Origin of the sequence: Streptomyces sp. NPDC097595, assembly GCF_044761525.1 — a bacterium.
Classification (GTDB): domain Bacteria; phylum Actinomycetota; class Actinomycetes; order Streptomycetales; family Streptomycetaceae; genus Streptomyces; species Streptomyces drozdowiczii_A.
Genome location: NZ_JBIWCN010000031.1, coordinates 1 through 57,671, shown reverse-complemented (window position 1 = coordinate 57,671; position 57,671 = coordinate 1). Strand labels below are relative to the sequence as shown.

General features: G+C 73.0%; 42 protein-coding genes and 1 riboswitch (1 of these 43 running past the window's edge). Of the genes, 22 read left to right on the top strand and 20 right to left on the bottom strand.

All coding sequences use genetic code 11. The annotated features are described in order from the left end of the window. The 5 genes from ACIQZN_RS33615 to ACIQZN_RS33595 all read left to right on the top strand — a co-directional run. Positions 1-1,189 carry the 3' portion of a 3' terminal RNA ribose 2'-O-methyltransferase Hen1 gene (locus tag ACIQZN_RS33615; protein ID WP_404002263.1) on the top strand. 293 nt of this gene lie to the left of the window's left edge, so only the last 1,189 of its 1,482 coding nucleotides appear in the window; its start codon lies off the left edge, out of view; its stop codon occupies positions 1,187-1,189. Positions 1,190-1,203: 14 nt separating this feature from the next. Further along, positions 1,204-3,780: a polynucleotide kinase-phosphatase gene (locus ACIQZN_RS33610; protein WP_404002327.1), complete on the top strand. Its 2,577-nt coding sequence runs from the start codon at positions 1,204-1,206 to the stop codon at positions 3,778-3,780. 78 nt (positions 3,781-3,858) lie between these two features. After that, positions 3,859-5,091, top strand: coding sequence for an arginine deiminase (locus ACIQZN_RS33605; protein ID WP_404002259.1), 1,233 nt, complete (start codon positions 3,859-3,861; stop codon positions 5,089-5,091). A gap of 127 nt (positions 5,092-5,218) precedes the next feature. Next, positions 5,219-6,220, top strand: a complete 1,002-nt coding sequence (argF, locus tag ACIQZN_RS33600; RefSeq protein WP_404002257.1) for an ornithine carbamoyltransferase — start codon at positions 5,219-5,221, stop codon at positions 6,218-6,220. A 181-nt stretch (positions 6,221-6,401) separates the two neighbouring features. Beyond that, positions 6,402-7,823: an amino acid permease gene (locus ACIQZN_RS33595; RefSeq protein WP_404002254.1), complete on the top strand. Its 1,422-nt coding sequence runs from the start codon at positions 6,402-6,404 to the stop codon at positions 7,821-7,823. On the opposite strand, the gene ACIQZN_RS33590 is transcribed toward ACIQZN_RS33595, so the two are convergent. Then, positions 7,820-8,239: an ATP-binding protein gene (locus ACIQZN_RS33590; RefSeq protein ID WP_404002251.1), complete on the bottom strand. Its 420-nt coding sequence runs from the start codon at positions 8,237-8,239 to the stop codon at positions 7,820-7,822. The genes ACIQZN_RS33595 and ACIQZN_RS33590 overlap by 4 nt on opposite strands. 240 nt (positions 8,240-8,479) lie before the next feature. Between ACIQZN_RS33590 and ACIQZN_RS33585 the strand changes: the two genes are divergently transcribed. Further along, a complete protein-coding gene (locus ACIQZN_RS33585; protein ID WP_404002248.1) occupies positions 8,480-9,307 on the top strand; it encodes an enoyl-CoA hydratase family protein in 828 nt (275 codons plus the stop codon). Then, the gene (locus ACIQZN_RS33580) at positions 9,304-11,589 is read left to right on the top strand and encodes a bifunctional salicylyl-CoA 5-hydroxylase/oxidoreductase (RefSeq protein WP_404002245.1); all 2,286 of its coding nucleotides are present in this window, start codon (positions 9,304-9,306) and stop codon (positions 11,587-11,589) included. Before ACIQZN_RS33585 ends, ACIQZN_RS33580 begins: the two co-directional genes overlap by 4 nt. Here the strand turns inward: ACIQZN_RS33580 and ACIQZN_RS33575 are convergent. The 4 genes from ACIQZN_RS33575 to ACIQZN_RS33560 are packed head-to-tail and all read right to left on the bottom strand — an operon-like array spanning position 11,576 to position 15,340. Further along, positions 11,576-12,019 carry a hypothetical protein gene (locus tag ACIQZN_RS33575; protein WP_404002242.1) on the bottom strand — a complete coding sequence of 148 codons (444 nt, stop codon included), beginning with the start codon at positions 12,017-12,019 and terminating at the stop codon, positions 11,576-11,578. The two genes, ACIQZN_RS33580 and ACIQZN_RS33575, sit on opposite strands and share 14 nt — an antisense overlap. Beyond that, positions 12,012-12,839 carry a GNAT family N-acetyltransferase gene (locus ACIQZN_RS33570; protein WP_404002239.1) on the bottom strand — a complete coding sequence of 276 codons (828 nt, stop codon included), beginning with the start codon at positions 12,837-12,839 and terminating at the stop codon, positions 12,012-12,014. Before ACIQZN_RS33570 ends, ACIQZN_RS33575 begins: the two co-directional genes overlap by 8 nt. 40 nt (positions 12,840-12,879) lie before the next feature. Next, positions 12,880-13,698 carry a PaaX family transcriptional regulator C-terminal domain-containing protein gene (locus ACIQZN_RS33565; RefSeq protein WP_404002236.1) on the bottom strand — a complete coding sequence of 273 codons (819 nt, stop codon included), beginning with the start codon at positions 13,696-13,698 and terminating at the stop codon, positions 12,880-12,882. A 4-nt stretch (positions 13,699-13,702) separates the two neighbouring features. Further along, positions 13,703-15,340, bottom strand: coding sequence for an AMP-binding protein (locus ACIQZN_RS33560; RefSeq protein WP_404002233.1), 1,638 nt, complete (start codon positions 15,338-15,340; stop codon positions 13,703-13,705). 110 nt (positions 15,341-15,450) lie between these two features. Between ACIQZN_RS33560 and ACIQZN_RS33555 the strand changes: the two genes are divergently transcribed. Both ACIQZN_RS33555 and ACIQZN_RS33550 read left to right on the top strand, forming a co-directional pair. Continuing rightward, entirely contained in the window at positions 15,451-16,578 is a 1,128-nt protein-coding gene (locus ACIQZN_RS33555) for an acyl-CoA dehydrogenase family protein (RefSeq protein WP_404002230.1), read from the top strand. Then, positions 16,575-16,976 carry a RidA family protein gene (locus ACIQZN_RS33550; protein ID WP_404002227.1) on the top strand — a complete coding sequence of 134 codons (402 nt, stop codon included), beginning with the start codon at positions 16,575-16,577 and terminating at the stop codon, positions 16,974-16,976. Before ACIQZN_RS33555 ends, ACIQZN_RS33550 begins: the two co-directional genes overlap by 4 nt. A 59-nt stretch (positions 16,977-17,035) precedes the next feature. Here the strand turns inward: ACIQZN_RS33550 and ACIQZN_RS33545 are convergent, their stop codons facing one another. The 5 genes from ACIQZN_RS33545 to ACIQZN_RS33525 are packed head-to-tail and all read right to left on the bottom strand — an operon-like array spanning position 17,036 to position 22,411. Beyond that, positions 17,036-18,169 (bottom strand): FAD-dependent monooxygenase, encoded by a 1,134-nt coding sequence (locus ACIQZN_RS33545; protein ID WP_404002224.1) that lies wholly within the window; start codon positions 18,167-18,169, stop codon positions 17,036-17,038. 38 nt (positions 18,170-18,207) lie between these two features. Then, positions 18,208-18,777 (bottom strand): GTP-binding protein, encoded by a 570-nt coding sequence (locus ACIQZN_RS33540; protein WP_404002221.1) that lies wholly within the window; start codon positions 18,775-18,777, stop codon positions 18,208-18,210. A 6-nt stretch (positions 18,778-18,783) separates the two neighbouring features. Next, positions 18,784-19,206 (bottom strand): DUF742 domain-containing protein, encoded by a 423-nt coding sequence (locus tag ACIQZN_RS33535; RefSeq protein WP_079192913.1) that lies wholly within the window; start codon positions 19,204-19,206, stop codon positions 18,784-18,786. Further along, positions 19,203-19,640 carry a roadblock/LC7 domain-containing protein gene (locus ACIQZN_RS33530; RefSeq protein WP_073966227.1) on the bottom strand — a complete coding sequence of 146 codons (438 nt, stop codon included), beginning with the start codon at positions 19,638-19,640 and terminating at the stop codon, positions 19,203-19,205. Before ACIQZN_RS33530 ends, ACIQZN_RS33535 begins: the two co-directional genes overlap by 4 nt. Beyond that, on the bottom strand, positions 19,637-22,411 hold the full coding sequence (locus ACIQZN_RS33525; RefSeq protein ID WP_404002217.1) for a nitrate- and nitrite sensing domain-containing protein: 2,775 nt from the start codon (positions 22,409-22,411) through the stop codon (positions 19,637-19,639). Before ACIQZN_RS33525 ends, ACIQZN_RS33530 begins: the two co-directional genes overlap by 4 nt. A 337-nt stretch (positions 22,412-22,748) precedes the next feature. Here ACIQZN_RS33525 and ACIQZN_RS33520 point away from each other — a divergent pair, with 337 nt between their 5' ends. Genes ACIQZN_RS33520 through mnhG form a run of 6 tightly spaced genes read left to right on the top strand, consistent with a single transcriptional unit; the run spans position 22,749 to position 29,265 of the window. After that, entirely contained in the window at positions 22,749-25,658 is a 2,910-nt protein-coding gene (locus ACIQZN_RS33520; protein ID WP_404002214.1) for a Na+/H+ antiporter subunit A, read from the top strand. Next, positions 25,655-26,290 (top strand): Na(+)/H(+) antiporter subunit C, encoded by a 636-nt coding sequence (locus ACIQZN_RS33515; protein ID WP_404002211.1) that lies wholly within the window; start codon positions 25,655-25,657, stop codon positions 26,288-26,290. Before ACIQZN_RS33520 ends, ACIQZN_RS33515 begins: the two co-directional genes overlap by 4 nt. Then, the gene (locus tag ACIQZN_RS33510; protein WP_404002208.1) at positions 26,287-27,942 is read left to right on the top strand and encodes a Na+/H+ antiporter subunit D; all 1,656 of its coding nucleotides are present in this window, start codon (positions 26,287-26,289) and stop codon (positions 27,940-27,942) included. Before ACIQZN_RS33515 ends, ACIQZN_RS33510 begins: the two co-directional genes overlap by 4 nt. Next, on the top strand, positions 27,939-28,583 hold the full coding sequence (locus ACIQZN_RS33505) for a Na+/H+ antiporter subunit E (protein WP_404002205.1): 645 nt from the start codon (positions 27,939-27,941) through the stop codon (positions 28,581-28,583). The genes ACIQZN_RS33510 and ACIQZN_RS33505 overlap by 4 nt, the downstream gene beginning before the upstream one ends. Further along, a complete protein-coding gene (locus tag ACIQZN_RS33500; protein WP_404002202.1) occupies positions 28,580-28,915 on the top strand; it encodes a monovalent cation/H+ antiporter complex subunit F in 336 nt (111 codons plus the stop codon). Before ACIQZN_RS33505 ends, ACIQZN_RS33500 begins: the two co-directional genes overlap by 4 nt. After that, positions 28,912-29,265 (top strand): monovalent cation/H(+) antiporter subunit G, encoded by a 354-nt coding sequence (gene mnhG / locus ACIQZN_RS33495; protein WP_404002199.1) that lies wholly within the window; start codon positions 28,912-28,914, stop codon positions 29,263-29,265. Before ACIQZN_RS33500 ends, mnhG begins: the two co-directional genes overlap by 4 nt. Positions 29,266-29,279: 14 nt before the next feature. Here the strand turns inward: mnhG and ACIQZN_RS33490 are convergent, their stop codons facing one another. Continuing rightward, entirely contained in the window at positions 29,280-29,921 is a 642-nt protein-coding gene (locus tag ACIQZN_RS33490) for a hypothetical protein (RefSeq protein ID WP_404002196.1), read from the bottom strand. Between the two features lie 222 nt (positions 29,922-30,143). Here ACIQZN_RS33490 and ACIQZN_RS33485 point away from each other — a divergent pair, with 222 nt between their 5' ends. Beyond that, positions 30,144-34,169, top strand: a complete 4,026-nt coding sequence (locus ACIQZN_RS33485; RefSeq protein ID WP_404002324.1) for a molybdopterin-dependent oxidoreductase — start codon at positions 30,144-30,146, stop codon at positions 34,167-34,169. Between the two features lie 3 nt (positions 34,170-34,172). On the opposite strand, the gene ACIQZN_RS33480 is transcribed toward ACIQZN_RS33485, so the two are convergent. Both ACIQZN_RS33480 and modA read right to left on the bottom strand, forming a co-directional pair. After that, positions 34,173-36,080 (bottom strand): ABC transporter permease, encoded by a 1,908-nt coding sequence (locus ACIQZN_RS33480; protein WP_404002194.1) that lies wholly within the window; start codon positions 36,078-36,080, stop codon positions 34,173-34,175. 57 nt (positions 36,081-36,137) lie between these two features. Beyond that, positions 36,138-36,944 carry a molybdate ABC transporter substrate-binding protein gene (modA, locus tag ACIQZN_RS33475; RefSeq protein WP_404002191.1) on the bottom strand — a complete coding sequence of 269 codons (807 nt, stop codon included), beginning with the start codon at positions 36,942-36,944 and terminating at the stop codon, positions 36,138-36,140. Positions 36,945-37,320: 376 nt separating this feature from the next. Here modA and cbiE point away from each other — a divergent pair, with 376 nt between their 5' ends. Together cbiE and cobM are read left to right on the top strand one after the other, a co-directional pair. Next, on the top strand, positions 37,321-38,538 hold the full coding sequence (gene cbiE / locus ACIQZN_RS33470) for a precorrin-6y C5,15-methyltransferase (decarboxylating) subunit CbiE (RefSeq protein WP_404002188.1): 1,218 nt from the start codon (positions 37,321-37,323) through the stop codon (positions 38,536-38,538). Beyond that, the gene (cobM, locus tag ACIQZN_RS33465) at positions 38,535-39,284 is read left to right on the top strand and encodes a precorrin-4 C(11)-methyltransferase (RefSeq protein ID WP_161206553.1); all 750 of its coding nucleotides are present in this window, start codon (positions 38,535-38,537) and stop codon (positions 39,282-39,284) included. The genes cbiE and cobM overlap by 4 nt, the downstream gene beginning before the upstream one ends. A 15-nt stretch (positions 39,285-39,299) precedes the next feature. Here cobM and ACIQZN_RS33460 read toward each other — a convergent pair whose 3' ends face one another. Beyond that, the gene (locus ACIQZN_RS33460; protein WP_404002185.1) at positions 39,300-40,415 is read right to left on the bottom strand and encodes a cobalt-precorrin-5B (C(1))-methyltransferase; all 1,116 of its coding nucleotides are present in this window, start codon (positions 40,413-40,415) and stop codon (positions 39,300-39,302) included. An 11-nt stretch (positions 40,416-40,426) separates the two neighbouring features. On the opposite strand from ACIQZN_RS33460, the gene ACIQZN_RS33455 reads away from it, so the two are divergent. Next, on the top strand, positions 40,427-41,260 hold the full coding sequence (locus tag ACIQZN_RS33455) for a cobalt-precorrin-6A reductase (RefSeq protein ID WP_404002182.1): 834 nt from the start codon (positions 40,427-40,429) through the stop codon (positions 41,258-41,260). A 71-nt stretch (positions 41,261-41,331) separates the two neighbouring features. On the opposite strand, the gene ACIQZN_RS33450 is transcribed toward ACIQZN_RS33455, so the two are convergent. From ACIQZN_RS33450 to cobG, 3 genes are read right to left on the bottom strand one after another with little or no spacing between them, the layout of a single operon-like run. After that, complete coding sequence (locus ACIQZN_RS33450) at positions 41,332-42,855, bottom strand: precorrin-2 C(20)-methyltransferase (RefSeq protein ID WP_404002179.1); 1,524 nt, start codon at positions 42,853-42,855, stop codon at positions 41,332-41,334. Then, positions 42,852-43,478: a precorrin-8X methylmutase gene (locus ACIQZN_RS33445; protein ID WP_018105780.1), complete on the bottom strand. Its 627-nt coding sequence runs from the start codon at positions 43,476-43,478 to the stop codon at positions 42,852-42,854. The genes ACIQZN_RS33450 and ACIQZN_RS33445 overlap by 4 nt, the downstream gene beginning before the upstream one ends. Positions 43,479-43,530: 52 nt before the next feature. Continuing rightward, positions 43,531-44,865, bottom strand: coding sequence for a precorrin-3B synthase (gene cobG / locus ACIQZN_RS33440; protein WP_404002176.1), 1,335 nt, complete (start codon positions 44,863-44,865; stop codon positions 43,531-43,533). Between the two features lie 140 nt (positions 44,866-45,005). Then, positions 45,006-45,082: riboswitch (cobalamin riboswitch) on the top strand. 85 nt (positions 45,083-45,167) lie between these two features. Between cobG and cobN the strand changes: the two genes are divergently transcribed. Beyond that, positions 45,168-48,899, top strand: a complete 3,732-nt coding sequence (cobN, locus tag ACIQZN_RS33435) for a cobaltochelatase subunit CobN (RefSeq protein WP_404002173.1) — start codon at positions 45,168-45,170, stop codon at positions 48,897-48,899. 5 nt (positions 48,900-48,904) lie between these two features. On the opposite strand, the gene ACIQZN_RS33430 is transcribed toward cobN, so the two are convergent. From ACIQZN_RS33430 to ACIQZN_RS33420, 3 genes are all read right to left on the bottom strand, one after another. After that, complete coding sequence (locus ACIQZN_RS33430; RefSeq protein WP_404002170.1) at positions 48,905-49,600, bottom strand: L,D-transpeptidase; 696 nt, start codon at positions 49,598-49,600, stop codon at positions 48,905-48,907. A gap of 100 nt (positions 49,601-49,700) precedes the next feature. Next, entirely contained in the window at positions 49,701-52,196 is a 2,496-nt protein-coding gene (locus ACIQZN_RS33425) for a SpaA isopeptide-forming pilin-related protein (protein WP_404002167.1), read from the bottom strand. A gap of 143 nt (positions 52,197-52,339) precedes the next feature. After that, entirely contained in the window at positions 52,340-53,575 is a 1,236-nt protein-coding gene (locus ACIQZN_RS33420) for a ThuA domain-containing protein (RefSeq protein WP_404002165.1), read from the bottom strand. Between the two features lie 406 nt (positions 53,576-53,981). On the opposite strand from ACIQZN_RS33420, the gene ACIQZN_RS33415 reads away from it, so the two are divergent. Together ACIQZN_RS33415 and ACIQZN_RS33410 are read left to right on the top strand one after the other, a co-directional pair. Beyond that, the gene (locus ACIQZN_RS33415) at positions 53,982-56,120 is read left to right on the top strand and encodes an RICIN domain-containing protein (RefSeq protein WP_404002321.1); all 2,139 of its coding nucleotides are present in this window, start codon (positions 53,982-53,984) and stop codon (positions 56,118-56,120) included. A gap of 16 nt (positions 56,121-56,136) precedes the next feature. After that, positions 56,137-57,528: a ricin-type beta-trefoil lectin domain protein gene (locus tag ACIQZN_RS33410; protein ID WP_404002162.1), complete on the top strand. Its 1,392-nt coding sequence runs from the start codon at positions 56,137-56,139 to the stop codon at positions 57,526-57,528. The last annotated feature ends 143 nt before the right edge of the window (positions 57,529-57,671 follow it).

Sequence of the window (57,671 nt, the reverse complement as noted above, 5' to 3'; positions counted from 1 at the left end):
CGCGATGAGCACCGTCTTCAAGTCCGCGCTGAGCGGTGCCTGCAAGGCGATGCCCGAGCGGGCGGCGGCCCCCATGGAGCTGCGGATCGAAGTGCCCGCCCTGCCGGCCCGTGGTGGTGCCGAGCTGGTGCGCAAGCTCTTCGGTCCGCTCGGATGGACGCGGGTGGAGGTGGAGGCCGTACCGCTGGACGAGACGTTCCCGGAGTGGGGCGACTCGCGGTACGTACGGCTGGTGCTCGAAGGCGAGCTGCGGCTCGCCGACGCGCTGCGCCAGCTGTACGTGCTGCTGCCGGTCCTCGACGACGCCAAGCATTACTGGGTGGCGCCCGACGAGGTCGACAAGCTGCTGCGCGCGGGTGAGGGGTGGCTGGCGGAGCACCCCGAGCACAAGCTCATCACCAGCCGGTATCTGGCGCGGCGCTGGGGGCTGACCCGGCAGGCGATGGAGCGGCTGGAACTGGTGCGGCTCGCGGAGGCGGACGACCTCGACGTCGAGAGCGTCGACAACGCCGTGGACGAGGGCTCCGACACCGAGGAGCGTCCCGTGCCGCTGGCCGTCCAGCGCCGCGACGCGATCCTGGCCGCGCTCACCGCCGCCGGGGCGGGCCGGGTGCTCGACCTCGGCTGCGGACAGGGCCAGTTGGTGCAGGCACTGCTGAAGGACCCGCGCTTCACGGAGATCATCGGCCTCGACGTGTCCGTGCGGGCCCTGACGATCGCCTCGCGCCGGCTGAAGCTGGACCGGATGGGGGAGCGGCAGGCGTCCCGTGTGACGCTGCGCCAGGGTTCCCTGACCTACACGGACAAGCGGCTCAAGGGATACGACGCCGCAGTGCTCAGCGAGGTCATCGAGCACCTGGACCCGGAGCGGCTGCCCGCCCTGGAGTTCGCCGTGTTCGGCTCCGCGCGCCCCCGCACGGTGCTCGTGACCACGCCCAACGTCGAGTACAACGTCCGCTGGGAGACGCTTCCGGCCGGCCACACCCGCCACGGCGACCACCGCTTCGAGTGGACCCGGGCCGAATTCCGGGCCTGGGCCGAGGAGGTGGCCGCACGGCACGGGTACGCCGTGGAGTACGTGCCCATCGGCCCGGACGACCCCGAGGTCGGCCCGCCCACCCAGATGGCCGTGTTCACGACGGGCACCGCCACCACCGACGAGACCCAGAAGGAGGCGAAAGCCGCATGACCACCGAAGACCGCATGACCACCGAAGACACGGGGCGCGCCCCGCACCGCACCCTCCCCGTCACCGACCTCTCCCTCGTCGTGCTCATCGGCGCCAGCGGGTCCGGCAAGTCCACCTTCGCGCGGCGGCACTTCAAGCCGACCGAGGTCATCTCCTCGGACTTCTGCCGGGGCCTCGTCGCCGACGACGAGAACGACCAGAGCGCCAGCAAGGACGCCTTCGACGTCCTGCACTACATCGCGGGCAAGCGCCTCGCCGCCGGCCGGCTGACCGTCGTGGACGCCACGAACGTGCAGCCGGAGGCCCGGCGCCAGCTCGTACGCGTGGCCCGGGAGCACGACGTGCTGCCCATCGCCATCGTGCTCGACCTGCCCGAAGAGGTCTGCCTCGCCCGCAACGCCGCCCGCCCGGACCGCGCCGACATGCCCCGCCACGTCATCCAGCGCCACCGCCGCGAGCTGCGCCGCTCCCTGCGCGGCCTGGAGCGCGAGGGCTTCCGCAAGGTGCACATCCTGCGCTCCGAGGACGAGGTCGAGCAGGCCGAAGTGGTCTTGGAGCGCCGCTACAACGACCTGCGCCACCTCACCGGACCGTTCGACATCATCGGCGACATCCACGGCTGCAGCTCCGAGCTGGACACCCTCCTCGGCAAGCTGGGGTACGTGGACGGCGCCCACCCCGAGGGCCGCACCGCGGTCTTCGTCGGCGACCTCGTCGACCGCGGCCCCGACAGCCCCGGCGTCCTGCGCCGCGTGATGTCGATGGTGGCCGAGGGCAACGCGCTGTGCGTTCCCGGCAACCACGAGAACAAGCTCGGCCGCTACCTCAAGGGCCGCAAGGTCCAGCTCACCCACGGCCTCGCCGAGACCGTCGAGCAGCTGGAACGGGAGGACGCGAAGGACTCCGAGTTCCGCAAGCAGGTCGGCGCGTTCATCGACGGGCTCGTCAGCCACTACGTGCTGGACGGCGGCCGGCTCGTCGTCTGCCACGCCGGGCTGCCCGAGAAGTACCACGGCCGCACCTCCGGCCGGGTCCGCTCGCACGCGCTGTACGGGGAGACCACGGGCGAGACCGACGAGTTCGGGCTGCCCGTGCGCTACCCGTGGGCCGAGGACTACCGGGGAAGCGCCGCCGTGGTCTACGGCCACACGCCCGTGCCCAACACCTCGTGGATCAACAACACCATCTGCCTGGACACCGGTGCGGTCTTCGGCGGGAAGATGACCGCGCTGCGCTGGCCGGAGCGCGAGCTCGTCGACGTACCGGCGGAGCAGGTCTGGTACGAGCCGGTGAAGCCGCTGGAGACGGAGGCGCCCGGGGGCCGGGAGGGCCGGCCGCTGGACCTGGACGACGTGCAGGGCCGCCGGATCGTGGAGACCCGGCACATGGGCCGCCTCGCCGTCCGCGAGGAGAACGCGGCCGCCGCCCTGGAGGTCATGAGCCGGTTCGCGGTCGACCCCCGGCTGCTGCCCTACCTGCCGCCGACCATGGCGCCCACCGCCACCTCCCGCGAGGACGGCTACCTGGAGCACCCGGCCGAGGCCTTCGGCGAGTACCGGGCGGCCGGTGTGGCGAAGGTGGTGTGCGAGGAGAAGCACATGGGCTCCCGCGCCGTGGCGCTGGTCTGCAAGGACGCCGCCGCGGCCCGGGAGCGCTTCGGCACCGCGGACACCGGCGACGGCGGGCCCACCGGCGCGCTGTACACCCGCACCGGACGCCCGTTCCTCGACGACTCCGCGCTCACCGAGGCGGTGCTCGGACGGCTGCGCGCGGCCGTGACCGCGGCCGGGCTCTGGGAGGAGTGGGGTACCGACTGGGTGCTGCTCGACGCCGAGCTCATGCCCTGGTCCCTGAAGGCGCGCGGCCTGCTCCGCTCGCAGTACGCGGCCGTGGGCGCCGCCTCCGGCGCGGTGTTCCCCGCCGCCACCGGGGCCCTCGCGGCGGCCGCCGCGCGCGGCGTCGACGTGGGCGCGCTCGCGGACCGGCAGCGGGAGCGGGCGGAGGACGCGGCGGCGTTCACGGAGGCGTACCGGCGCTACTGCTGGGGCACCGACGGGCTGGACGGCGTGCGCCTCGCGCCGTTCCAGATCCTCGCCGTACAGGGCCGCTCCCTCGCTTCCGTACCGCACGACGAGCAGCTGGCCTGGCTGGACCGGCTGGTCGAGCACGACCCCACCGGGCTGCTCCAGGTCACCCGGCGGCTCGTCGTGGACACCGCCGACGAGGCGTCCGTCCGCGCGGGCACCGACTGGTGGCTGGAGATGACCGGCCGGGGCGGCGAGGGCATGGTCGTCAAGCCGCTCGGCGCGCTCGTCCGGGATGCCAAGGGACGCCTGGTGCAGCCCGGGATCAAGGTGCGCGGCCGGGAGTACCTGCGGATCATCTACGGCCCCGAGTACACCCGCCCGGACAATCTGGACCGCCTCCGCGGCCGCTTCCTCGGCCACAAGCGCTCGCTGGCCCTGCGCGAGTACGCCCTCGGCCTGGAGGCCCTGGACCGGCTCGCGGATGGGGAGCCGCTGTGGCGGGTCCACGAAGCGGTCTTCGCCGTCCTGGCGTTGGAGTCGGAGCCGGTGGACCCCCGGCTCTGAGGACGCGTCGGGCCGGGCCGGCAGAACAGGCTGGCGATTCGCCGGGTGAACGGCGCGCCGCGCGGTGAGGATGTGGGCATGGGATTCCATGTCGACTCCGAGGCCGGGCGGCTGCGCCGCGTCATCCTGCACCGCCCCGATCTGGAACTGAAACGGCTCACGCCGAGCAACAAGGACGCGCTCCTCTTCGACGACGTGCTCTGGGTGCGCCGGGCCCGCCAGGAGCACGACGGCTTCGCCGATGTGCTGCGCGACCGGGGCGTCGAGGTGCACCTCTTCGGCGACCTGCTCCGCGAGGCGCTGGAGACTCCGGTCGCCCGGCGCCTCGTGCTGGACCGGGTCTTCGCCGAGAAGGAGTACGGTCCGCTCGCCACCGAGCATCTGCGGGCCGCCTTCGAGGAGTTGACGGCGGCCGAGCTGTGCGAGGCGCTGGTCGGCGGGATGACCAAGCGGGAGTTCCTGGAACGGTACAAGGAGCCGGTCTCGGTGCGCTTCCACGTCATGGACCTGGACGACTTCCTGCTCGGGCCGCTCCCCAACCACCTGTTCACCCGGGACACCTCGGCGTGGATCTACGACGGCGTCTCGATCAACGCCATGCGCTGGCCCGCCCGGCAGCGCGAGACGGTCCACTTCGAGGCGATCTACCGTCACCACCCGCTGTTCACCGGGCCCGAAGCGGGCGCCTTCCACCACTGGTCCGAGGGGCAGGACGACTACCCCTCCACCATCGAGGGCGGCGACGTCCTCGTCATCGGCAACGGCGCCGTGCTCATCGGCATGAGCGAGCGCACCACCCCGCAGGCCGTCGAGATGCTGGCCCGGGGGCTCTTCGACGCGGGCTCGGCCCGGACCATCGTGGCGCTGGACATGCCCAAGAGCCGGGCCTTCATGCATCTCGACACCGTGATGACCATGGTCGACGGGGACACCTTCACCAAGTACGCGGGCCTCGGCATGCTCCGCTCGTACACGATCGAGCCCGGCGACGGGCCGCGCGACCTCAAGGTCACCGACCATCCGCCCGAGCAGATGCACACCGCCATCGCCGAAGCGCTCGGTCTCGGCTCGATCCGGGTGCTCACCGCCACCCAGGACGTCCACGCGGCCGAGCGGGAGCAGTGGGACGACGGCTGCAACGTGCTGGCCGTCGAACCCGGCGTCGTCGTCGCGTACGAGCGCAACGCCACCACCAACACGCATCTGCGCCGGCAGGGCATCGAGGTCATCGAGATCCGGGGCAGCGAGCTGGGCCGGGGCCGGGGCGGTCCGCGCTGCATGAGCTGCCCGGTCGTGCGGGACGCGGTGTGACGGGACGCGGTGCGACGGGCGGCGGGGCATCCGTACCGCGAGACGGCTCTGTATACCGATGCATTGCGTCGTATAGGGTTCCAGCGTTACGGTATGCGTCCCCCCGTCCGACCCAGGAGCAGTCACCATGGCCATAGACCTCGCAGGCCGCCACTTCCTCAAGGAGCTGGACTTCACGGCCGCGGAGTTCCGCGGCCTGATCGAGCTGGCCGCCGAGCTCAAGGCCGCCAAGAAGTCGGGCACGGAGACGCGGCGGCTGCGCGGCCGGAACATCGCGCTGATCTTCGAGAAGACGTCGACCCGCACCCGGTGCGCGTTCGAGGTCGCCGCTGCCGACCAGGGCGCCTCGACCACGTATCTCGACCCCTCCGGCTCCCAGATGGGGCACAAGGAGTCGGTCAAGGACACCGCGCGCGTCCTCGGCCGGATGTTCGACGGCATCGAGTACCGGGGCGACAGCCAGGCGGCCGTCGAGGAGCTGGCGGCGTACGCCGGGGTGCCGGTCTTCAACGGGCTGACCGACGACTGGCACCCGACCCAGATGCTCGCCGACGTGCTGACGATGACCGAGCACAGCGAGAAGCCGCTGGAGGAGATCGCGTTCGCCTACCTCGGCGACGCCCGCTTCAACATGGGCAACTCCTACCTGGTCACCGGCGCCCTGCTCGGCATGGACGTCCGCATCGTCGCGCCCAAGGCGTACTGGCCGGCCGAGACGGTCGTCGCCGAGGCCCGCGCGCTCGCCGAGAAGTCCGGCGCCCGTGTCACGCTCACCGACGACGTGGCCGAGGGTGTGCGCGGCGCGGACTTCGTCGCCACCGACGTCTGGGTCTCGATGGGCGAGCCCAAGGAGGTCTGGGGCGCCCGCATCGCCGCGCTCGGGGCGTACGCCGTCACGATGGACGTGCTGCGGGCGACCGGGAACGCCGGGGTGAAGTTTCTGCACTGCCTGCCCGCGTACCACGACCTCGGCACCGGGGTGGCGCGCGAGATCCACGAGCGGCACGGGCTGAAAGAGCTGGAGGTCAGCGACGAGGTGTTCGAGTCCGAGCACTCCGTCGTCTTCGACGAGGCGGAGAACCGCATGCACACGATCAAGGCCGTGCTCGTGGCGACGCTGGCCGCCTAGCGGCCCGGCGACCCGCATGTTCATACATCCAATTGGGTGAATATGCGGACAGGTGTCTATGATGGTCCCGATTGGTGGGGTTCGAGCTCGCACGCTCGAACCCCCTTTTCGTGCGCGCGACGGCCCCCACCGCCCGAGCCGCGCCTCCCCCCACGCGTACCACCGGAAATGAGACACCGCCGTGAGCCCCCTGCGCCTCCCCGGCCCCCCGCACCGCGTCAAGGACCCGCACCGGCTGATCGCCGAATCGGGCGCCGACCTGGAGGGGCACGGCCTCAAGCGCACCATGGGCCTGTTCCAGCTGGTGTGCTTCGGGATCGGCGCGGTCGTCGGGACCGGCATCTTCGTGGGCCTGTCCGACAGCGTGGCCGAGGCCGGGCCCGCCGTCGTGGTCTCCTTCGTCCTCGCGGCCGTGACCTGCGTCTTCACGGCGTTCTCGTTCGCCGAGCTGGGCAGTGCCATTCCCGTCTCCGGCAGCTCGTACTCCTTCGCCTACGCCACGCTCGGCGAACGCCTCGCCTTCCTCGTCGGCTGGTGCCTGCTCCTGGAGTACGGCGTCTCGGTCTCCGCCGTCGCGGTCGGCTGGAGCCAGTACGTCAACGAACTTCTCGACAGCCTCTTCGGCCACCAGCTGCCCGCCGCCCTCTCCGCCGGACCGGCCGACGGCGGCGTGATCAACCTGCCCGCCGTGATCGTGGTCATGATGGCCGCGACGCTGCTGGTGCGCGGCGTACGGGAGAGCGCGACCGCCACCGCCGCGATGGCCGTCCTCAAGCTGGTCGTGCTGGCCCTGTTCTGCGTCATCGCGTTCACCGCGTTCGAGCGCGGCAACCTCACCCCGTTCGCCGCGCATGGCGCGGGCGGCGTCACGGCGGGCGCGTCGCTGGCGTTCTTCTCGTACATCGGCTTCGACGCGATCACCACGGCGGGCGAGGAGGTCAAGAACCCCCGGCGCAACATCCCGCTCGCGATCATGATCTGCATCGGCCTGGTCACGCTGCTCTACTGCGCGGTCGCCCTCGCCGCGATCGGCGCGCTCGGCCCGGACGCCGTCTCCGACAAGCCCGCCGCGCTCTCGCTGATCGTCGACCAGGTCACCGGCTCGTCCGTGGGCGGCGGCGTCATCGCCTTCGGCGCGGTCGTCGCCATCGCCTCGGTGGTCCTCGCGGTGATGTACGGGCAGACCCGCATCCTCATGTCCATGTCCCGCGACGGCCTGGTCCCGAGGGTCTTCGAGCGGGTCTCGCCGCGCACCGCGACCCCGGTCGCCAACACCTGGATCGTCGCCGTCGTCTTCGCGGTCCCGGCGGCCTTCTCCTCGCTCGGCATGGTGGTGAACCTGACCACCATCGGCACGCTCGCCACCATGGTCGCCGTCAACGCCGCCGTTCTCGTGCTGCGCCGCCGCAACCCCGAGGTGCGCGGCTCCTTCCGGGTCCCGCTCTACCCGCTGAGCCCGCTCATCGGCATCGGCTTCTGCGTCTACCTGATGTACGGCACCGGCTGGACGACCTGGGTCCAGTTCGCCGTGTTCCTCGCGGTCGGCGCCCTCGTGTACGCGGTGTACGGGCACCGCCGCTCACGGCTGGCGACGAACGCCTAGACCGGCGGCAGCCGGAACCACACCGCCTTGCCGCGCTCGGTCGGGCGGTGACCGCAGGACGAGCTGAGCGTGCGGATCAGCAGCAGCCCCCGGCCGTGCTCCTGCCACGGGTCCGGTACGTCACCGGGCTCCGGGCGGGACAGGTCGCCGGGCGGGGCCGGGTCGCCGTCGTGCACCTCCACCTGGCAGCCCGCAGGAAGCAGCTCGACCACCAGCTCTATCGGGTCGTTGCCCGGGGTGTGCTCCACCGCGTTCGCGACCAGCTCGGCGGTCAGCAGCTCGGCGGTGTCGCTGTCGGCGGGCGCGTCGATGTCCGTCAGCACCGAGCGGATCAGCGCGCGGGCGATCGGCACGGCGGCCGTGGAGTGCGGCAGGGTGATGCGCCAGGAGGGGGGTGGCGGTCCGTCGGGGGGCACGAGGGGTTTCCGTTCGGGTGAGCGCGGCGGGTCCTGGGCTCAGACGGTTCCGCGCTCAAGACTTCTTGGGTCCAACCTTACGAAGCGGGGCGACGGCGACAAGGGCCTGCGGTCCGGCACAGAGGGGGACGTTCGTCACTGGATCCACCCGCCGATGTATCGCGTACTCGTGACGGGAGTCACGTAACGGTGATAAATTCTGGGTCAGGCAGCAGCGACGGCCGAAGGGGATACCCCGCCATGAGCCCGTTCACCGGCTCCGCACCGCGTACGCAGCACTGGCGCCACCTGCGGGTCACCGTCGAGGAGGGCGTCGCGACCGTCACCCTCGCCCGGCCCGAGAAGCTCAACGCCCTGACCTTCGGCGCCTACGCCGACCTCCGCGACCTGCTGGCCGAGCTGGCCCGGGAGCGCTTCGTGCGGGCCCTGGTGCTGGCCGGCGAGGGGCGCGGCTTCTGCTCCGGCGGCGACGTGGACGAGATCATCGGCGCGACGCTCGCGATGGACACCGCCCAGCTCCTGGACTTCAACCGGATGACCGGCCAGGTCGTCCGCGCGGTCCGCGAGTGCCCCTTCCCCGTCGTCGCCTCCGTGCACGGGGTGGCCGCCGGGGCCGGCGCCGTCCTCGCCCTCGCCGCCGACTTCCGCGTCGCCGACCCCACCGCCCGGTTCGCCTTCCTCTTCACCCGGGTCGGGCTCTCCGGCGGCGACATGGGCGCGGCCTATCTGCTGCCCCGGGTCGTCGGCCTCGGTCACGCCACCCGCCTCCTGATGCTCGGCGAACCGGTCCGCGCCCCCGAGGCCGAGCGCATCGGCCTGATCAGCGAGCTCACCGACGAGGGCGACGCGGACAAGGCCGCCGCCGCGCTCGCCCGCCGCCTCGCGGACGGGCCCGCGCTCGCCCTCGCCCAGACCAAGGCGCTGCTCACCGCCGAGCTGGACATGCCGCTGGCCGCCGCCGTCGAGATGGACGCCGCGACCCAGGCCCTCCTGATGCACGGCGAGGACTACGCCGAATTCCATGCCGCGTTCAGCGAGAAGCGGCCGCCCGCCTGGCGCGGCAAATGACCGCCGGCGGCCCGCACCGGATCGCGGTCATCGGCGGCGGCCCCGGCGGGCTCTATGCGGCGGCCCTGCTCAAGCGCCTCGGCCCCGACCGCGAGATCACCCTCTGGGAGCGCAACGCCCCCGACGACACCTTCGGCTTCGGCGTCGTCCTCTCCGACGAGACCCTCGGCGGCATCGAACACGCCGACCCCGTCGTGCACCGCGCCCTCCAGCGCGAGTTCGTCCGCTGGGACGACATCGACATCGTGCACCGGGGCCACACCCAGACCTCCGGCGGCCACGGCTTCGCCGCCCTCGGCCGCCGCCGGCTCCTGGAGATCCTGCACGAACGCTGCGCCGGGCTCGGCGTCGACCTCCGCTTCCGTACGCAGGCCCCGCCCGCCGCCGAACTCGCCGCCACGCACGACCTGGTCATCGCCGCCGACGGCGTGCACAGCGCCACCCGCGACGCCCACGCGGAGAGCTTCCGGCCCCGGATCACCGGACACCGCTGCCGCTACATCTGGCTCGCCGCCGACTTCGCCCTGGACGCCTTCCGCTTCGAGATCGCCGAGACCGGGTACGGCGTGATGCAGCTGCACGCCTACCCCTTCTCGCAGCACGCGTCCACGGTCATCGTGGAGATGCGCGAGGAGGTCTGGCGGGCGGCCGGCTTCGACGTACCCGACCCGGCCGAGTCCATCCGCCAGTGCGCCAAGGTCTTCGCGAACGCCCTCGGCCACCGGCCGCTGCGCTCCAACAACTCCGCCTGGCTCACCTTCCGTACCGTCGTCAACGCGCACTGGTCGCACGAGAACACCGTGCTCATCGGGGACGCCGCGCACACCGCGCACTTCTCCATCGGCTCCGGCACCAAGCTCGCCGTGGAGGACGCCCTCGCGCTCGCCGCCTGCGTCGAGGAGCAGCCCTCGCTGCCCGTCGCGCTCGCCGCGTACGAGAGCGAGCGGCGGCCCGTCGTGGAGTCGACGCAGCGCGCGGCGGCGGCCAGCCTGCGCTGGTTCGAGGAGCTGGGTACATACGTGGACCAGCCGCCGCGCCAGTTCGCGTTCAACCTCCTCACCCGCAGCCGCCGCGTCACCCACGACAACCTCCGGCTGCGCGATCCGGCGTTCACGGCCGGGGTGGAGGAGGAGTTCGGCTGCCCGCCGGGCACCCCGCCGATGTTCACGCCGCTGCGGCTGCGCGGCCTGGAGCTGCGCAACCGCGTCGTCGTCTCGCCGATGGACATGTACTCGGCCACCGACGGCGTCCCCGGCGACTTCCACCTCGTCCACCTCGGCGCCAGGGCGCTCGGCGGCGCCGGGCTCGTCATGACGGAGATGGTCTGCGTCAGCCCCGAGGGCCGCATCACCCCCGGCTGCACCGGCCTCTACACCGACGAACAGGCAGCCGCCTGGACCCGGGTCACCGACTTCGTGCACACCGCGTCCCCCGGCACCGCGATCGGCGTCCAGCTCGGCCACTCCGGCCGCAAGGGCTCCACCAAGCTCATGTGGGAGGGCATCGACCAGCCCCTGGACCACGGCAACTGGCCGGTGACCGCCGCCTCGCCGCTGCCGTACGCGCCCGGCGTCAACCAGGTCCCGCACGCCTTGGACCGGGCCGGTCTGGACGAGGTCCGCGAGCAGTTCGCCGCCGCCGCCCGGCGCGCCGACGCCTGCGGCTTCGACCTCCTCGAACTGCACTGCGCGCACGGCTATCTGCTCTCCGGGTTCCTCTCGCCGCTCACCAACCGGCGCACCGACGCCTACGGCGGACCGCTCGCCCACCGCCTCCGCTTCCCGCTGGAGGTCTTCGACGCGGTCCGCGAGCGGTGGCCCGACGACCGGCCGATGACCGTCCGGATCTCCGCCACCGACTGGGCGGAGGGCGGCACCACCGCCGAGGACGCCGTGGAGATCGCCCGCGCGTTCGTCGCGCACGGGGCCGACGCCATCGACGTCTCCACCGGCCAGGTCGTCCCCGGCGAGCGGCCCGAGTACGGGCGGTCCTACCAGACCCCGTACGCGGACCGCATCCGCAACACCCTGTGCGTGCCGGTGATCGCGGTCGGCGCGATCTCCTCCTGGGACGACGTCAACTCGCTGCTCCTCGCGGGCCGCGCCGACCTCTGCGCCCTGGCCCGCCCCCACCTCTACGACCCGCACTGGACGCTCCACGCGGCCGCCGAGCAGGGCTACACCGGCCCGGGCGCCCCCTGGCCCCTCCCGTACCGCGCGGGCAGCCGCACCCCGCCCACGGGCCGCACTGACGCCCCGAAGCCGCGCCTCACTCTGGGCTGACCTCCGGGGCGACCGGCAGGCACTCGTGGCACAGGCACGGGTCCGGGTGCGGGGCCCCGTGGTGGGTGTTCCGGCCCAGGCGCGCGATCCGCTCCAGGAACTCCGCCCACTCCACCGCCTCCTCCCTCGACCACACGAGCCGCTCCTCGCACCGCCGGAGCACGGCGGGGGAGTACACCAACTGGGCCCGGAAGGTGTGCAGGTGGCGCGTTCCGGTGTCGATGGTGATCCAGTGACCGGTGTGCCGGCCGTGGCCGACCGCCGTCAGCTGCTCGTTGCCCATGCCGGGGTACGTGTCGACCACATAGACCTTCGCGCCCGCCCGGAACGCCTTGGTGCCGGAGCGGAACTCCTGGCCCAGCTCCCCGTACCGCCGCCACCGCACGACGTTCGCCGCGACCAGCCAGCGCGGCTCGGGCGCCTCAGCCATGGTCCGGCTCCGCGCCGACCACCAGCCGGTCCGCGATCGCCCGGAAGCCGATGCGCCGGTACACGCCGTTGCTCGTCGGGTTCGCCGGGTCCGCGAACAGCAGGACGTGCTCCGCGCCCCCGTCCAGCGCGGCGCGGGCGACCCGGGCGGTGACGGCGGCGGCGTAGCCCCGGCCCCGGTGCTCCGGCGGGGTGTAGACGGCGACGACGCGGACCGCTCCGGCGACGCGCGGCGACACCACCGCCATCGAGACCGGGGCGCCGCCGTCCTCCCAGAGCGTCAGCCCGTCCCCGCTCAGCCGCCGGTCCGCCGCCGCCTCGGCGCCCGTGTCCGGGTGCCCCAGGTCGGCGGCGAAGCCCCGGTGCCAGCGCACCAGCAGCGCCCGGTCGCCGGGGACCGCGCGCCTCGGCCCGCCCGGGGGCGCCGGGCGCGGCGGGACCAGCCCGTCCAGCCGGTACAGCCGGCGCTCCTCCTCGACGCGGTGGACCGGCCAGTGCGCGGCCACCGCGAGGGCGGTCGCCCGGTCCGCGTTGGCCGAGGTCAGCGGGCGGGCGGCGAGCAGCGCGGCGACCGCGTCGGGGGTGAGCCCGTCGAGGAGCGGCGGCCGGGGCGGGGTCTGCACCAGGGTGCCCGCCACCTCCCCGTCCGGCCCGCGCCACCAGCCCAGCACCGGGGCCGGTGCGCCCTCACCACCGGGGACGCGCCCGCGCAGGGCGGCGGTGACGGTGAGCGGCACGGTGTGCTCGGCCGGGCGGGCGGAGAGCCAGGCGCCGGCCGCGTCGAGGAAGACGCCGGGGTCATCGGTGAAGGTCCAGCTCATGGACCCGCATTCTGCCGCGCCCGGTCCCGGCCCGGCAGCGCTATTTCCGGTGCGCGAACTCCGCCCCCGCGTCCCGCAACCGCTCGTGCAGCGCCCGGAACACCTCGGCCGACCGGGCCCCCGGCCACGCGTCGGGCAGCAGTTCCCCGGGCAGCCCCGGGTCGGCGTAGGGCACCCGGCGCCAGGAGTCCAGCGCGGTGAGGTAGTCCCGGTAGGCCGCCTCCGGGTCCACCGCCGCGTCGCCGCGCGCCTCCCAGGCCCTGAGCACCGGCTCGTGGCGTTCCAGGAAGCCGTGGTGGAGCCGGGCCACCGCGTCCAGGTCCCACCAGCGGGCCACGGCGTCCCGGGTCGCGGAGAAGCCCAGGTGGTCACCCCGGAACAGATCGACGTAGGGGGCGAGTTCCAGCCGTTCCAGGGTGTGCCGGGTCTCGTCGTACAGCCCCGCCGGGGCGATCCAGACACCGGGGGCGGCGGTGCCGAAGCCGAGCCGGGACAGCCGCGAGCGCAGCAGGTGCCGCTTGTGGCGCTCCGCCTCGGGCACCGAGAACACCGCCAGCACCCAGCCGTCCGCCAGCGGCGGGTCCGGGTGGCGGTAGATGCGCCGGTCGCCGTCGTCCAGGAGCTGGCGGGCGTCCGCCGACAGCGCGTATCCGGCCGCCCCGTCCGCCGTGCGCTCGGCGACGAGCAGTCCCCGCCGCTTCAGCCGGGAGACGGACGAGCGAACGGCGGGCGCGTCCACGCCGACGGCGCCGAGCAGCCGGACCAGACCGGCCACCGGCATCGGGCCGTCGCCGGGGGTGCGTCCGTACGCCCCGTACAGGGTGACGATCAGTGAACGGGGGGTGTGCGGTTCGACCATGTGATCATTCTCGGCCCGGCGCGGGCCCGGCCGCACCGGGTTCCCCCGCGCGGAGCCTGAACCGTTGCAGTTTCCCCGTGGCGGTACGGGGGAGAGCCGGCAGGAACGTGATGCGGCGGGGGCACTTGTGCGGGGCCAGCTCCGCCCGCATGAACGTGCGCAGCTGGTCCGCCGTCAGCTCGGCGCCCTCGCGCAGGACCACGTACGCCGCCACGATCCGGCCGCGCAGCTCGTCCGCCTGCCCGACCACCGCCGCCTCCGCCACATCGGGGTGGCGCAGCAGGGCCTCCTCGACCTCGGGGCCCGCGATGTTGTACCCGGAGGAGATGATCATGTCGTCGGCGCGGGCCACGTACCGGAAGTAGCCGTCCGCGTCGCGCACATAGGTGTCGCCGGTGATGTTCCAGCCGTGCCGTACGTAGTCGCGCTGCCGTTCGTCCGCGAGATAGCGGCAGCCGACCGGGCCGCGCACGGCGAGCAGCCCCGGCTCCCCGTCCGGCACGGGCGCGCCGTCGGCGTCCACCACGCGGGCCTGCCAGCCGGGGACCGGGACGCCCGTCGTGCCGGGGCGGATCGTGTCGTCGGCGGCCGAGACGAAGATGTGCAGCAGCTCGGTCGCGCCGATGCCGTTGATGATCCGCAGCCCGGTCCGCTCGTGCCAGGCGTGCCAGGTCGCCTCCGGCAGGTTCTCGCCCGCCGAGACACAGCGGCGCAGCGCCGACAGGTCGTGCCCGTCGAGCTGGTCCAGCATCACCCGGTACGCGGTCGGCGCGGTGAACAGCACCGAGACGCGGTGCTCCGCCAGGGCGGGCAGCAGCTGCTTCGGGCCCGCCTGCTCCAGCAGCAGCGCCGACGCGCCCACCCGCAGCGGGAACACCACCAGACCTCCGAGCCCGAAGGTGAAACCGAGCGGCGGACTGCCCGCGAAGACGTCGTCGGGCCCGGGCCGCAGGACGTGCCGCGAGAAGGTGTCGGCGATGGCCAGCACATCGCGGTGCAGATGCATGCAGCCCTTGGGGCGGCCGGTGGTGCCGGAGGTGAACGCGATCAGCGCCACGTCGTCCGACGCGGTGTCCACCGCCCGGTACGGGCCCGGCCGGGCGGCCGCCAGCCGCAGCAGATCGTCCGGCGCCTCACCCCCGTACGCCGTGATGCGCAGCCCGGGCACCTCCGCCTGCGCCAGGTCCTCGACCGACCGCGCGTCGCACAGGGCGTGGCTGACGCGGGCGATCGAGCAGATCGTGGCGAGCTCGGACGCCCGCTGCTGCGCCAGTACGGTGACGGCGACCGCCCCCGCCTTCAGCACCGCCAGCCAGCAGGCGGCGAGGTGGGGCGTGGTGGGGCCGCGCAGCAGGACCCGGTTGCCGGGGACGACCCCCAGGTCCGAGGTGAGGACATGGGCGATCCGGTCGACGAGGCCCCGCAGGTCCCCGTAACTCAGCACCCCGCCGTCCGGCGTGCGGAAGGCGGGGCGGCCGGGGCCGAGGCGGTCGGCCGTGCGGTCCAGGAGCTCGGCGGCGCAGTTGAGCCGGTCCGGGTAGTACAGCTCGGGCAGCTCGAAGAGCAGGTCCGGCCACTGCTCCACCGGGGGCAGGTGCTCCCTGGCGAAGCCGTCGATGTGCGCTGAGGTTTTCGGGTCCATGAAGGATCGCCCCCTTGTCGCCCTTGGAGCGTATCGTTTGGGTGACGGTAGTCAACGGTCCGCGATAAAGATGCCCGGGAGCATTCGAATTCGACCAGAGAGGCGCCGGTATGACGGCATTCTCGCTCGATCCGGCCCAGACCGCCTGGTGCGAGGAGTTGCGCACCCTGGCCCTGGACCGGCTCGCCCCCATCGCCGCGCGCGGTGAACCGGGGCACGTCAACCGCCCGCTGCTCGCCGCCCTCGGCGAGCTGGGCCTCCTCGACCGGCTGTTCGGCTCGGGCGCCCTGGACCTCTGCCTGCTGCGCGAATCGCTCGCCCGGGGCTGCACCGAGGCCGAGACCGCCCTCGCGCTCCAGGGCCTCGGCGCCTTCCCCGTGCTCCGGTCCGGCACCCCCGCCCAGCGCGAGCGCTGGCTCCCCGGGGTCCGCGCCGGCCGCCACGTCGCCGCGTTCGCGCTCAGCGAGCCGGGCGCGGGCTCCGACGCGGGGGCCCTCGCGCTCGACGCCGCCCCCGACTCCGGCGGCTGGCGGCTGACCGGCGAGAAGTGCTGGATCTCCAACGCGCCGGAGGCCGACTTCTACACGGTCTTCGCCCGCACCACCCCCGGCGCCCGGGCCCGTGGCGTCACCGCGTTCCTGGTCCCCGCCGACCGCGCCGGGCTGACCGGCACCCCCCTGGACATGCTCTCCCCGCACCCGATCGGGGCCCTCGCCTTCGACGGGGTCCGCGTCACGCCCGACGATCTGCTCGGCGAGCCGGACCGGGGCTTCGCGGTCGCCATGGACACCCTGAACCTCTTCCGCCCCAGCGTCGGCGCCTTCGCCCTCGGCATGGCCCGCGCCGCCCTCGACGCCACCGTGGAGCACACCGCGACCCGGACCGCCTTCGGAGCGCCCCTCTCCGCCCTCCAGGCCGTGTCCCACCAGGTCGCCGAGATGGCCACCCGCACCGAGGCCGCCCGGCTGCTGGTCTACGCGGCCGCCGCCGCCCATGACGCCGGGGAGCCCGGGGTGCCGCGCCGGGCCGCGATGGCGAAGCTGTACGCCACGGAGACCGCGCAGTTCGTCGTGGACACCGCCGTCCAGCTGCACGGCGCCCGCGCCCTGCGCCGCGGCCATCTGCTCGAACACCTCTACCGGGAGGTCCGAGCCCCGCGCATCTACGAGGGCGCCAGCGAGGTCCAGCGCACGATCATCGCCAAGGAGCTGTACGCGAACCGGGAGCCGACCGCATGAGCCCGATCCACCGCATCAACCCGCACGAACTCTCACCGGCGTCCGGCTTCTCGCACGCGGTCACCGCGACCGGCGGGCGGCTTGTCTTCCTGGCCGGGCAGACCGCCCTGGACCAGCACGGCGAGGTCGTGGGCGACACCCTGCCCGAGCAGTTCGGGACCGCCCTCGGCAACCTCCTCACCGCCCTGCGCGCGGCGGGCGGCTCCCCGGCGGACCTCGCCCGGGTCACGGTGTACGCCACCGATGTCGCCGACTACCGGGCCAACGCCCCGGAGCTGGGCCGGATCTGGCGCCGGACGGCGGGCCGCGACTACCCGGCCATGGCGGTCATCGGCGCGGCCCGGCTCTGGGACGAACAGGCCCTGATCGAGATCGACGGCATCGCGGTCCTGCCCTGAACGACGTACGCCCCCGCCGCTCCCGGAAACCGGGCCCGGCGGGGGCGTAGCGCATCACGTCAGTACGGCTGCACCAGCACATGGGCCGCGCCCGGGATGCCGATCTTCAGCAGCTCGTCCTCCTCCGGCGTGGTCTCCCCGCCCGTCTCCTGCTTCAGCACCGCGCGGGACATCGCCTGCACCCACATGGCACGCGGACGGCGACGGGCCTCCCACACGTCCAGGGCCGTGTCGACGTCCGCCTCGGCGTCCAGCGACTCGGCGAGCACCTGCGCGTCCTCCACGGCCATCGCCGCGCCCTGCGCGATGTGCGGGGTGCTCGCGTGCGCCGCGTCACCGGCCAGGACCACCCGGCCCACGTGCCACGGCTCCTCGACCGTCACCTGGGAGATCCGCGAGTAGACGACCGCCTCCGGCCCGGTGACCTCGGCCAGCGCCTCGGCGACCGGGCCCGAGAACATCGCCAGCCGCTCCTTCAGCTGCTCGTGCGCCTTCGCCGGGTCCGGCCGGAAGTCCTCGGCCTCCGCGAAGACCGACCCCAGGTACATCAGCTCATCGGTGATCGGGGTGAGCAGCGCCTTCGCGGCCTGGCCCGCGGTGCCCATCACGACACCCCGCACCTGCTCCTGGCGGGGCATGGTGACGCGCCAGTTGGCGAAGCCGGTGTACTGGGGGGCGTAGCGGTCCCCGTACAGCCGGGTGCGCAGCGGCGAGCCGATGCCGTCGAAGCCGACGACCAGGTCCCAGCGGCCGGACGAGCCGTCGGACAGGGTGACGTCCACGCCGCTGCCGTCGTCGGTGAGCTCGGTGATGGTCGCGCCGAAGCGGATCTTCGCACCGGCCGAGGTGGCCGCCGCGCTGAGCACCCGGGCGAGGGCGGGGCGGGGGATGCCGTTGTTGGAGGGGGCGTCGCCCATGCGCGGCTGCGGTATCTCGGCCAGGGTGTTGCCGGCCGGGTCCGCGATGGTCAGCACCTCCCACTCGAAGCCCGCCGCCAGGCACTCCTCAAGCACCCCGATCTCCCGCATCACGTGCAGGGCGTTGGACGGCTGGATGATGCCGACGCCGAGGGCGTCGAGCTCGTCGCGGAGCTCGGCCACCTCGACGGTGTGGCCCCGCCGGGCCAGGGCGGTGGCGAGCGTCAGCCCGCCGATGCCGCCGCCGTGGATCAGGACGCGCAGAGGTGTTGCCATGTCGGATCTCTCCAGAGCGAGGAAGTAAGGGGAAGGGGTCAGCCCACCGCGACGGGCAGGCTCATCAGGTGGTCCACGAGGGCCAGCAGCACATCCCGGCCGAACGGCCGCTCGCGCACGTCGCCGACCAGCAGCGGCACATGCGGGTCCAGGTCCAGGGCGGCCCTGATCTCGTCCGTGGTGCGGGAGTTGTGCCCGTAGAAGCAGTTGATCGCGACGACGAACGGGATGTCCCGGCTCTCGAAGAAGTCGATCGAGGCGAAGCTGCTCTCCAGGCGCCGGGTGTCGGCGATCACGACCCCGCCGAGCGCCCCGTTGACCAGGTCGTTCCACATGAACCAGAAGCGCTCCTGGCCCGGTGTGCCGAACAGATAGACGACCAGGTCCTGGCTGACCGTGATCCGGCCGAAGTCCAGGGCCACGGTCGTCGTGTCCTTCTGTCCGACGCCGGCCAGGTCGTCCACGCCGATACTGGCCGTGGTCAGAAGCTCCTCGGTGCGCAGCGGGGCGACCTCGCTGACGGCCCCCACGAGGGTGGTCTTGCCGACGCCGAAACCGCCGGCTATCAGGATCTTGACGGCGGCGGGCGCCGCCTGACTGGTGGTCATCTTGGGTCAGAGTCTCCGGAGTCCGTCGCGAACAGCGGCCAGTACGCCCATGTCGGCGCCGCCGGACGCCCGGGCCACCGAGAGCGGGGCCCGGGCGATCAGGAGGCCGGTGGCGACCAGGTCCGCCAGAAGGATCTTGGTCACCGAGATCGGCAGGTCGAGGTCCGACGCGACCTCGGCGACCGCCGCGGGCCGGCGGCAGCGCTCCAGGATCAGCCGGTGCTCCGGCTGGAGCCGGCCCGGGCGGGCCGCCGCGCCGTGCTCGTCCCGCGGATCGTGCGCGGTGGTGAGCACGGTGATGAGGGTGAGGTCGTCCCGGTCGGGGGCCGTCCGGCCGCGGGTGATGGTGTACGGGCGCACCATCGTTCCCGCGGCGTCCTCGCCGTCGTCCTCGAAATCCCCCTGCCCGTAAGGCCAGTGGCCGGTCACGCCCGCGGCCTGTCCCCGGCGCCGAAGGCGTCGAAGTCGTCCCGCGCCGGGGTGCTGAGCTTCTGGCCGACCTGGAGGACGAGGTTGTGCATGGCGAGCGACATGATCTCGGCGTCCACCTCCTGCGAGGCGATGACGGCCAGGTGGGTGCCCTGGCCCGCCGAGATGATGAAGAGCCACAGATCCGCCAGCTCCACGATCACCTGGTGGACGCCGCCGCCGTCGAAGAGCTGGCCCACACCCCGGGCCAGGCTCTGCTGACCGGTGCAGATCGCGGCCAGCCGCTCGGCGTCGGGCCGCTCGATGGTGCGCGAGTGGCTCACCACCAGCCCGTCGTCCGAGAGCAGGACGGCGTTGATGGTCTCGGCCACCGAGTCGACCAGACCGTCGAGGAGCCAGTCGAGATCCTGGCGGGTGGCGGTTGTGCGTGTCATGTCCGTTCTTCTCTCGTGAGGTCGGGCTGCGTCGGCGGCTCGTCGGTGGCGCGGGCGGCGCGGGATCGGCGCTGGAAGGCTCCGATCGCCGCACCCGCGCGGTGCGGGGCGGTCCGGGGCGGCGGGTCCTCGGCCCTGACCCGCGGCCGGGCCGCGGCGGCCGGCGCGGCCGGGTCGACCCGGAGCTCGTCGGCGAGGCTGGCCTGACGCACCCGGCGCGGCAACGGCGGCTCCCCGAGCGGCTCCCCGAAGGGCGCGGCGGGAAGACCCGGCCCCGGCCCCGGCCCTGGCGCGGGCTGCGGAAGCGGTGCGGGCTGCATGGTCTGCGCGGGCGGCCCGGCGTGTGCGGGCGGCCCGGCGTGCGCGGGCGGCCCGGCGTGCGCGGGCGGCCCGGCGTGCGCGGGCGGCCCGGCGTGTGCGGCCGGTTCCGGCTGCGGGGGCAGGGAGACCGGGAAGCCGTCCGCGTCCAGCTCGCCCGTCAGATACGTGTCCGGGTAGGGCTGCCGCGGAGCGCCGTACGGCTCCGAGGGCTCCGGGTACACCTGGTGGGTGACCGGGTACTGCCCCTCGGCGGTCATGTACGGCTGCCCGGCGTCCGCGTACCCGCCGTGGTGCGCCGCCTCGTCCTGCCGGGCGCCCCCGTACACGTCGTCCCGCTGCCCGTACGCGTGCCCGTCCGGGCCGGCGTACGGCGCATCGGGCTCGGGTGCGGGAGCGGGCGCGTCCGGCGCGTGCAGGGCGGTGACCCCGGCGAGGGCCCTGCCCCGGCCCCGGCTGGGCAGCGCGTCGGAGTCCCGGAGCGGGGCGGTGGCCGGGGCGGGCTCCTCCGCCTCGGGGGCGGGGACGGCCACCGGACCGGCGTGCGGGCCGGGGACGGTGAGCGCGTCCGGGACCAGCACGACGACGCGGGTGCCGCCGAACGCCGACTGGCGGAACTCGACCCGCAGCCCGTGCTGGTCGGCGAGGCGCGCGATCACGTACAGGCCGAGGCGGATGTCGTCGGCGTGGGCCAGCACGTCCATCCGGGGCGGCCGGCTCATCAGCTCGTTGGCCGCCGCGAGCTGCTCCTCGTCCATGCCGAGCCCGCGGTCCTCGACCTCGATGGCCAGGCCCCGGCTCACCTGGGCGGCCCTGACCTCGACGGGACTGGGCGGCCGGGAGAAGGTGAGGGCGTTCTCGATCAGCTCCGCCAGCACATGGGAGACCGGTCCCACGGCCCGTGCCGCGAGCCACGGGGAGCCGTCCAGGTCCAGCACCACGCGCTGGTAGTCCTGCACCTCGCCCTGGGCGGACCGCATGACGTCCAGCAGCGGTACGGGCTTGCGCCAGCGCCGGTGCGGGGAGCCGCCCGCGAGGATCACCAGGTTCTCCTCGTACCGCCGCAGGCGGGCGGTGAGGTGGTCGAGGTCGAAGAGGCCGTCCAGGAGCTCCGGGTCCTCGTGCTCGCGCTCCAGCTGGTCCAGCTTCTTCAGCTGCTGGCCGATGAGTTGCTGGGTGCGGCGGGCGATGCGCTGGAGCAGCCGCTCGAAGCCCCGGTGCTGGTCGGCCTGGTCGACGGCGGCGCGCAGGGCGCTGGTACGGGCCAGGTCGAGCGCGTGGCCCAGCTGGGCCAGTTCGTCCGTCGTCCCGGCCTCGCCGCCGTCCCCGATCGCCCGGGCCTCGGCCTCGACGTCGATGCGCTCGCCCTTGCCGAGCCGTTCGACCACGTCGGGCAGCGCCTTCTCCAGCTCCTCGGCCCGCTCCTGGAGCCGGCTGATCCGGCGGCGCAGGTTGCGGGAGATCCGCCAGGTGAACCAGATGACCGCGACGACGGCGGCGAGGCCGACGACCGTGGTCAGGACCACCTTGATCAGGAGGGAGATGACACTGTCCTTGCCCTCCGCGACCACCACATCGGTGCGGTCCTCCATCAGCTCCACCAGCTGGGGCGTGAGCTCGTCCATCGCGCCGCGCCAGTCCGCCTCCTTCGCGCCGAGGGCGACGGAGCCGGAGGAGTCCGGGTCGGCCGGGCGCAGCACCCGGGTCTCCACCCGGGACTTGGCCTTCCAGGCGGCGGAGCCGAAGACCTCCTGCCACTTCGCCTTCTCGTCCGCCGGGAGATAGGGGACGACCTTCGTCGTGTACTGGAACGACTGGGCGGAGACGGCCTGCCGGACCTCCTGGAGCTCCGCGGTGCTCAGCCTGCCCTTCATCCAGCCACGGGCGAGCAGCGCGTCCGAGCGGGAGATCATCTCCTTGGCCCAGAACAGGTCCACCAACGGCTGCGAGATCGTGGTGATCCGGCCGTTGTCCACATGGCTGAGGGCCGTGAAGAGCCGCAGATCGACGGCGATCAGGTCCGTGTAGTAGCGGTACACGGCCTTCTGCTGGTCGTTGTCGCCCTCATCCACGAGGGCCCGCTGCGCCGGGAGTTGGGTGATCGCCGTACGGGCTTCGCCGACCGCGTCGCGTACCTCGCCGGGGGCGTCGTCGGTGTCGGTGTCGGACAGCGACTGGAAGCTGGTGATCGCCTTGTCGGTCAGCTTGCGCTGCTCGCGCAGGGCGTCGGTGGCGCCTCCCTTGCGGGCCAGTGCCTCGGCGCTGAGCCGCCGCTCCTCCTGGAGGTTGTAGTACACGATGTTGGACGGCTGGCCGGCCTTCTGGGCCAACTGCCCTTGAGCCGCTTGCTTCTGGAAGTCGAGCAGAGTCTGACCACTGGTGACGGCCCAGAGGGCGGCCAGGGCGACACCGGGGACGATTGCCAGTACGAGAAGGGCCGTCCGCAGCGCCATTGTGGTCGAGCTGCTCCGCCGTGACGCGCGCGTGCGCAGGGCATGCTCCTTGACGTGGTACCGACCTCACGGTCGGTCAAATCCGTTGAGAACCAGGACGGATAGATAGTAGTCACAGTGCAAAAAAGAAAAGGAAGTGGGATCACATGTTCAACATCTGGCACACACATGATCACCATGAAGCGGCGACGCGCGTTCCGATATGACCGGCCGCCCGGGGTGCGGCGGGTCGGACGGGTGAACCGGCGCCGGGGATATATCTGTATTTAGTGCCTTCTGTCTGTTCGGTAGCCCCGCACACCCCGCCGCCCGCCGCCGCACCCCGCCGCCACACCGTATGACCGCGCTCATCGTCGCCCACTTCGTCCTCGCGGCCTTCGCGCGCCCGCTGGTGCGACGGCTGGGCGCGCGCGCCTTCCTGGTCCTCGCGCTGCCGCCCGCCGCCACCACCTGCTGGGCGTTCACCCAGTGGGAGACAGCCGCCTCGGGCTCATCGGTCGACTGGTCCTGGGCCTGGATGCCCGACTACGGCGTCTCCGTGGACCTGCGCCTCGACGCGCTCGGCGAACTCATGGTCCTGCTCGCGTCCGGCGTCGGCACGCTCGTCCTGCTGTACTGCGCCTCCTACTTCAGCGACACGACACCCCGGCTTGCCGGCTTCGCCGGGAACCTCCTCGCGTTCGCCGGCGCCATGCTCGCCCTCGTCCTCAGCGACGACCTGATCTCCCTCTACGTCTTCTGGGAGCTCACCACCGTCTTCTCGTACCTGCTCATCGGATACGACAGCGAGCAGCGCCACAGCAGACGCTCCGCCCTCCAGGCCCTGACCGTCACCACGCTCGGCGGCCTCGCCATGCTGGTCGGCTTCCTGATCGTCGGTCAGGAGGCCGGGACCTACCGCATCTCCGAGATCCTCGCCGACCCGCCCCCGGCGACCACCGCCGTCGAGGTCGCCGTCCTGCTCATCCTGTGCGGGGCCCTGTCCAAGTCGGCGGTCTGGCCGTTCAGCCTCTGGCTGCCCAACGCCATGGCCGCGCCCACCCCCGTCAGCGCCTATCTGCACGCCGCCGCGATGGTGAAGGCCGGGGTCTACCTGGTCGCCCGGCTCGCCCCCGCCTTCGCCGACGTGCCCGGCTGGCGGCCCGTCGTGATCGTCTTCGGCGCCGCGACGATGCTCCTCGGCGGCTGGCGCGCCCTCCGGCTCAACGACCTGAAGATCGTCCTGGCGTACGGCACCGTCAGCCAGCTCGGCTTCCTCACCCTCCTCGCGGGCGTCGGCAACCGCGACGCCGCGCTGGCCGCCGCCGTCATGATCCTCGGCCACGCCCTCTTCAAGGCCCCGCTCTTCCTCGTCACCGGCATCGTGGACCACGCCGCCGGCACCCGTGACCTGCGCAAGCTCTCCGGCGTCGGACGCGCCCTGCCCCATGTGTGCGCCGTCGCCGTGCTCGCCGCCCTCTCCATGGCCGCCCTGCCTCCGATGCTCGGCTTCGCCGCGAAGGAGTCGGCGTTCGAGGCGCTGCTGCACGGCGACACGGCGGACCGCTGGGCGCTCGGCATCACGGTCGCGGGCTCGGCGCTCACCGTGGCGTACACCGCCCGGTTCATCTGGGGCGGCTTCCTGCGCAAACCCGGGGTCGCCGACACCCCCGTGCACCGGGTCGGCCCGGCCTTCCTCGCCGCGCCCGCCGCGCTCGCCCTCTGCGGGCTCGTCCTCGGTCCCGGCGTCGGCTGGACCGACCGGCTGCTCAGCGCCTACGCCGACGCGTTCCCGGCCCCCGCCCACCCGTACCACCTCGCGCTCTGGCACGGCTGGGGCACCGCACTCCTCCTCTCCGCCGTCGCCACCGCGGGCGGCGCGGTCCTCTTCGCCGCGCGCGACCGGGTCGCCCGGCTCTCCCGGCGCATCGCCTGGCCCACCGCCGACGGCGTCTTCGGCCAGCTCCTCCTGGGTCTGGAACGCCTCTCCCTCCAGGCCACCGGCTTCGTCCAGCGCGGCTCCCTCTCCGTGTACCTCGCGACGACCCTGCTGGTGATGCTCGCCGGACAGCTCTCCGTGTTCGTCGTGGACCGGCCCTGGCAAGGGGCTTCGGCGCCCCGGCTCTGGGACGTCCCGCTCCAGGGCGCGGTCGCCGCCCTGACCTGCGCGGCGGCCCTGCTCTGTCTCACCGTCAGACGGCGCATGAAGGCCGTGGTGCTGGCCGGACTGACCGGTTACGGGACTGCCCTGCTGTTCGTGGTCCAGGGCGGCCCGGACCTGGCGCTCACCCAGTTCTGCGTGGAAACCGTGTCCATGATCGTGTTCGTGCTGGTCCTGCGGCGGATGCCGGTGCACTTCCAGGAGTCGGTGAGCCCCTGGCGGCGGGCCGTGCGCATCCCGGTCGCCCTGGCCGCCGCCGCCACGCTCGGCGTGGTGGTCTGGGTCGCCGCCGCCGCGCGGACCGCGCCCGCGGCGGGCGCCGCCATGGTCGAGGAGACGGCGCACCACGGCCTCAAGGACGTCGTCGCCACGATCCTCGTCGACCTCCGCGCCTGGGACACCATGGGGGAGTCCGCCGTACTCGCCGCCGCCGCGATCGGCGTCACCAGCCTCATCTACCTGCACCGCCGCGCCGAGGGGACGGCCGCCCCCGCCGAAGTGGGCGGACACACCGCCTGGTCCGTGACCGCCGAGCCGCTGACCGGGGTGCCCCAGGGCGACGAGGGGGCGCCCGAGCGCGGCTGGCTGGCGGCCGGTGCCACGCTGGCACCCGAGCACCGGTCCGTGGTCTTCGAGGTGGTGACCCGGCTGCTGTTCCACCCGATCCTGGTGCTCTCGGTCTACCTGCTGTTCTGCGCCGAGAACATGCCGGGCGGCGGCTTCGTGGGCGGCCTCGTCGCGGGCCTCGCCCTGATCACCCGTTACCTCGCGGGCGGCCGCTTCGAACTCGCCGAGGCCGCGCCCCTGCAGCCCGGCCTCTTCACCGGGCTCGGCCTCTTCATCTCCACCGGGGTCGCCCTGATCGGCCTCTCGGACGGAACGGTCCTGCACGCCTGGACGTACCACGGCCACTGGCCGCTCGTCGGCGACTTCGAATTCGGCACCCCGGTCATCTTCGACTGCGGGGTCTACCTGCTGGTCCTCGGCGTCGTCCTTGACATCGTGCGGGCCCTCGGCGCCAAGATCGACCGGCAGATCGAGCGCGCCGCCGCCGAGAAGGCCGCAGCCCGCAGCGCCGGACCGGAGACCGGGGAGGCCACCCCGTGACCGTCAGCGCCTCGCTCCTCGCCACCGCCGCGGTCCTCTGCGCGGTCGGCGGCATCCTCATGCTGACCCGGCCCCTCACCCGCATCCTGCTCGGCGCGGTCATCGCGGGCAACGGCATCAACCTCTTCATCCTGTCCGCCACCGGCACGGCCGGCCGCGAACCCCTGCTGTACGGGGTCGATCTCGCCCGGGTCACCGACCCGCTGCCCCAGGCCATCGCGCTCACCGCGATCGTCATCACCCTGGCCACCACCGCGTTCCTGCTCGCCATGGCCTACCGCGGCCACCAGCTCACCGGCACCGACGAGGTCCACGACGACCTGGAGGACCGCCGCATCGTGCTCCGCGCCGAAGTCCTGGACGAGCGCGACGAACTGCGCGCCCGCTTCCGCGAGGACGGCGACCGCAGCGCCGAGGCCCGCCGCGCCTACCGCGACGAACGCCGCCGCCTCCGGGCCCGGCTGCGCGCCGACCGCGCCCTCCAGGCCCGGGGCCGCGACGCCACCGGCGACCTCTGGCACGACGTCCTGGGCGCGGACCCGGAGGACTACGCGAAGAACCCCGAGGACTCACAAGCCGAGGACCCACGAGGCCCCGGCCCCGACGCCCAGAACCCGGGAGGCACCGGATGAACGCCCTCGTCCCGCTGCCGGTGCTGCTGCCGCTCTGCGCGACCGGCCTGAGCCTCGCCTTCGGCACCCGGCTCAAGCAGATCCAGCGCCTCGTCAGCGTCGCCGTGCTCACCGCCGTACTCGGCCTCTCGATCGCCCTGATGATCGCCGCCGACACGGACGGGCCGCTCTCCGTGCACCTCGGGGACTTCGCGCCGCCGCTCGGCATCACCCTGGTCGCCGACCGGCTCTCCGGGCTGATGCTGACGGTCTCCTCCGCCGTCACGCTGTGCGTCCTCGTCTACTCCCTGGGCCAGGGCATGGCGGACCGGGACGAGGAGACACCCGTCGCCGTCTTCCACCCCGCGTACCTGATCCTGGTCGCCGGCGTCTCGTGCACCTTCCTCGCCGGAGACCTGGTCAACCTCTACGTCGGCTTCGAGATCATGCTCGTCGCGAGCTTCGTCCTGCTGACGCTCGGCGGCACCGGTCCGCGCATCCGGGCGGGCTCCACGTACGTGATCATCTCGCTGTTCTCCTCGATGCTCTTCCTGACCGCCATCGCCATGACGTACGCGGCGACCGGCACCGCCAACTTCGCCCAGCTCGCGGAACGCCTCGGCGCGCTCCCGCTGGGCGTCCAGACCTTGATCCAGGCCATGCTGCTGACGGTCTTCGCGATCAAGGCGGCCGTCTTCCCGCTCGCCGCCTGGCTGCCCGACTCCTACCCGACCGCGCCCGCCCCCGTCACCGCCGTCTTCGCCGGACTGCTGACCAAGGTCGGCGTCTACTGCATGCTGCGCACCGAGACCCTGCTCTTCCCCGGCAACCGGCTCGGCGACCTGCTGATGGCGGCGGCCCTCGCCTCGATGATCGTCGGCATCCTGGGAGCCGTCGCACAGACCGACCTCAAGCGGCTGCTCTCCTTCACCCTCATCAGCCACATCGGCTACATGGTCTTCGGTATCGGCCTCGCCACCCGGGACGCGTACGGCGGCGCGATCGTCTACGTCGTCCACCACATCACCGTCCAGACCACGCTGTTCCTGGTCGCCGGGCTGATCGAACGCCGGACCGGCACCACCGAACTCACCCGGATCGGCGGCATCGCCCGGGCCGCGCCCGCCCTCGCCGTCCTCTTCTTCGTGCCCGCGATGAACCTCGCCGGCATCCCGCCGCTCTCCGGCTTCATCGGCAAGCTGGGCCTGATGCGCGCCGGTGTCGCCGACGGCGGGGTGTGGGCCTGGATCCTCGTCACCGGGGCGGCCGTGACCAGCCTGCTCACGCTGTACGTGATGGCCAAGGTCTGGAACCTCGCCTTCTGGCGGGCGGCGCCCCCCGGCCAGGCCGCCACCGGCACGGTCCTGGAATCGGACGACGACAGCGACGACGACGATGCCGACGAGGGCCCCGACCGGATGGCGGGCACCGGCGACGAGGGGGTCCGCGTCCGCCACCAGCCCGCCGGGCTCGCCGTCGCCGCCACGCTCCACGGCCACGCCGTCACCACCACCAGCGTGCTGCCCCGCCCGATGACCTGGGCGACGGCCGCCGCGGTCGGACTCGGCCTCGCCTTCACCGTGTTCGCCGGACCGCTCACCTCGTACACCGACCGTGCCGCGACCGAACTCATCGCCCGCACGCCGTACACCCAGGAGGTGCTGGGCCGGTGAAACGCCTCGTCACCTTCTCCTTCCGGAACAAGGACCTGCCGCCGTTCAGCGCCGCCTTCGGCGCCCGGGGCCGCCGGGTGCTGGACCTGCCGCTGATCGCCTGGCTCACCGTCATCTGGGTGCTGCTCTGGTCCAGCCTGAACTGGGCGAACCTGCTCACCGGGGCCATGGTCGCGGTGGTGGTCTGCCTGGCTTTCCCGCTGCCCAAGGTCGACCTGGGGCTGCGGCTGCACCCCTGGGGCATCCTGCGCCTCGCCGGCTATCTGCTGTTCGACATGTACACCTCTGGCGTGAAGGTCACCCGGCAGATCCACGGCGGCCGTTCGCGCCGTGCCGCCGTCATCGCCGTACCGTTGCGCTGCCGCTCCGACCTGATGCTCGCCGCGACCGCCGTCACCGTGCAGAACGTGCCCGACGGCTCCGTGGTCGAGGTCCGCCGCGCCACCGCCACCGTCTTCCTGCACGTCCTGGACGCGGGCGACCCGGCCGAACTGGAAGCCGCCCGGCGCTCCGTGTGGCGCCTGGAGGAGCTGACCGTACGCGCCTTCGGCACCCGCGACGAGATCGAGCGGGTCGCCGCCCCGCCCCCGGACACCCCGCACACCGGCGCACAGCCGGGAGACCAGGAGGAGCGGCCATGAGCGCGCCCCAGACCGTGGACCGGGTGCTGCTCGTGGCGGCCGTGGTCCTGATCCTCGTCGCCGGCGCGCTGCTGCTCGCGCGCATCTGGCGCGGGCCCTCGATGCTCGACCGGGCCATCGCGCTCGATGTCTGCGCCGCGCTCATCATCGCCGGGCTCGGCGCCAAATCGGCGTTCGCCCGCGACCCCTTCTACTTCCCGATCATGCTGGTCCTGGCCTTCCTCGGCTTCACCGGCTCGGTCGGTATCGCGCGCTTCATCGCCGTACGCGACCGGCCGCCGGGCCATCCGTACGGGGAGCGGGCCCGGAACGGCGGGGAGGAGAGGCCGTGAGCGTCTGGCTCCAGATTCTGGACACGGCGGGCGCGGCGCTGGTGCTGATCGGCGCCGCGATCTGCCTCCTCGGCGTCGTCGGCATGCTGCGGCTGCCGGACGTCCTCTCCCGCAGCCACGCCGCGACCAAACCGCAGGCGCTCGGCATGCTCATCGTGCTCGCCGGGGTCGCGCTGCGGCTGCGCAGCGGCATGGACCTGGCGACGCTGGCGCTGATCGGCTTCTTCCAGCTGATGACGGGCCCGGTCGCCGCGCACCTCGTCGCCCGCTCGGCGTACCGGACGGGACAGGTCGACCACGCGGAACTGCTCTTCGACGACCTGGACGAACAGCTCACCGAGGAGACGTAGCGGGCGGCCGCCGCTCAGTCCGTCAGGAACGCGCCTTCGCGGCAGGGGCGGCAGACGAAGACGTAGCCCAGCCGACCGCCGAGGTTCATCGCGGTCTCCCGGGTGATCCCCTCCTCCAGATGGGCCGCGAACTCCATCGTGCCCGAGCAGGAGGGGCACGCGGGCACCCGGTCGTCCTCCAGGTATGAGGGACTGCCGCCGAGCGAGCCGAGCACCTCCCGCTGCTTCCCGAACCGCTCTCCGGGTTCCCGCCGCCACCCCTCCCGGCCGAGGTCGTACGCGTCGGGCAGGACGTCTTCGTCGCAGTCCTCCGGGTCGACCGTCACGACCTGGGTGCGGATGGCCGAGACCACCGGCAGGACCGTCAGCCCGTTCTCCGGTACGGTGACCGGCCGCAGCCCCTCCCGGGGGAACAGATGGACCCGGTTGGCGCGGGACCCGGCTGCCCAGAACTCGCACGCGCCGGGGTCGTTCTGGCACACGAACACCGACAGGACGCCGTCCTCGACGGGAAGGTGCGCGAAGAACTGCAACGGCCCCCCACAGCCGCACACGGGCCAGGTGAAGCCCGCGGGAGCCAGCGGCACGCCACCGGTACGCGGGACGTCGGAGCAGGCCGCCACGGTGCCGTCGTAGATCATCAGATTGGTCTGCATGGAGAGAGGCTACGGGCGGCTCTTCTCACACCCCCGGCCCGCCCGGTGTGCGACGAGCGTTACCGCCCATGATCGGCCGGTGCCACACCGGCGTAACGGCGCCTTTCTACCGTCGGGGCACGATCCGATTCACGGAAGGTCTCCCCGGTGCCCCCACAGAGCTCGTCGGCCGACGCCACTCAGGTCCGTACGGTCTGCTCGTACTGCGGGGTGGGCTGCGGCATGGTCCTCGACATCGCGGCCGGACCGGACGGACGGCGTACGGTCCGCAAGGCGTCCGGCGACAAGGCGCACCCCGCCAACGCGGGACGGCTCTGCACCAAGGGCGCGACCACCGCCGACATGCTCGCCGCGCCCGGCCGGCTGACCACCGCGCTGGTGCGGCCGGAGCGCGGCGCGGAGCCCGTACCGGTGGGCGTGGACGAGGCGGTGACGTCCACCGCGCGGCGGCTGCGGGCGGTCATCGACACGCACGGACCGGACGCCGTCGCGTTCTACGTGTCCGGGCAGATGAGCCTGGAGGCGCAGTACCTCGCGAACAAGCTGGCCAAGGGGTTCGTCCGCACCAACCGCGTCGAGTCCAACTCGCGGCTGTGCATGGCGAGCGCGGGCAGCGGCTACAAGCTGTCGCTCGGCGCCGACGGGCCGCCCGGCTCCTACGACGACCTGGACCGCGCGGACGTCTTCCTCGTCATCGGCTCCAACATGGCCGACTGCCACCCGATCCTCTTCCTGCGCCTCCTGGACCGCGTCAAGGCGGGTGCCAAGCTGATCGTCGTGGACCCCCGGCGCACCGCCACCGCCGACAAGGCCGACCTCTTCCTGCGCGTCAACCCCGGCACCGACCTGGCCCTCCTCAACGGCCTCCTGCACCTGCTCCACGCGAACGGGCACACCGACCCCGCGTTCATCGCCGCGCACACCGAGGGCTGGGAGGAGATGCCGGAGTTCCTCGCGGACTACCCGCCCGCCACCGTCGCGGAGATCACCGGCATCCCGGAGGACGACCTCCGGCAGGCCGCCCGGTGGATCGGCGAGGCGGGGGAGTGGACGAGCTGCTGGACGATGGGGCTCAACCAGTCCACGCACGGCACCTGGAACACCAACGCGCTGCTCAACCTCCACCTGGCGACGGGCGCGATCTGCCGCCCGGGCAGCGGCCCCCTCTCGCTCACCGGCCAGCCCAACGCGATGGGCGGGCGCGAGATGGGCTACATGGGCCCGGGGCTGCCGGGTCAGCGCTCGCTCCTGGACGACGAGGACCGCGCCTTCACCGAGGAGCTGTGGGGCCTGGCCCCCGGCACCCTGCGCAAGGACGAGTGCGGCCGGGGGACGGTCGATATGTTCGAGCGGATGGCGGCCGGTGACATCAAGGCGTGCTGGATCATCTGCACCAACCCCGTCGCCTCCGTCGCCAACCGCCGCACCGTCATCGAGGCCCTGGAGGCCGCCGAACTCGTCATCACCCAGGACGTGTTCGCCGACACCGAGACCAACGCCTACGCCGACGTCGTCCTGCCCGGTGCCCTGTGGAGCGAGGCGGAGGGCGTCCTCGTCAACAGCGAACGCAACCTCACCCTCGCCCGCCCCGCCGTCGAGCCGCCCGGCGAAGCCCTCGCGGACTGGCGGATCATCGCCCGTATCGCCTGCGCCATGGGGTACGAGGACGCCTTCACGTACGGGAGTGCCGAGGAGGTCTTCGAGGAGATCAAGCGCGCCGCCAACCCCCGCACCGGCTACGACCTGCGGGGCGTGACGTACGAACGGCTGCGCACCGCCCCCGTCCAGTGGCCCGCGCCCACCGCCGACGGGCCCGACCGCAACCCCATCCGCTATCTCGACCCGGACGGCGGCGGACCCGTCTTCCCGACCCCGACCGGGCGCGCCCGCTTCTTCGGCCGTCCGCACATCCCGGCGGCGGAGATGCCGGACGACGACTACCCCTTCCTGCTCAACACCGGCCGGGTCCAGCACCAGTGGCACACCCTCACCAAGACCGGCAAGGTCGCCAAGCTCAACCGGCTCGACCCCGGACCGTTCGTGGAGGTGCACCCCGAGGACGCGGCCCGCCTCGGGCTCGCGGAGGGCGACTCGGTGGAGGTGGAGTCCCGGCGCGGGCGGGCCGTGCTGCCCGCCGTGGTCACCGACCGGGTGGCCCCGGGCTGCTGCTTCGCGCCCTTCCACTGGAACGACCTGTTCGGCGAATACCTCAGCGTCAACGCGGTGACCGGCGACGCCGTGGACCCGGTCTCCTACCAGCCGGAGTTCAAGGTGTGCGCGGTGACCCTGACGAAGGTGGCGGCGGCGCCTCTTCCCGTGCCGGCTCCGGTGGAGACCGCGTCCGCCTCGGCACCGGTGGAAACCGCGACCCAGGCGTCTCCCGAAACCGCCGCCGTCTTCGGCCTGGAGACCACCCCGCCCCCGGTCCTCGCCGAGCACGAGCGCCAGTACCTCGTCGGCTTCCTCGCCGGGCTGCCCCTCGGCGCTCCCGGCGTCCCCGTCCTCCCGCCCGGCGCGCCCTTCAGCGCCGAGCACGCCCGCTGGGTCAACGGCGTCCTGGCCGGCATGTACTCGCGCACCGGGCCGCCCGCCGACGCCCCCGCGCCCGTCCTCGCCGCTGCCGACGCACCCGGCCGCGAGGTCGTCGTGCTGTGGGCCTCGCAGACCGGCAACGCCGAGGAGTTCGCCGTCGCCACCGCCGACCGGCTCAGCGCCACGGGCCTGCGCACCCGGCTCCTCGGCATGGACCAGGCGGACCCGCGCGCCCTGCCACCGGCCGCAGACCTCCTCCTGATCACCAGCACCTTCGGGGACGGCGACGCGCCGGACAACGGCTCCGGGTTCTGGGAGGCCCTGACGGCCACCGACCTCCCGCCCCTGGACGGCAGGCGGTACGCCGTACTGGCCTTCGGCGACTCCTCGTACGACGACTTCTGCGGACACGGGCGGCGGCTCGACCTGCGCCTGGACGAGCTGGGGGCCGTCCGCCTCGCCCCCCGTACCGACTGCGAGCCCGACTACGAACCGTCCGCGCTGAGCTGGCTCGACCAGGTCCTCGCCGGGCTCACCGCCCCGCCGGCCGAACCGGCCCCCGCACCCCCGCCCGCCCCCGCCCCGGTCCGCACCCCGAAGCCCGCGCCCGTCACCGCCCGGCTGGCCGGCAACCGGCTGCTCGGGCTGCCCGGCTCCGGCAAGGAGGTCCGCCGCTTCACCTTCGACATCAGCGGGACCGGGTCAGCCCTGGAGTACGCGGCCGGGGACGCGCTGGGCGTCCACGCCGCCAACCACCCGGACCTGGTGGCCGAATGGCTCTCCGTCACCGGCCTCGACGCCGACGCCGAGATCGAGGTCTCCGGCCTCGGCGGCCTCCGGCTCGGCGACGCGCTCCACACCCGGCTGGACATCACCCGCCTCACCCCCGCCCTCCTCGGCTTCGTCACCGAACGCACCGGGGACCGGGAGCTGAAGAAGATGCTGCGGCCCGACAACAAGGGCGAGCTGGCCCGCTGGTCCTGGGGCCGCCAGGCCGTCGACGTCCTCGGCGCATACCCGGTCAAGGCCACCCCGGAGGAGTGGGCCGGCCTCCTCAAACCCCTGCAACCGCGCCTGTACTCGATATCGTCCAGCCCGCTCACCGACCCCGACCGCCTCTCCCTGACGGTCTCCGTCGTCCGCTACGAGAACACCCGCGGCCGCCCCCGCGCCGGTGTCTGCTCGCCCTTCCTCGCGGACGCGGACCCCGACACCCGCGTCCCGGTCTTCGTCCGCCGCGCCCCGCACTTCCGGCCACCGGCCCGCCCCGACGCACCGATGGTCATGGTCGGCCCCGGGACCGGCGTCGCCCCCTTCATCGGCTTCCTGGAGGAGCGCCGGGCCCGCCGCGACCCCGGCCCCAACTGGCTGTTCTTCGGGGAGCAGCACCGGGCCACCGACTTCTTCTACGAGGAGGAGCTGACGTCCTTCCTCGCCGACTCCACCCTCACCCGCCTGGACACCGCCTTCTCGCGCGACCAGCGCGCCAAGGTCTACGTACAGGACCGGATGCGCGAGCACGGCGCCAAGCTGTGGACCTGGCTGCGCGACGGGGCCCACTTCTACGTGTGCGGCGACGCGGCCCGGATGGCCAAGGACGTCGACCGGGCGCTGCGCGACATCGCCGTCGCGCACGGCGGGCTCGATCCGGAGGCCGCCGCCCTGTACGTGAAGCAGCTCGCCGCCGACAAGCGGTACGTGCGGGACGTCTACTGAGGTTCAGAGCGCCACGAGCGTCACTTCGGTGGCCTTGACGCTGGTCCACACCCGCGCCCCGTCCACGAGGGACAGTTCGGCGGCGGCCTGCGGGGTGATCTCGGCGGCCAGGTCCGGCACCTGATCCGACCCCACCAGCACCCGGAGCCGGCTCCCGCCCGCCGTGATCTCGCGCACCGTCCCCGGCCACACGTTGCGCGGGCTCCCGCCCGGCTTCTCCCGGTGTACGGAGACGGCCTCGGGCGCGATGACCGCCAGCGCGGGCGACCCGGCGGGCAGCGGGTCGGCCGCGACGAGGCGGCCGCCGCCCGAGGGCTCCAGGCCGTCGGCGGTGGCGGTGCCGGGCCAGGCGTTGCGGCCGAGCATCCGGGCGACCCAGGGGGAGCGCGGGTGCCGGGTGACCTCGGCGGGCGGGGCGTCCTGAAGCGTGCGGCCGTCCTCCAGGACGAGAACCCGGTCGGCGAGCGCGACGGCCTCCACCGGGTCGTGCGTGACGAGGAGGCAGACGCCGCCGAACCCGTCGAGGTGGCGGCGCAGGGTGTGCCGGACCTGGGACCGGGTCGTCTGGTCGAGCGCGGCGAGCGGTTCGTCGAGCAGCAGCAGGCGCGGACGGGCGGCCAGCGCGCGGGCCAGCGCGACGCGCTGCGCCTGGCCGCCGGAGACCTGGGAGGGCTTCCGGGAGGCCAGATGGCCGACCCCGAGCCGGTCCAGCCACTTTTGCGCGGCGCGGCGGGCCTCGGCGCGCGGCACGCCCTTCGCGCGCAGCCCGTACGCGGTGTTGGCGAGGGTGCTCAGGTGCGGGAACAGCGCGCCGTCCTGCGGGACCCAGGCGACGCCCCGGCGGTGGGCGGGCAGGGCGGTGACGTCGGTGTCGCCCAGGAGGAGGCGGGCGTGGGCGCGCGGGGTGAGGCCGAGCAGGGCGCGCAGCAGGGTCGTCTTGCCGGCGCCGTTGGGGCCGACGACCGCGATGGTCGTGCCGGCCTCCGCGTCGAGGGTCAGCTCGTTGAAACCGGTGACTTCGGCGTGCAGCGGCCAGAGTTCCGAGCCGGACGGCTCCGGCAGGGGCCGTTCACGTACGGGCACCGGGTCGTCCTTGACGACCTCCCGCCGCGTCCGCTCCGGCGGCGTCCCCGTCCACCGCCCGCGCAGCGCGAGCAGTACCGCCATGGCGATGACGAGCAGCAGCAGCGACACCGAGGTCGCCGCCTCCGGGCTGTCCTGGAGCAGCAGGTAGACCTGGAGGGGCAGGGTCTGCGTGGTGCCGGGGAGGTTGCCCGCGAAGGTGATGGTCGCCCCGAACTCGCCGAGCGCCCGCGCCCAGGTCAGCGCCGCCCCCGCGGCAAGACCGGGCGCCACCATCGGCAGCGTGACCGTGAGGAACACCCGTACCGGCGAAGCCCCCAGGGAGGCCGCGGTCTCCTCGTAACGGGGGCGCAGCCCGCCCAGCGCGCCCTCCAGGCTGATCACCAGGAACGGCATGGCGACGAAGGTCGCCGCGAGCACCGCGCCCGAGGTGTGGAACGGCAGCGTGATCCCGAACCAGTCCTCCAGCCACGGCCCGAGCAGCCCCCGGCGGCCGAAGCCGAGGAGCAGCGCCACGCCGCCGACCGTGGGCGGCAGCACCATCGGCAGCAGCACCAGCGAGCGGACGAAGACCTTGCCCGGGAAGTCGACCCGGGCGAGCAGCCAGGCCAGCGGCACTCCCAGGACGAGGGAGAGGAGCAGCGCCCAGCCGGAGACGATCAGCGACAGCGTCAGCGCCTGGGTGGTGCCCTCGCTGGTGAGGTGGGTGCCCAGCTCGCCCCAGGAGGTGCGGGCCAGGATGCCGGCCAGCGGCAGCAGCAGGAAGGCGACGGCCAGGAGCGCGGGGAGGGCCAGCACGACCGGCGCGCGGCCGCGGGGACGGTTCATCGAAATCCCTGGGACTGGGGGCAGGGGGCCCGGCCCGTGCGCGGACCCCCGTTTACGTTACGGCTGCTGGAAGCCCGCGTCGGCCAGGATCTTCTGCGCCTCGGGGGTCGAGAGCCACTTCACGAAGGCCTCGGCCGCCGCGCTGTGCTTGCTGCTCTTCAGCGTCGCCGCCGGGTACGAGGCGACGGCGTTCTGCTCGTCCGGGATGTCGACCGCGTCGACCTTGCCCGCCGCGGCGGAGACGTCCGTCTTGTAGACGAGCCCGGCGTCCGCCTCGCCGAGCTGGACCTTGCTGAGCACCGCGCGCACGTTGGGCTCCTGCGAGACCGGCTTCACGGTGATCTTCTGGGCGTTCAGGATCTGCTTGCTGTAGCGGCCCACCGGCACCTCGGGCGCGGCGAGGACCACCTTCAGCTTGGTGTCGGCGAGGTCCTTGAGGTTCTCGACCTTCTCCGGGTTGCCCTTGCCGGTGGCGATGACCAGGCGGTTCTTCGCGATGACCGTCGGGGTGCCGGTGTCCGACTTCAGGCCGTCCATCGTCTTCGTGTCGGCGGTGACCAGCGCGTCGGCGGGGGCGCCCTGCTTGACCTGCGCGGCCAGCTCCTGCGAGCCGGCGAAGGAGAACGTCACCTTCGTGCCCGGGTGCTCCTTCTCGTACGCCGCACCCGCCTCCTTGAACACATCGGTGAGCGAGGCCGCGGCGAGGACGGTGAGGTCGGCGGAGGGCGCGCCGGACGCGGAGGCGCTGGAGCCGGTGGACGCGTCCTTCGTGTCGTCGTCGCTGCCGCACGCGGTGAGGGGCGTGAGGAGGCCCACGACGACGAGAGCCGCGGCGACGCGCCGCTGGGTGGAAGAGGAATTCATGGAGAGCAGCATGTGCCACAGGGTATGGGTGATCACATCGCATTTACAGCTTTCCATGGGAAAACACATGGCAGCTGCGATCCTCCCTGGAGGAAGCTCCTAGCCGCCTCGGGGCCGCCCCCGACCGGCCAGTAGAGTGCGGATGCGCCAGCCCCCGAGACCCGAGGTACCGTCCGTGACCCCCGAGCACCCCCACCTGCCCCTAGGGCCTGTCCGGCGGATCTTCGCGGGCCCGCGACGCCTGGCACGCACTCTCGCCGCACGCCCGAATCGCCCAAGTACGTCCAGTACGTGGGCGATCCGGGCGCACGCCGAGAGCACGCACCAGACGCCGCGGGCTGATCCGCGAAGATCCGCCGGACAGGCCCTAGTCACCGTGGCCGGGATCGGAGCCGACGGATGGGCCGGGCTCACCGGATCGGCGCGCGCGGCCCTGACCGACGCCCAGGTCCTCATCGGCGCCGAACGGCAGCTCGGCCTCCTGCCACCGCAGTGCGCGGGCACCCGCGTGCCCTGGCCCTCGCCCCTGCGCCCCGCCGTCCCCGGCCTGCTCGCCGCGCACGCGGGCCGCCGCATCGCCGTCCTGGCCAGCGGCGACCCCATGTTCTACGGCATCGGCCGCGCCCTCACCGAGATTCTGGGCGCCGACCGGCTGCACGTCCTGCCGCACCCCTCGTCCGTCTCCTACGCCTGCGCCCGCATCGGCTGGCCGCTGGAGGACACCGAGGTCGTCACCCTCGTCGGCCGCCCCGCCGCCCGGCTCGCCGCCGCCCTCCACGAAGGACGCCGGATCCTCGTCCTCAGCGCCGACGCCACCACCCCGGCCGCGGTCGCCGCACTGCTCCGCGACCACGGCTTCGGGCCCAGCCGCCTGCGGGTCCTGGAACAACTCGGCGGCGAGGACGAGGCGTGCGCCGAGGGCACGGCGGACACCTGGGACCACCCGGCCGGGGACCCGCTCAACATCGTCGCCGTCGAGTGCCGGACCGCGCCGGGGGCGCTGCGCCTCGGCGCCGTACCGGGCCTGCCGGACGAGGCGTACGCGCACGACGGGCAGTTGACGAAGCGTCACATCCGCGCCGTCACGCTCGGCGTGCTCGCCCCCGCACCCGGTGAACTCCTCTGGGACATCGGCGGCGGCTCCGGCTCCATCGCGATCGAGTGGATGCGCGTCCACCCCTCCTGCCGGGCGGTCACCGTCGAACGCGACCCCGTGCGCGCGGCGCGCATCGCGGCCAACGCCGACCGGCTCGGCGTGCCCGGTCTCCGCGTCGTCACCGGCCGCGCCCCCGACTGCCTGGACCGACTCCCCACGCCGGACGCCGTGTTCATCGGCGGCGGCCTCACCGCACCCGGCCTCCTCGACACCTGCCTGGCCGCGCTGCCGCCCGGCGGCCGGCTGGTCGCCAACACGGTCACCCTGGAGTCCGAGGCGCTGCTCGCCGCCCAACACAAGGCGCACGGCGGGGAGTTGACCCGCCTCGCCGTGTCGCACGCCGTACCCGTCGGCACGTTCACCGGCTGGCGCCAGGCCATGCCCGTCACCCAGTGGTCCGTACGCAGGGCCACGCAACTTCCTGGAGACGACAGATGACCGTGTACTTCATCGGCGCGGGCCCCGGCGCCGCCGACCTGATCACGGTGCGCGGCGCGCGCACGCTCGCCGCCTGCCAGGTGTGCCTGTACGCGGGCAGCCTGGTGCCCCGCGAACTCCTGGCAGAGTGCCCGGACGACGCCCGTCTGGTGGACACCGCGCAGCTCGACATCGACGCCATCACCGCCGAGCTGGTCGCCGCGCACCGGGCCGGCCACGACGTGGCGCGGCTGCACTCCGGCGACCCCTCGGTGTTCAGCGCGGTCAACGAGCAGATGCGCCGCCTGGACGAGGCGGGCGTGCCGTACGAGGTGGTCCCGGGCGTGCCCGCCTTCGCGGCCGCGGCGGCCGCCCTCAAGCGCGAGCTGACCGTGCCGACCGTGGGCCAGACCGTCATCCTGACCCGGATCGCCCAGCGGGCCACCGCCATGCCGGAGGGCGAGGATCTGGCGACGCTCGGCCGCAGCGGCGCCCTGATCGTCCTGCACCTCGCGGCCCGTTACGTGGACCGCGTCGTCGAGGAGCTGCTGCCGCACTACGGGGCCGACTGCCCGGCCGCCGTCGTCGCGATGGCCTCACGCCCCGACGAACTCGTCCTGCGCGGCACCCTGGACGACATCGCCGCACAGGTGAAGGACGCGGGAGTCATCCGTACCGCCGTGATCATGGTCGGCCGCACCCTGGGCGCCGAGCAGTTCCACGACAGCCACCTCTACTCGCCCGCCCGCGACCGCCACACCTGCTGACCCGGCCCGGGCGGGTCAGCGTACGGCGCTGCGCCCCACCACGGTCCCCGCCCGGTCGACGCAGATCACATCCACGGCCACCGGCGCGCCCCGCAGCACCGACAGCGCCTCGTCCCGCGCCGCCACGGCCACCAGATCGCCCAGCGGCACCCCGTGCGCCTGGCACAGCTGGAGTGCGGCGAGACCGGTGTTGGCGACGGCGATCCCGGCGGCCAGGGACTCGTCGGCGCCGCCGCGCCGGGCCAGCTCCGCCAGGTACGCCTTGTCGACCTGGGAGCGGCCCGAGTGGAGGTCCAGATGGCCGGCGGCGAGCTTCGACAGCTTGGCGAACCCGCCGCAGATCGTGAGCCGGTCCACCGGATGCCTGCGTACGTACTTGAGCACCGCGCCCGCGAAGTCGCCCATGTCCAGCAGCGCGATCTCCGGCAGCCCGTACTCGGCGACCACCGTCTTCTCCGAGGTGGACCCCGTGCACCCCGCCACATGGGTGTGCCCGGCCGCGCGCGCCACGTCCACGCCGCGCCGGATCGAGTCGATCCACGCCGAGCAGGAGTACGGCACCACGACCCCGGTCGTGCCGAGGATCGACAGGCCGCCCAGGATGCCCAGGCGCGGGTTCCAGGTGGAGCGGGCGATCTCCTCGCCGTGGTCCACGCCGATCGTCACCTCGACGTCCCCGGACCCGCCGTGCGCCGCCGCGACCTCCGCGATGTGGTCCCGGATCATCTGGCGCGGCACCGGGTTGACCGCCGGTTCGCCGACGTCCAGCGGCAGCCCCGGCAGCGTCACCGTGCCGACGCCGGGGCCCGCCCGGAACACCACGCCCGAGCCCGGGGGGAGCGCCCGCACGCTCACCCGCACCAGGGCGCCGTGCGTCACATCGGGGTCGTCGCCCGCGTCCTTCACCACGCCCGCCGTCGCCCGCCCGTCGCCCAGCTCCTCCACGGCGAGCGCGAACGCCGGGGTCTGGCCCCTGGGCAGGGTGATCGTCACCGGGTCCGGGAAGTCCCCGCTCAGCAGCGCCGTGTACGCGGCCGTCGCGGCGGCCGTGGCGCAGGCCCCGGTCGTCCAGCCGGGCCGCAGACCGGTGTGCTTGAGTTGGGCGCCGCGCCCGCCTTTCGCCTCACTCATGGATGGTCCTCGTGCACGTGCTGATTCTGGGCGGGACGACGGAGGCCCGCCGCCTCGCCGAGCTGCTGGTGGCGGAGCTGCCCGCCGGGAGCAGGGTCACCAGCTCCCTGGCCGGCCGGGTGGCCCGGCCGAAGCTGCCGCCGGGGGAGGTCCGGGTGGGGGGCTTCGGCGGGGCTGAGGGGCTCGCGGACTGGCTCCGCTCGCACCGGGTGCACGCGCTCATCGACGCCACCCATCCTTTCGCCGGGACGATCACCTTCAACGCGGCCGCCGCGGCCGCCGCCGCCCATGTTCCCCTGCTCATGCTGCGCCGGCCCGGCTGGGTGCCCGGGGCCGGCGACGACTGGCACCCGGTCGGCTCCCTGGCCGAGGCGGCCGAGGCGCTGCCCGCACTGGGGCGGCGCGTCTTCCTCACCACGGGCCGCATGGGGCTCGCCGCCTTCGCGGGCCTGGACGGGCTGTGGTTCCTGATGCGGTCCGTGGACGCCCCGGAGCCGCCGTACCCGGCGAGGATGGAGACCCTGCTCGACCGGGGCCCCTTCACCCTGGAAGGCGAGCGCGAGCTGATCCGCCGCCACCGCGTCGACGTCCTCGTCACCAAGGACAGCGGCGGCGCCGCGACCGCCCCCAAGCTGACCGCCGCCCGCGAGGCCGGCATCCCCGTGGTCGTCGTCCGCCGGCCACCGGTCCCCGAGGGGGGCGCGGTGGCCGGCACCCCGGAGGAGGCCCTGGCCTGGCTGACGGATCAGTCCTGGGGGTGTCTTGTCGATCAGGGTCGGTCAGGCCGCGGCGTCTGGTGCGGTGCATCGCAAGGCGCCGGAGGGCCCTCATCGCGGAGCGATTAGGGCGTTTCGGCAACGCGGCGAGGTGCCGTGCCAGGCGTCGCGGACCCGACCCTGATCGGCAAGACACCCCCCTAGGGGTAGCGGCGCGGCGTCCACACGATCCGCGTGCCGTCGCCCCGCCGCCCCCACCGGGTCTGCGAGGACCCGACGATGAGGATCGTGCGCATGTCCACCTCGGCCGGATCGAGGTCCGCGAGGCGCACGGTCCGTACGCTCTCGCCCGGCCCGCCGACGTCCCGGCCGAGGACCACGGGCGTGTCCGGCGAGCGGTGTTCGAGGAGCAGGTCCCGGGCCTTGCCCACCTGCCACGTCCGGCTCCGCGAACCGGGGTTGTACAGCGCGAGCACCAGGTCCGCCGAGGCGGCGGCGGACAGCCGGCGCGCGATGACCTCCCACGGCTTGAGCCGGTCCGACAGCGAGATCGTCGCGTAGTCGTGGCCCAGCGGCGCACCCGCCCGGGCCGCCGCCGCGTTCGCCGCCGTCACCCCGGGCAGCACCCGCACCGGCACGTCCGCGTACTCCTCCTGCGCCGCGACTTCGAGGACCGCCGTCGCCATGGCGAAGACCCCCGGGTCCCCGCCGGACACCACGGCGACCCGCCGCCCGCGCCGGGCCAGGTCGAGCGCGAACTCCGCCCGCTCCGACTCCACCTTGTTGTCCGAGCCGTGCCGTGTCTGCCCCGGCCGGACCGGCACCCGGTCCAGGTAGGTCGTGTAGCCGACCAGGTCGTCGGCGGCGGTCAGCGCCCCGCGCGTCTCGGGCGTCAGCCACAGCGGACCGGCCGGACCCGTGCCGACGACGGTCACCTCGCCGTCGCCCGGGGCGCGCTCCGGGCGGGCGTCGATCCGGCTCGGCAGGACGGCGACCGCGAAGTACGGCACCGAGTCGGCGTCCGTGTCCGCGAGTTCGCCCAGCCGCTCGCCGGCCATCGTGGCGCGCTCCACATAGCGGGCCTCGGACAGCCGGCCCGACGCCTCGAACGCGCGGCGCACGGCGGGGAAGGTGCGGCCGAGCTTCATCACCACCGCCGCGTCGGTCGCGGCCAGCCTCGCGGTCAGCTCCTCCTCCGGCAGGGTGCCGGGCAGGATCGTCAGGACCTCCTCGCCCTCCGCGAGCGGGGCCCCGAGCCGGGCGGCGGCCGCGCTGACCGAGGTCACCCCGGGGATCACCTCGGTCGGGTAGCGGTCGGCCAGCCGCTTGTGCATGTGCATGTACGAGCCGTAGAACATCGGGTCGCCCTCGGCGAGCACGGCGACCGTGCGCCCCGCGTCGAGGTGCACCGCGAGCCGGGCCGCCGCCTCGGTGTAGAAGTCCTCCATCGCGCCCCGGTAGCCGCCGGGGTGGTCCGTGGTCTCCGTCGTGACGGGGTAGACCAGTGCCTCCTCGATGTGGTCGGCGCGCAGGTGCTTCGCCGCGATGGACCGGGCGATGGACCGGCCGTGCCGGGCGCTGTGGTAGGCCACGACGTCCGCCTCCGCGATGACCTCCACCGCGCGCAGGGTCATCAGGTTCGGGTCGCCGGGGCCGAGCCCGACCCCGTACAGCCGCCCCGTCCGCTCATCCGGGCGTCCCGTCTGCTGCTCGCTCACGGTCACTCTTCCTCGCTGGCGATGGCGTTGAGCGCGGCGGCCGCGATGGCGCTCCCGCCGCGCCGGCCGCGCACGATCAGGTGGTCGAGCCCCGAGGGGTGGGCGGCCAGGGCGTCCTTGGACTCGGCGGCCCCGACGAACCCGACCGGGACCCCGATGACGGCGGCGGGGCGCGGGGCCCCCTCCTCGATCATTTCGAGCAGCCGGAACAGGGCGGTAGGCGCGTTCCCGACAGCCACGACCGCCCCGTCGAGCCGGTCCCGCCACAGCTCCAGGGCGGCCGCCGAACGGGTCGTGCCCAGCTCCGCCGCGAGCCCGGGGACCGCCGGGTCGGACAGGGTGCACACCACCTCGTTGTCCGCGGGCAGCCGCTTGCGGGTGACCCCGCTGGCGACCATGGCCACATCGCACAGGATGGGCGCGCCGGCCCGCAGGGCGGCGCGGGCCCGGGCGACCGCGTCGGGCGTGTAGCCGAGGTCGCGTACGAGGTCGACCATGCCGCAGGCGTGGATCATCCGGACCGCGACCTGGCTCACGTCCGCGGGCAGCCCGGCGAGGTCCGCCTCCGCCCGGATGGTGGCGAAGGACTGGCGATAGATGGCCGGTCCGTCCTTCTCGTACTCGTACACAGTGGTGTCGCTCTCTTCTCAGGGCGGGGGGCCGGTCGGAAAAAGTGGGGGATCAGTTACGAGGGTTACGGGCCGCCGCCACGGCGTCGGCCAGCGCGGCAGGGTCCTCGGCGACGTGGACCGGGTCCGCGCGCCCGTCGTCCCGTACGACGGACACCCGGTAGCCGCCGTCCGGTCCTGCGACGACATCGACCCACGCACCGCGCGGGTGCCCGCACCGCCGCTCGCACCCGGACCAGTGCACGGGCAGGGCGCCCACGGGCGGGGCGGTGGGCAGGGCTGACGCGGCGTCACCCCGGACATCCGCCAGGGACTTCGCGCAACCCGGCCGCCCGATGCATGCCCCGACCCCGGTCCACGGCGAGCGGTCCCCGGTGATGAGTCCCACGGCCTCCAGTGCGTCGAGCGCACCGGACGCCCGCTCCCGCCGGACACCGGGCGCGACGACTCCGCGCCACGGGGTGAGCCGCAGCTCGCCCGCCCCGTGGTCCCGGGCGAGGTCCGTCAGCGCCCGCCACCGCACCGCGTCCGCCCGCCCGAGCGGCAGCCCCACGGACAGCGCGTCCGTGTCCCCGGACCCCGTCACCACGCCGAGCGCCGGGGGAGTGCCGTCCGGCACCGGTACGGTCCCGAGGGCGACGGCCAGCCCGGCCGCACCCCACCGGCGTACCACCTCGGCGAACAACGGTTCCGCGCCCCCGGGCAGCTCGGCCGCCCGCCAGGCACCGGAACCAGCCGCCAGGGACAGGAACACCGTCGCCGCGAGCAGCGCGGCGCGCGGTGCCTCGTCCGCCGGGATCCGGGCCACCGAGTCCAGCGCCCCGATCCGCAGTTCCGCGTCCCCGTCCGCCCGCGCCCGCAGCGTCACATCCGCGCCCAGCGCGTCCACGTCGCCGCGCCCGTCGTCCAGCGCGAACAGGAACCGGCCCGACAGACCGGCCGCCTCCTCGCTCGCGCACACCAGCGCGTCCAGCGCGGTCAGCCACGGGCGGACGTCCCGCGCGCCGAGTCCGTCGAGCCCGGACAGCGGGGAGGCCACCACATTGCGGACCCGCTCATGCCGCTCGGAGGGCAAAAGCCCCATTTCGTACATGCGTGAGGCCAGTTCACCCCCGCACTCGGCACCCAGCCCGCGCAGCTGCACATTGCCGCGCGAAGTGAGATACAGCTCACCATCGCCCAGCTCACCGGCCAACTCCCGCAGCCCGTCCGCCTGCTCCACGGTGAGCACACCACCGGGCACCCGGACCCGTGCCAACGCCCCGTCGTCCGCCCGGTGAAGCCGCAGCGCACCGGGGCAGGCGTCGCCGCGCGACCGGAAACGGGCGTCGTCGGGCTGGGCGAAATGGGGGGCTGGGGGAGGCATGGCGGCGAGCATACCGACCATCTCATCCGATCCGTATGACCCGTCTTCCGATCCGTATGACCGGTCGGTCACCCCGGCCCGTACTATGCCTGCGGGGCCCGTCTTCGCGGACGGACCCCGGCGGACCTCCGGGTCCGTCGTCGCCACAGACGGCGACAGGGGAGGAAGCCCGGTGCGATTCCGGCGCGGTCCCGCCACTGTGAGCCCGGCCCCACCAGGCCGGGCGAGTCAGGAACTCCCTTCCCCGCACGTTCGGCAGGTCCGAGCAGGGGATCTTCGACACCGCCCGGGGCGTGGACACCCCGAGGAAGGCCCGACGCCGCATGATCCTGCTCCTGTCGACGTCCGACACCGACCTGCTCAGCGCCCGCGCCTCCGAGGGACCCGTCCGCTACCGGTACGCGAACCCCTCCCGCCTCACGCTCCAGGACCTGCCCGCCCTCCTGGACGGCACCGACCTCGTCGTCGTACGCCTCCTCGGCGGAGTCCGCGCCTGGCAGGACGGCCTCGACCACCTCCTCGCCACCGGCCGCCCCGTCGTCGTCCTCACCGGCGAACAGGCCCCCGACGCCCAGCTGATGGCCGCCTCCACCGTCCCGATCGGGATCGCCGCCGAGGCCCACGCCTACCTCGCGCACGGCGGCCCCGCCAACCTGGACCAGCTCGCCCGCTTCCTCTCCGACACCGTGCTGCTCACCGGCCACGGCTTCGAGCCTCCCGCCGCCGCGCCCTCCTGGGGCCCGCTGGAACGCACACCCCGTGAGGCCCCGGACGGCGCCCCCACGGTCGCGGTGCTCTACTACCGCGCCCACCACATGAGCGGCAACACCGCGTTCATCGAGACCCTGTGCCAGGCGGTCGAGGCCCAGGGTGCGAAGGCCCTCCCGCTGTACGTCGCCTCGCTCCGCGCCCCCGAACCCGAACTCATCGAGACCCTGCGCGCCGCCGACGCGATCGTCACCACGGTCCTCGCGGCGGGCGGCACCCGGCCCGCCGAGGCGTCGGCCGGCGGCGACGACGAGTCCTGGGACGCGGGCGCGCTCACCGCGCTCGATGTGCCGATCCTCCAGGCGCTCTGCCTCACCGGCTCCCGCACCGACTGGGAGGGCAACGACGAGGGTGTCTCCCCGCTGGACGCCGCCAGCCAGATCGCGGTGCCCGAGTTCGACGGCCGTCTGATCACCGTCCCGTTCTCCTTCAAGGAGATCGACGAGGACGGCCTCCCCGCCTACGTCGCCGACGACGAGCGCGCCGCCCGCGTGGCCGGCATCGCCGTCCGCCACGCCCGCCTGCGCCACATCCCGAACGCCGAAAAGCGCGTCGCGCTCGTCCTCTCCGCGTACCCGACCAAGCACTCCCGTATCGGCAACGCCGTCGGACTCGACACCCCCGCCAGCGCGGTCGCCCTGCTGCGCCGACTGCGCGAGGAGGGCTACGACTTCGGTACGGAGGAGGTCCCCGGCCTCGCTTCCGGCGACGGCGACGAGCTGATCTACGCCCTCATCGAGGCGGGCGGCCACGACCAGGAGTGGCTCACCGAGGAACAGCTCGCCCGCAACCCGGTCCGCATCCCCGCCGCCGACTACCGCCGCTGGTACGCGACACTGCCCGCCGAACTCCGCGAGGCCGTCGAGGAGCACTGGGGCCCGCCGCCCGGCGAGATGTTCGTGGACCGCTCGCGCAACCCGGAGGGCGACATCGTCCTCGCGGCCCTGCGCCGGGGCAACCTGCTCATCCTCATCCAGCCCCCGCGCGGCTTCGGGGAGAACCCGATCGCGATCTACCACGACCCGGACCTGCCGCCCTCGCACCACTACCTGGCCGCCTACCGCTGGATCGCCGCCCGCGCCGACGACAACGGATTCGGCGCCGACGCGATGATCCACCTCGGCAAGCACGGCAACCTGGAGTGGCTGCCCGGCAAGAACGCGGGCCTGTCCGCCGCGTGCGGCCCGGACGCGGCGCTCGGCGACCTCCCGCTGATCTACCCGTTCCTCGTCAACGACCCGGGCGAGGGCACCCAGGCCAAGCGCCGGGCGCACGCCACGCTCGTGGACCACCTGGTGCCGCCGATGGCCCGGGCCGACAGCTACGGGGACATCGCCCGCCTGGAACAACTCCTGGACGAGCACGCCCAGATCGCGGCCATGGACCCGGCCAAGCTGCCGGCGATCCGCGCCCAGATCTGGACCCTGATCCAGGCCGCGAAGCTCGACCACGACCTGGGCGTCGAGGACCGCCCGGAGGACGAGGGCTTCGACGACTTCATCATGCATCTGGACGGCTGGCTCTGTGAGATCAAGGACGTCCAGATCCGCGACGGCCTCCACGTCCTGGGCGCCGCCCCGACCGGGGCCGCCCGGGTCAACCTGATCCTGGCCATCCTCCGGGCCCGCCAGATCTGGGGCGGCACGACGTCCCTGCCGGGCCTACGCGAGGCGCTGGGCCTGGACGAGTCCTCGGCAACCCGCACGGACGCGGACAGGGTGGAGGAGGAGGCCCGCGCCCTGGTCCAGGCGATGGAAGACGCGAACTGGCAGCCAATTCAAGCCTCTGCGGCGGCTGGGGCGGGCGAGCAGCTCAATCAAGCCTCTTCGGCGGCTGAGGCAGGCGATCAGCCAAATCAAGCCCCTGCGGCGATTGAGCAGCGGGGTCCGGGGCAGAGCCCCGAGTCCACGACCCGCACACCGCTCCACGACCTGACCCCAGACGTGGCGGCCATCCTCAACTTCGCGGCCGAAGAGGTCGCCCCCCGCCTGGCCCGCACCGAAGACGAACTCACCCACTGCGTCCACGCCCTCCAGGGCGGCTTCGTGCCCGCAGGGCCGTCCGGCTCACCCCTCCGAGGACTCGTCAACGTCCTCCCCACCGGCCGCAACTTCTACTCCGTGGACCCCAAGGCCGTCCCCTCCCGCCTCGCCTGGGAGACCGGCCAGGCCCTGGCCGACTCGCTCCTAGAGCGCTACCGCACGGACAACGGCGACTGGCCGGTGTCCGTGGGCCTCTCCCTCTGGGGCACGAGCGCCATGCGCACCGCTGGCGACGACGTCGCCGAGGCGTTCGCCCTGCTCGGCATCCGCCCGGTCTGGGACGACGCCTCACGCCGCGTCACCGGCCTGGAGCCGATCCCGGCCGAGGAGCTGGGCCGCCCCAGGATCGACGTCACCCTCCGCATCAGCGGCTTCTTCCGCGACGCGTTCCCGCACACCATCGGCCTCCTGGACGACGCCGTGCGCCTGGCCGCCTCGCTCGACGAACCCGCCGAGCTCAACCACGTACGGGCGCACACCCAGGCCGACCTGGCCGAGCACGGGGACGAGCGCCGGGCCACCACCCGTATCTTCGGCTCGCGCCCCGGCACGTACGGCGCCGGGCTGCTCCAGCTCATCGACTCCCGCGACTGGCGCACCGACGCCGACCTCGCCGAGGTCTACACGACCTGGGGCGGCTACGCCTACGGCCGCGAGCTGGACGGCTGCCCGGCCCGCGAGGAGATGGAGACCGCGTACAAGCGCATCGCGGTCGCCGCGAAGAACACCGACACCCGCGAGCACGACATCGCGGACTCCGACGACTACTTCCAGTACCACGGGGGCATGGTCGCCACGGTCCGCGCGCTGAAGGGGACCGCCCCGGAGGCGTACATCGGGGACTCGACCCGCCCCGAGACGGTCCGCACGCGCACGCTGACCGAGGAGACCTCCCGCGTCTTCCGCGCCCGCGTCGTCAACCCGAAGTGGATCGAGGCGATGCGCCGCCACGGCTACAAGGGCGCCTTCGAGCTGGCCGCGACCGTCGACTACCTCTTCGGTTACGACGCCACGACGGGCGTCGTCGCGGACTGGATGTACGACAAGCTGACCGAGACCTACGTCCTGGACCCGGCCAACCGCGCCTTCCTCGAACAGGCCAACCCGTGGGCCCTGCACGGCATCGCGGAACGCCTGCTGGAAGCGGAGTCGCGCGGCATGTGGGCCAAGCCCGACCCGGCGGTCCTTGAAGCGCTGCGCCAGGTCTTCCTGGAAACGGAAGGAAACCTGGAGGGCGAGGAGTAAGGCCCTCAGTCGGCGGTTCCGGGCTTCACACCCCACACAAACACGACGTCATCGAGCGCGAGCAGATCCCACAGCTTCGCCGCGTCGTCCACGGTGAGGTTGACGCAGCCCGCCGACCCGCCCCCGTCGTACAGGTCGCCCGGGTGTCCGTGCAGCGCCTGGCCGCCGTCGAAGAACTGCGAGTACGGCATGGGGGCGTCGTCGTAGATGTCGGAGACGTGGTCGCGGTCGCGCCAGTAGATGGTGTGGCGGCCCGGCCGCGTCTCCTCGGCGTCGCGCCCCGTACGGATGGGCACGGGACCGAACACGACCTTCTTCCCCTTCTGCACCCACAGCAGCTGGCGGTCCATGTCGACGCAGGTCACCCGGCCGGTCTCGACGGGGCACGTCCCGGCGGCGTTCGGATTCGGCGTGGCCTCGACCACGAGCATGGCGCGGTACGTGCCGAGGTCGGCGAACCCGTCCGGGTGCGGGCGGCCCCGCTCGGTCTGGAACGACCGGATCGCCCGGCAGTCCGCGTCGGACTGACGGCCGTCCACGCGCAGGCCGAGGTGCTGCTCCAGCTGCCGCTGATACGGCCCGGCCGGCGCGGTGCACGCGGTGTCGCGGCCGGGCGACGCGGCCGAGGGGGCCGCGGTGCACAGCAGCGCCATGGCCGCCGTGGCGACGGCGGCACCGATGAGGCGATGGGGACGGGACACGGCGGGACCTCCTGCGGGATCAACGGGAACGGTGTACTGCCGAGCCAATCAGCGCGAAAGCCCGGCCGCCCACGAGTGGGCGGCCGGGCGGGTGATCGCGTCAGCCGCGAGCGGCCTTGTGCGTGTCGTCCTTGCAGTCCTTGCCCTTGCAGGGCTCACCGCGGTGGTTGGCCAGCTCCACGGTGACGCCTTCCTCGCTGTTCTCCTCCGTCACCTCGTACGGACCCGAGACCGGGTTCGCCGGCAGGACATAGCCCTCCGGGACAGCGATCTCGCGGAGGTAGTACTCACCGAGCGGCAGGTCGTCGAAGGTGCACTGCCCGTCCTGGTCGGTCGAGCAGCCCGCGTCCGCGAGCGTGTCGGGGTCCGCCCCGCCCGTCTGGAGCCCGGGCACGTCGTTGCTCTCGCGCCACAGCTCGAAGACGGCCCCGGGCAGCGGCTCCCCGTTCTTCGCGTCCGTCTTGTCCAGCGTCAGCGAACCGGTCACCGGCGGCACGGGCGTCTTGCAGTTGACGGCCTCGACCTCGACGCCGTCCTCGGCGTTGTCCTCGGTGAGGGTGAGAGGACCGAAGACGTCGGGGTCGGGGAGGTCGTAGCCCTCGGGCGCCTCGGTCTCGCGCCAGTAGTAGGTGCCCGGGACCGTGGTCGCGGTGCAGACGCCGCTCGCCGGGGTGGTGCAGTCCGAGACGTGCGTGTCGGGGTTGATCCCGATCGTCTGGAGACCCGGGGTGTTGTTGGTCTCGCGCCACAGCTCGAAGTCGGCCCCCGCGAGCGAGGCTCCGGTGTCGCCGTCGATCTTGTGGACGCGGACCTCACCGGTCACGGGCGGCACCGGTGTCTTGCTGTCGACGGCCTCGACCTGGACGCCGTCCTCGGCGTTGTCCTCGGTGAGGGTGAGGGGGCCGAAGACATTCGGGTCGGGCAGGTCGTAGCCGTCCGGGGCTTCGGTCTCGCGCCAGTAGTACGTACCGGGGACCGTGGTCGCGGTGCAGACGCCGTTCGCCGGGGTGGTGCAGTCCGAGACGTGGGTGTCGGGGTCGGCACCGTCGGTCTGGAGGCCGGGCACGTTGTTGGTCTCGCGCCACAGCTCGAAGTCGGCTCCGGCGAGCGGGGCACCTGTGTCGGCGTCCGTCTTGTGGACGCGGACCTCACCGGTCACGGGCGGCACGGGCGTCTGGCTGTTGACGGCTTCGACCTGGACGCCCTGCTCCGCGTTGTCGTCGGTCAGGACGAGCGGTCCGAAGACGTTGGGGTCGGGGAGGTCGTAGCCGTCCGGGGCCGCGGTCTCACGCCAGTAGTACGTGCCCACGGTCGTGGTGTCGGAGCAGACACCGTTCGCCGGGGTGGTGCAGTCCGAGACGTGGGTGTCGGGGTCGGCCCCGTCGGTCTGGAGGCCGGGCACGTCGTTGGTCTCGCGCCACAGCTCGAAGTCGGCCCCCGCGAGCGGGTCACCGGTCTCGGCGTCGGTCTTCAGTACGCTCACCGCGCCCGTCACCGGCTGCGGACCGGCGCAGTCCGGGAGGTCGCCGTCGAACGGGTAGGCGTGGAACTCCACCCCGGCGTTGTCGCTGGTGTGGGTGAGCGAGCCGGTGGTGAAGAACCTGCCGTTCATGCCGGGCAGGCTCACGGTGGTCATGGACGCCTGCTCGCCCACCAGGACGCTGCCCTGGAACTGCCCGGACCCCTGGAAGGACGCCGTGGTGGCGTCGGGCAGGTTCCACAGCAGCCGCTCGCGGTACTGGCCCAGCGTGTCGCTCCCGCTGGTGGTGTTGATGACCCGGTTCTCACCGACCACGTTGACCAGGATCGTCGCGTCGTCGGGGATGCCCGCGAACTCGATGGACTGGCTTCCGTTGGGCGAGTTCGGGTTGACCAGGTCGAAGTCGACGTTGAACACCTGGAGCTGCGACGTCCCGTCGCCGGTGAACAGCGTCCGGTAGCCCTCGTTGACCGCGGTCCCGGTGGGCGTCCGGGTCGTGCCGTCCGGCCGCGCGTAGCACTGGCTGGCCGCCGTCAGCTCGTCGCGCAGGCCCACGTACGGCGCCGTCGCGTCGTCGTCCTGGACGGTCGTCCCGGTGACGGTCCCGGTCAGGGTGCCCGCGTAGCGCACGGTGCCCAGCTCGTCGACGAGACCGCCCGTCGTGTCCAGGGTCTGCCCGGCGGCGACGGTCACGTCCCCACCGGCGGCCAGGAAGTCCGAGTCGACGGGCGGCGCGACACGCGAGCCGACCCCGACGATCCCGAGGTTGTACAGCCCGCCCGCCGCCGCGTCCTTGTTCTGGTCGAAGTCGTCGAGCACCACGACCCGGCCCTCGGCCTCCGCCGCGCGCCCCCGCACGAGGAAGTCGTCGCCCACGAAGATGTTGATCCCGTCGTCCCGCCCCGCGATCGGTCCGTTGTTGACGTCGGGGAACGGGTCGGGGCAGTCGCCCGGCACACACGGCCCGAGCCCACCGGGCAGGGGGGCGGCGGCGGCCGGCGTGGCGCCTAGGCCGAGGGAGAAGACGGGGACGACGGTCGCCAGGACGGCGCAGGCCGCACCCGTGGCGCGGGCGCGTGAGCGCAGCGCGGCAAGGCGTTTGGGCATGGGTTTCATACGGGCATCCTGGGCAGCCCGGGCCCCCGCTCCGCGCGCGCGACACGAGGCGTTGCGCCGGGCGGCGGGACGGGGCCACCCGGACGGAGGGGGCGGTCGCGGCGGGGTCCGCCCCCTCGCCGCGACCGCCCGGCCCACCCCGGTCAGGCCGGGCCGGTCCAGAGCTGGTTGCCGCTGCCGTAGCAGGTCCAGAGCTGGAGCCGGGTGCCGTTCGCCGAGCTGGGCCCGGTCGCGTCCAGGCACTTCCCGGACGCCGGGTTCACCAGCTCGCCGGTGCTCCGGTGCTGCCAGACCTGCGCACCGGAGCCGTTGCAGTCGTAGAGCTGGACCTTCGTGCCGTTCGCGGTCCCGGCCGCCGCCACGTCCAGGCACTTGCCGAGCGCCCTGAGTGTGCCGTCGGAGCCGGCCGTCCACCGCTGGGCCCCGGAGCCGTTGCAGTCGTAGAGCTGGACCGCCGTGCCGTTGGCGGAGCTCGCGCCCGCCACGTCGACGCACTTGCCGCCGTAGCCGGTGATCCGGCCGGTGGCGCCCTCGGGAGGGGTGACCGGGCCGCCGTCCTGCCCGGCGGCCCAGGCGATCTCCTGGAGCAGGAGCTGATTCTGCCGGTCGCTGGCGAAGGTGGAGGAGAGCGCGGTGTTGGTCGCGTAGTCCATCGCGTTGTGGCCGAAGTTGTTGTAGACCATCCGGTAGTCGCGGTTCGACCACACGATCGGGTAATCCCCGCTGTACCAGGTCTGGTTGGGGTCGGTGCCGATGGGGAACGTCGACGGCGCCATGGAGGCCAGGACGTCGATCGCGGGGTTCTTCCGCAGGTCGTTCTGCCAGCTGTACCACTCGCTGACCGACGAGGTGATGGTGGCCGGGAGCCCCGCCGTCGCCGGGTGCCCCGGGTCGTCCACGCGCAGCGTCTCCTGCGTGGGGCCCCAGGTGTTGGACCGGAACGTGCCGGTGCCGAGGAAGGTGTTGTGGTACCAGGGCCAGTCGCTGGTGTCCGTGTTGAACGCGGACACGTGGAAGCCGACGAACCCGCCGCCGTTCTGCACGTACGACTGGAAGGCGGAGCGCTGAGAGGCGGTGTGCGGGTAGTTGTCGAGGAACATCACCACCTGGTAGCCGGCCAGCTCGCTGCTGTTGAGCCGGTTCCAGTCGGTCGTGGCGGTGTACGTGAAGCCGTGGGCGGCTCCCTGCTGGGCGAACCACGTGTTCGCCTCGTGGTCGAAGCTGATGTGTGCCGCGTCGTACGTGCCGTCGTAGAAGGCCAGCACCCGGAACGTACCGGCGGCGGGGGCGGAGTGGGCCGGGGCGGCTTGCAGGCCGAGCACGAGCCCGGCCAGGGCGAGGAGCCGGAGCAGGAGTGCGGTGCCGTGTCTGACGCGCATGGGGGACTCCAGAGGTGGGCGGTGGAGCGCAGCGGCTGAGCAGAACCGGAGTCTGCGCGTGTACACGACAGCCCGTCAAGGCATCTGTCAGGAAACTTTCCTGGCAGAAAATCGCGTACAACTCGAACGCTGCATGTCAGCGCAGCTGACCTGCGACTTCAGAAGGCGTACGAGGGTGCTGCGGTTTCCCGTGATCACGGGCCGAGTGCCTACAGAAGGTGAAGAACCGGACCGTGCACGGGGGTTGACGGGTAGTCGGCAGCGGGCCTAGCTTCACGGCTTGAAATAAGGCCGGACCCCATTTCCTGTCATGCACCTGTCCCCGCCCGACACCCCCACCACAGGAAGGCCCTCCATGCCGAGACCACCCCACCGCCGCCGCAGACGGCGCACCGCACCCCTGGCCATGGCGCTGTCCGCCTCGCTGGCCGCCGCCGGGGCCCTGGTCGCCCTCGGCTCGGGGACCGCCGGCGCCGCGACCCCCGGCTCCCTGACCAACACCGGCAACGGCAAGTGCCTCGACCTCACCGACGGTTCGACCGCCGACGGCACGCCCGCCCAGATGTGGACCTGCTACCCCGGCAGCCAGAACCAGAGCTGGACGCTCAACAGCGACGGCTCGCTGACAGCGAAGGGCAAGTGCCTGGACCTGGCCGCGAACGGTACGGCCAACGGCACCGCCGTCCACCTGTGGACCTGCTACGGGAGCGTCGCCAGCCAGAAGTGGCGGCTCTCCTCCGCCGGCGACCTGGTCAACACCGCCGCGAACAAGTGCCTGGACATCAAGGACAACAGCAACGCGGACGGCGCCCGCCTTCAGATCTGGGACTGCGCGGGCACCGGCAACCAGAAGTGGAGCTTCTCCGGCGCCGTGGACCCGACCGACCCCACGGACCCGCCCACGGGGAACAACCCGGACCTCGGCCCGAACACGGTGATCTTCGACCCGTCGATGTCCGCCTCGTCCATCCAGTCCAAGCTGAACAGCATCTTCAACCAGCAGCAGTCCAACCAGTTCGGCTCCCAGCGCTACGCGGTCCTGTTCAAGCCGGGCACGTACAGCGCGGACGTCAACGTCGGCTTCTACACCCAGGTCGCCGGCCTCGGTCTCTCCCCGGACGCGGTGAACATCAACGGCGCCGTCCACGCCGAGGCCGACTGGTTCCAGGGCAACGCCACCCAGAACTTCTGGCGCGACGCGGAGAACCTCTCCGTCACGCCCAACGGCGGCAGCGACCGCTGGGCCGTCTCGCAGGCGGCACCGTACCGGCGCATGCACGTGCGCGGGAACCTCAAGCTGGACGACGGCGGCTGGTCCAGCGGCGGCTTCATCTCCGACTCGAAGATCGACGGGCAGATCCAGTCGGGCAGCCAGCAGCAGTTCCTGACCAAGAACACCCAGATGGGATCATGGTCCGGCTCCAACTGGAACATGGTCTTCGTCGGCGACCAGGGCGCCCCCGCCCAGTCCTTCCCGACCTACACCACCGTCGCCTCCGCCCCGGTCAACCGCGAGAAGCCCTTCCTGTACGTGGACGGCGCGGGCGCCTGGAAGGTGTTCGTCCCCGCCGCCCAGACCAACGCCTCGGCCACCACCTGGAGCGGCAAGAACCAGGCGGGCTCCTCGCTGCCGCTGGACGACTTCTACATCGCCAAGCCCGGCGCGAGCGCGGCCGACATGAACGCCGCCCTGGCCGCCGGCAAGAACCTCCTCGTCACCCCGGGCGTCTACCACCTCAACCAGACGCTCAACGTCACCCGCCCCGACACCGTCGTCCTCGGCATGGGCCTCGCCACGCTCATCCCGGACAACGGCATCACCGCGCTGACCACGGCCGACGTGGACGGCATCAAGATCGCGGGCGTCCTGGTCGACGCCGGTACGACCAACTCCCAGACCCTGATGCGGATCGGGCCCGACGGCTCGTCGGCGAACCACGCCGCCAACCCCGTCACGCTCAACGACGTGTTCTTCCGCATCGGCGGCGCGACCGTCGGCAAGGCCACCCAGTCGCTGGTCGTCAACACCAACAACACGATCATCGACCACACCTGGATCTGGCGCGCCGACCACGGCAACGGCGGCACGGTCGGCTGGAACACCAACACCGCCGACACCGGGCTCGTCGTCAACGGCCAGAACGTCACCGCGTACGGACTGTTCGTGGAGCACTACCAGAAGACCCAGGTCATCTGGAACGGCAACGGCGGCCGCACGTACTTCTTCCAGAACGAGCTGCCGTACGACCCGCCCAACCAGAGCGCCTGGAAGAACGGGAACACCAACGGCTACCCGGCGTACAAGGTCGGCGCGTCCGTGACCAGCCACGAAGCGTGGGGCCTCGGCAGCTACGCGTACTTCAACGTCAACCCGTCGGTGGTCGAGGACCACTCCTTCGAGGTGCCCCAGACCTCCGGCGTGAAGTTCCACGACATGGTCACCGTCGTCCTCGGCGGCGCCGGAACGATCAGCCACATCATCAACAGCACCGGGGCGGCCGTCACGCCCAGCAGCAACGTCGCGTACCTCACCACCTACCCGTAGACCGGAGGGTCCCCCCATGCCCAGATCACGCAGCAGATGGCTCACCGCATTGCTCGGCGTCGTGCCGCTGGCCGCCGCCGGCCTGGTCGCCACGGCCGCCGCCCCCGCCTCCGCCGCCGCCAACCCCGGCCCCGGCTTCCCCGCGCACTACGCGGCTCCGTACGCGGAGATGTGGAACAGCCCGTCCAGCCTGATGAACGCGTACAACGCCACCGGCAACAAGTACTACACGCTCGCCTTCATCGTCAGCCAGGGCACCTGCAACGCCACCATCAACGGTGACACCCCGGTCACCGACTCCGGCTGGAACAACGCGATCAACAGCCTCCGCGCGGTCGGCGGCGACGTCATCGCGTCCTTCGGCGGCGCGAGCGGCAGCGAACTCGCCTCCTGTAGCTCGGTGTCCGCGATGCAGGCCCAGTACAAGAAGGTCATCGACCAGTTCAACCTGACCCGCATCGACCTGGACATCGAGGGCAGCACCCTCGACAACACCGCCGCGAACGACCGCCGCAACCAGGCGCTGGCCAACCTCCAGAAGGATTACGCGGCCCAGGGCCGGAAGCTGGACGTCGACTTCACTCTCCCGGTCAGCCCGAGCGGCCTGGAGTCCAACGGCATCGCGCTCCTGAAGAACGCCAAGAGCCACAACCTCAACGTCAACCTGGTCAACATCATGACCATGGACTACGGCCCCGCCATGGACATGGGCCAGGCCGCGATCAGCGCCGCGAACGGGCTGCACACCCAGCTCGGCCAGATCTGGACCGACAAGTCCTCCGCCCAGCTGTGGGCCATGGAGGGCAACTGCCCGATGATCGGCGTCAACGACACCGCCGCCGAGGTCTTCACCGTCCAGGACGCCCAGGAACTCGAAGCCTTCGCCGCGAGCAAGGGCATCCAGGAACTCACCTTCTGGTCCCTCGGCCGCGACAACCAGGGCCAGAGCGGCACCCCGCAGAGCACCTGGCAGTTCACCAACACCTTCAAGGCCATCACGGGCGGCGGCGGCCCCGTCGACCCACCGGCCGGCACGACCACCATCAAGGGCTACGGCGGCAAGTGCGTCGACGTCGCCGGCGCCAACAGCGCCAACGGCACCAAGGTCGACCTCTACACCTGCAACGGCACGTCGGCCCAGCAGTGGACCCGTAACGGCACCACCTTCCGCGCCCTCGGCAAGTGCCTGGACGTCGCGGCGGCCGGCACCGCCAACGGCACGAAGGTCCAGCTCTACGACTGCAACGGCTCCGCCGCCCAGTCCTGGACAACCGGCGCCAACGGCAGCCTGGTGAACTCCGGTTCGGGCAAGTGCCTGGACGTCACGGACTGGAGCACCACGGACGGCAACCAGCTCCAGATCTGGACGTGCGGCGGCACGGCGAACCAGTCCTGGACCCTGGCGTAACGAGCCCGGCGTGGGGGGGGGGGGCCCCCCCCCCCCCCGGGGGGGGGGGGGGCCCCCCCCCCGGGGGCCCCCCCCAACCCCCCCCTACGAACCATGGGGAGTTGGGCCCCGGGACCAAACCCCCCCCCCCCCCCCCCCCCCCC

What these genes read in the sequence shown, in the direction of transcription:
- ACIQZN_RS33530 (WP_073966227.1), bottom strand. Translation starts at nt 19,640, where the DNA reads ATGACACGCACAACCGCCACCCGCCAGGATCTCGACTGGCTCCTCGAC.
- ACIQZN_RS33565 (WP_404002236.1), bottom strand. Translation starts at nt 13,698, where the DNA reads ATGGTCGAACCGCACACCCCCCGTTCACTGATCGTCACCCTGTACGGG.
- ACIQZN_RS33525 (WP_404002217.1), bottom strand. Translation starts at nt 22,411, where the DNA reads ATGGCGCTGCGGACGGCCCTTCTCGTACTGGCAATCGTCCCCGGTGTC.
- ACIQZN_RS33415 (WP_404002321.1), top strand. Translation starts at nt 53,982, where the DNA reads ATGGCGCTGTCCGCCTCGCTGGCCGCCGCCGGGGCCCTGGTCGCCCTC.
- ACIQZN_RS33580 (WP_404002245.1), top strand. Translation starts at nt 9,304, where the DNA reads ATGACCGCCGGCGGCCCGCACCGGATCGCGGTCATCGGCGGCGGCCCC.
- ACIQZN_RS33585 (WP_404002248.1), top strand. Translation starts at nt 8,480, where the DNA reads ATGAGCCCGTTCACCGGCTCCGCACCGCGTACGCAGCACTGGCGCCAC.
- cobG (WP_404002176.1), bottom strand. Translation starts at nt 44,865, where the DNA reads ATGGTCGGTATGCTCGCCGCCATGCCTCCCCCAGCCCCCCATTTCGCC.
- ACIQZN_RS33555 (WP_404002230.1), top strand. Translation starts at nt 15,451, where the DNA reads ATGACGGCATTCTCGCTCGATCCGGCCCAGACCGCCTGGTGCGAGGAG.
- ACIQZN_RS33460 (WP_404002185.1), bottom strand. Translation starts at nt 40,415, where the DNA reads ATGAGTGAGGCGAAAGGCGGGCGCGGCGCCCAACTCAAGCACACCGGT.
- ACIQZN_RS33425 (WP_404002167.1), bottom strand. Translation starts at nt 52,196, where the DNA reads ATGAAACCCATGCCCAAACGCCTTGCCGCGCTGCGCTCACGCGCCCGC.
- modA (WP_404002191.1), bottom strand. Translation starts at nt 36,944, where the DNA reads ATGAATTCCTCTTCCACCCAGCGGCGCGTCGCCGCGGCTCTCGTCGTC.
- ACIQZN_RS33545 (WP_404002224.1), bottom strand. Translation starts at nt 18,169, where the DNA reads ATGGCAACACCTCTGCGCGTCCTGATCCACGGCGGCGGCATCGGCGGG.
- ACIQZN_RS33480 (WP_404002194.1), bottom strand. Translation starts at nt 36,080, where the DNA reads ATGAACCGTCCCCGCGGCCGCGCGCCGGTCGTGCTGGCCCTCCCCGCG.
- ACIQZN_RS33520 (WP_404002214.1), top strand. Translation starts at nt 22,749, where the DNA reads ATGACCGCGCTCATCGTCGCCCACTTCGTCCTCGCGGCCTTCGCGCGC.
- cobN (WP_404002173.1), top strand. Translation starts at nt 45,168, where the DNA reads ATGATCCTGCTCCTGTCGACGTCCGACACCGACCTGCTCAGCGCCCGC.
- ACIQZN_RS33410 (WP_404002162.1), top strand. Translation starts at nt 56,137, where the DNA reads ATGCCCAGATCACGCAGCAGATGGCTCACCGCATTGCTCGGCGTCGTG.
- ACIQZN_RS33500 (WP_404002202.1), top strand. Translation starts at nt 28,580, where the DNA reads ATGAGCGCGCCCCAGACCGTGGACCGGGTGCTGCTCGTGGCGGCCGTG.
- ACIQZN_RS33420 (WP_404002165.1), bottom strand. Translation starts at nt 53,575, where the DNA reads ATGCGCGTCAGACACGGCACCGCACTCCTGCTCCGGCTCCTCGCCCTG.
- argF (WP_404002257.1), top strand. Translation starts at nt 5,219, where the DNA reads ATGGCCATAGACCTCGCAGGCCGCCACTTCCTCAAGGAGCTGGACTTC.
- ACIQZN_RS33485 (WP_404002324.1), top strand. Translation starts at nt 30,144, where the DNA reads ATGGTCCTCGACATCGCGGCCGGACCGGACGGACGGCGTACGGTCCGC.
- cobM (WP_161206553.1), top strand. Translation starts at nt 38,535, where the DNA reads ATGACCGTGTACTTCATCGGCGCGGGCCCCGGCGCCGCCGACCTGATC.
- ACIQZN_RS33605 (WP_404002259.1), top strand. Translation starts at nt 3,859, where the DNA reads ATGGGATTCCATGTCGACTCCGAGGCCGGGCGGCTGCGCCGCGTCATC.
- ACIQZN_RS33540 (WP_404002221.1), bottom strand. Translation starts at nt 18,777, where the DNA reads ATGACCACCAGTCAGGCGGCGCCCGCCGCCGTCAAGATCCTGATAGCC.
- ACIQZN_RS33510 (WP_404002208.1), top strand. Translation starts at nt 26,287, where the DNA reads ATGAACGCCCTCGTCCCGCTGCCGGTGCTGCTGCCGCTCTGCGCGACC.
- ACIQZN_RS33490 (WP_404002196.1), bottom strand. Translation starts at nt 29,921, where the DNA reads ATGCAGACCAATCTGATGATCTACGACGGCACCGTGGCGGCCTGCTCC.
- ACIQZN_RS33550 (WP_404002227.1), top strand. Translation starts at nt 16,575, where the DNA reads ATGAGCCCGATCCACCGCATCAACCCGCACGAACTCTCACCGGCGTCC.
- ACIQZN_RS33610 (WP_404002327.1), top strand. Translation starts at nt 1,204, where the DNA reads ATGACCACCGAAGACACGGGGCGCGCCCCGCACCGCACCCTCCCCGTC.
- ACIQZN_RS33575 (WP_404002242.1), bottom strand. Translation starts at nt 12,019, where the DNA reads ATGGCTGAGGCGCCCGAGCCGCGCTGGCTGGTCGCGGCGAACGTCGTG.
- ACIQZN_RS33570 (WP_404002239.1), bottom strand. Translation starts at nt 12,839, where the DNA reads ATGAGCTGGACCTTCACCGATGACCCCGGCGTCTTCCTCGACGCGGCC.
- ACIQZN_RS33560 (WP_404002233.1), bottom strand. Translation starts at nt 15,340, where the DNA reads ATGGACCCGAAAACCTCAGCGCACATCGACGGCTTCGCCAGGGAGCAC.